Here is a 57671-nt window from a genome sequence, read left to right as displayed (position 1 = left end):
AATTGGAAATATTCCATATAACCGAGACCCATCGTCATCATATAGCCCCAGACGTTAAAGTTTTCTTTGCGTAATTCAATATCTCCGATCGAGTCTTTCCAGTCGTATACATTTTCCCAGATAAATGAACCCTCAGAGATACAACCACCTGGAAAACGTAAAAATTTAGGGTGCATTTCAACCAATGCGTTAACTAGATCTTTACGTAAACGGTAATTCGGATTGCCTGTATAGTTAGCATGAGCAGAAGAAGATGAGATCTCTTCTGTCGCCCCCCATACATCGAACGGCATCAACGAGACCATATCAATAGAGATTTCGCCATCAAATGTAATCGCTAATTGCCCGAATGTATCTGCTGTACCTGTCAATGTAATCGGAACATCGACTCCGTATTTTTTCCATGTGTGATTGCCTTCAATCGGTATAGTAATTGGCTCGCTGATGCTATCATGCTCAGCAGATTGTAGTTGGATCGTGATGCTTCCAGCAGATTCCGCTTTTGCCCAAATCGTGAAGTTATACTGCGCTCCTATACGAATCGCCATCGCACAATTATGATTGGTATCGCCAAATCCTCGATTATAAATCGTTGCTTCATCCGCTACTGTCACATAATAAGAGTTCACTTCTGGATCTTGTACGCCAAAGTGTTCATTTAACCCACCACTGGATTGTGGAGTCATCTGCTCTGTATCTCCAAACCATGCAAATAACGGCTCACGGTTACGTCCAGTCGAACATCCACATTCACCAGAAGCATGAGAATAGGTATCAAATGCAAACGATTCAAACGAACGATTTTGTATCAATTCTGCATAGATTCCGCCATCGGCTGCATTATTAATATCTTCATAAAATAAACCGTACATCACTTCACTAACATCCAATACTTCCTGATCGCCATGAATAGTTAGCGTATACGGTGGCAAATGAGCAGGTAATACAGACACATGGTAACTCTTTTCAAGTCTAGTCGTGCCTCGAGTCAATACAGCTGTTAATGTAACTGCTTGTGGCTCAGTAACTTGTCCCATCTGGCCTTGATCCGATAACCATGCTGGTTGATTGGAAGTCCATGCTACATTTACCCGTCCACCCATCAATTCCTGTGGTAATGCAATATCTTTGGTAATAATCGTTGTAGGGAAAGACAAATATTTATCTCGTGCTAGTCCAATAATCTCTTCATCGGTTAACGAATCGCACATCACTTCTATAATCTCATCCGCAGATAATCCTGCTTCATAGACACGGAAATCAGCTAGCGAACCTACAAAATCATCATCCGCAACAAACTGAGAACGTCCGATATAATTTGCATTCTTGGTGGTCTGTTCTGCGAATGCTTGGAAAAAGTGACGCAAGCGTGCATAGTTACCGCTAGACGTCTGGCTAATTGATCCATCGGCAAGTACTTCACCATTTACATAGACCACAGGGCCGGCGCTACTAAGCGTTCCACCTTCTGTTCCTTTCACAGATAAAGCCACATGCATCCATTCGTCTCGCACAAATCCTTTACCCGGATCTATCGCTAGATCGCCATCAGCAGTCAGGGTTCCGCGCATCTGACGTGTCATAAATAAAGACGGACTTCCTTCTCCATTACCAAAATCAAAAAGGCGCTCCCAGATACTTACGCCCATCCCTAAATTCACCCATGTCGTAACTGTTATTCCATTGTTATCGCTTACATTTTGAAGTGCGTGAACAGGAAGTTGAATAAATGAACTACCATTTCGTCCTCCTGCAAACGTAACTGCATGTCTACCAAAGACTTCAGAGATTACAGGCTTGATCGTGCCTGTGACGATCCCATCATTTCCTTTACCTGAAGAATCTTGCTCAATATGTTCTGGATTATCAAACTTATAATGTACGATGAGTTGATCTTGTAGTTGAGTCATGATTATTCTCCTATCTACTCTCTATAGTTAATATAAATATTAATAAATTAATATAATTGCATATTATATAGCCATATTACTCTACTATGGCTATACTTTTCAATGCTTAATTTTGAAATTAGTGGAAAATAGGTAGAAAAGGATAGCAAAAACCACTAGCCCTTTGCTCACTAGTGGTTTTGTTATCTTTCATTTTATGAAGAATACTTACACTTTTCTCAATTCCAGATGCTTCACTTCAATCCCTGGCTTCACAAATTCAAACTTCAATTCGTATACTCCTGCTTCTAATTCCACCTTCACTAACTTCTGTGTAACCCACTTGCCTTCTGTACCATTCGTCTGGATCGTGGTCACAAGCTGATCATTGAACGTTAAGTTACAAGCACTTTGCGCCAGATCATTATCAGGTGACATGACATAAGCGAACAATCGGTACATTCCGCTTTCTTTGACTTCGATAAATGTAGATTCATCGGTATCCAGTGGAATCGGTTGGTTAGGTGTTACTTTTTGTGCTTGTTCTGCGGATAAGCCAGCATTGCCTTTGAATAGATCAATACTCTCAACAAAGGCTTCTTTACGGGCAAACACAGGCGCTTGCATAATAAATTCACAAATATTAATCGCACAACGTTGTAACTCGCCTACGGTTAAAGATCCATTCGCTAACGATTCGATCGTGTTATCGCCCCAAGCATTGGTTTCTGCTCCATAGTTAGGCACAACCATATACAGATCATTTTGCGCACGTACCATAGCGTTCATATTTTTGCGATCAGCGGGACCAGCTTCTGCCGTATCATTCATAATCGCCCACCAGTCGGTCATCACGATACCGTTAAAGCCCCATTCACCGCGTAGAATCGTTGTATTCAGATCATAATTGGAAGCCGCCCAATGGCTATTAATCGGATTGTATGAAGTCATGACCGAGTTCGCTCCACCTTGCTTCACAGCAATCTCGAATCCTTTTAAATAAATCTGGCGAAGCGCACGTTCAGAGACAACAGCATCGACTTTACTACGATGTTTCTCCTGATTATTACAAGCAAAATGCTTCAGTGTCGCATTCGAACCGCCTTTCATAATTCCACGCGTACAAGCCGCTGCGAACACACCTGAGATCAACGGATCTTCTGAAAAATACTCAAAGTTACGTCCATTTAACGGACTACGACGGATATTAAGTCCCGGTCCAAGTAAAGCATCAATATGGTTAATCAGCATTTCCTGACCTTCCATCACATACAATTCTTCAACCAGTTCACTATTCCATGTTGCTGCAAGCAGTGTTCCAATCGATACCTGTGTAGATTGCTCTCCGCTATCCATACGAATCCCAGACGGGCCATCTGCTGTACATGCGACTGGAATGCCATAGCCAAATAGATTGTCACTCACGCCGCCAAAAGCAGATGCTGTCCCTGATGTTACCAGTGGACTACTCATCCCTTCCCCACGGACTAGAGTAGCCAAGTCTTCGTTATTCAATTGAGCTACAAATTCTTCGATACTGACTTTGCCATCGGCTACATCTTTCAGCTTATGTCCTTTATCTCCTGTCTGCGCTAGGGTTTCAGGAAGGTTTTGCTGAATGCGTTCTTTTAGCGAAATCTGGCGTGTTGGAGCTTCGACAGAACTCAGTTCATACGTGCCATCCTCTTTGCGAGTACCCGGTTTGACCCGATTAAAGCTTTCAACAGGAGCCATCGCTTCTGCACATTGCTCCACCACATGCAACTGTTCCAGTACATAACCACTTTGTCCATTTACCTGTACAGGTTGTACCTTTTTCACACTGGTTCCTACATGGAAAATATACGTACCACTTTCTAGAACATAAGCAGAACGGTGCCCTGTTACTCCGCTATCATCGTAGGAAGCCAAAGAAGACATAGGGAACGTAATCGTTAACGTTTCTGCTTCTCCCGGTTGTAACAGCTTCGTTTTGCCGAACCCTGCTAACACTTTCACAGGTTGACCCAGTTCTCCTTGAGGTGCTTCTACATAGACTTGTACCACTTCTTTACCTGCAAATGTAGAACCGCTATTATGCACATTGACCGTGAACTCAATATGTTCTTCTCCATCTTTGGAGATCACTTTAGCTTCTTGAGCGTCGATCGTAAAGTCTGTATAAGATATGCCGTATCCGAATTCAAACTGTACTTTCTCCGGGCAAAACGTTTCAAAATAGCGATAACCTACATAAATATCTTCTTCATATACACTTTTAAATTCATTACCATAATTACGTGTAGACGGGTAATCTGCAATCGAATAAGCAATCGTATCGGTTAGCTTACCACTAGGTGTCACTTCACCGACAAGCACATCTGCAATCGCGTTACCGCCTTCCATTCCGCCATGCCATGCGTAGATGACACTGCTAATCGGGTGTATGTATCCTGTATCATTAATCCAGCTCATATCTACAATATTGGATACATTCAAGATCACAACCGTCTGGTCAAAATGAGCAGTTACATGTTGCAACATGGATTGTTCCTCAATCGTTAATTTATAACTTCCCGGCTCATCTGCATTATCCTGATCTTCCCCAGCAGTACGTCCGATGATCATAATCGCTTTGTCCGAATGTTTACGTGCTTCGGCGACCAATTCATCTGTCAACGGCATTTCTTTCTGGAACCAAGGCTCTGCTGCCCAGCCACCACCACCGTTATCAAACGGATTTTCTTCGATCCACTTTTCATAGACATATGCTAATTGTTCGTTGACTGTGATATCTGCTTTACTGCGTAATCCATCTAACAGATTAGTCGTATACGCTACATGTACACTACCGCCAGAACCTGTACCACTGCGATAATAATTGACCTGTGTCCGACCAAATATTGAAACGCTTTCTTTTTTCTGAATCGGAAGAACCTGACCCTCATTTTTCAATAATACTGCACCTTCAGCAGCCACTTTACGACTAAATTCTGCAAATCCTTTCAATGGAACGCCTATCGTTGATGTACTCAAATGTATCGCCTCCTGATTAGTTGATCTATCTATATTATGTACTTCATCTTGTGCAAAAGCAAAACGTAGAGCAAGTGTACATAATGAAAAAAAACTAACTTTGCTGACTAAAATTAGTTCTTTACGATAAGTGGAACATGATATCAAAAAATCACATCGATCTCAAGCTTCCCGACCATATATTTCAAACTGTGTCAAAGCTGGAAAAGGAGAAGGATCATCAGATTGGATTAACTCGCTCAATGTAACCCATTCTACTGCTTTTTCTTGGATCGAAATGATTTGCGGTTGATGCGTCTTAACCAGATTCACTTGCTCTGAACTTCCATCCGAATACGTCAACGTCACCCGTTCCCAATAATTATCATGCGGAAAGTCTGCCCGTAATGTCAGTACTACCTGATGGATCAATACATTACGCCCAAAATGAATCGTAATCGCCGCATCGGGACGCTGATTAATTCCCCAAGATTCGTAAGGCCATTCTCCATGTGAATGGTTGGCACGATTACCATTGATTGCATTCCGCGCTGCAAAAACAGCTTCACCACGCGTCTCTACATTTGCTGAAGCATGTGGATAGCAGACGTTATTGGTATGTTGATCGTACGGGTTGTAAGCTACGTTGCGATGAGTCTGAATCTCTTCCTTCGTTGCTAGACGTGCAGTCAACAGATGCATCTCGCCTGTAAAAGATTTCGGTGAGTAGGAGGATCTTTTTTCAGCAAAAGGGATCGGATATCGGTATTCTTCACCTGTCATATAAATAAAAGCTTCACCCATCGAGTCTTCTAGCTGGATGATGAGATATGTATTGGGTTTGGAGCATTTGAGGATAATGATATCTTCGGGTTGGTACGCTTGGGTGTACACGAGATGTACTTGTTTGGTGTCGGTATGAGAAGCTACGATTTTGCCTGTGGCATTTTGGATTTCAAGCGATAGGTTGGTCATGGGCTTTGGCTCCGTTCTATTGGTTTATTTATAGTGCTTTAAAGATTTATCAAGAGTTCTTTCAACAACACAGATAGATGTACTGCTAATTATAGAAAAAGCTATCATAATTAAACCGAAATATCTATACTAGGTCGAGATACATTTGTTTTTATATTTATTTTCACATTTTCCATAGAATACTATTTGGATGCAGAGTACTTACGAAGTATCTCTACAATTTGTTCAAAAGAAGTATTTCCTGTAGCAATATCCACAATAAATTCAACAGCAAATACACGTTCCATTCTCAAATGGTAACCATTAATCATCAAAAAAGACTTCACCACTAAATACGCTGTACGTTTATTACCATTATGAAAACAATGGTTTTTAACAAGTGATTCTAAAAACGCCGCCGCTTTGTCAAACAAGCTAGGATACGCATCTTCGCCAAATAAACTCTGCATCGGTCTATGTATAGCAGAATCAAGCAAGGTATGATCTTTGATCCCTGCCTGATCTACATCATTCATTTGTCGCATCATATAATAATGAGCAGCAATCACTTCTTCTTTAGTCAAAAATAGCGTCATATTATCTGTCCTTCAAATCATCAAATATCGCACGATCTTCCTCAAAAACATCATAAAATGCTTCTAATACTTCAGGTCGAACATGTTCAGGAAGCTCTATCTGACGAACCTTTCTTAATATAATCTCACCATCATGATTTTCAATAAATTCAATCTCATCGCCTTGAGAAATATCCAACTTCTCAGCCAGCAACTTTGGAAAGCTAACTCCAAGACTGTTACCCATCCGACCAATTTTACGAGAATATACGTTATGATCTGACTTTTTTTGATTTAGCTTTATCGTTTTGTGCACTCTAATCACCTCTATTATTTGTTTAATCATTCAAGTTATAAAGTTATAACTGTTATAACTTTGAGTAGAGAATATCATAGTTAATAGTAAAAAGCCACCTATCATTATCTAATAGATGGCTTCTTTTATACTTTCATTCAAGAATCTAATCACATGTATATTCTTTCATCAATTGGAAAATCACTTCGCCCAATACTGCTCAGCAATCTTCTGCCCTTGATTGATTTTTTTCCACTGTTCTGCTTCCGTCAATTCGTTACCACCATCGCAAGAAGCAAATCCGCATTGATGAGAAAGTAACAAACGATCTTTATCAATAATCGTAGATGCTTCATCCAACAAGCGAAGAACACGTTCTTCATCGTCTAACGTACTGGTTTTGGAAGATAGTAAGCCTAAAACAACCTCAGTGTTTGGTTTGTCTTTGAACACAGCAAGTGCTTCAAGCGAACCTGCACGCTCGTCATCCCACTCCAAGAAGAAGCGATCATACTTGAGTTGCTTCAAGAACAAGTTCGCAATCTTCACATACGATCCGCCACCCATATTACGAGAATCGTAGTTACCACGGCAGTTATGTGTCCACATTTTCAGTCCAAGACTGTGACCATAGTCGATGACCGTATTGCTAATATCGATAAATTCAGTCGCAAGCGCCTGTACTTCTTCTTGGTTAATATGCTCGCCAGTATACGGAGAGTTCGGGTTATCATCTGCAAATAGTTCCCACAAACAATCGTCGAATTGCAGGATTTTACCGCCCGCTTCTGCAAATTCTTTCACAAATTCAGTATAGGCTTTGACCAGACCTGCTTTGAGTTCTTTCGCATTTTGGTATACGGAATCAGTACCACCGATATTATCTGACCACGACAATTCACCGAAAATATGGGATGGAGACGGTACGCAGAGCTTGGTCTCACGATCGCCTGCATGATCTTTTAGCTTTTTAAATACTTCGATAAAATGATGATTTTTCCCGCCAAGTTCGCCTGTGATCCGTAATCCGATATCTTTGCGTGTCTCATATTTGGAACTTCCATCCGTATCGCGGAAAAAGTATCCATGATCTGCAATATAACGTTCAATCCCTTGAAAGCCCCAGACAAAGTCTAGATGCCACATGGATTTGGAATATTCCCCATCTGTAATGATCGACAGATCATTTTCGATTTCTTTTTCCACGACAGACTGGATCGCTTTCGCTTCCGTCTGCTCATATCCATCGAACTCCTGATAAAATGGATAGTGAATATCATCACGATGCTCGATTTGTGTTTTATATTCTAACAACTCAGCCGGTCGCAACAAGCTACCTACGATTTGAAATTTATCACTCATGTTAAAATCCCCCTTGGTGTTGTTCACGATTAATGATGATTGGTTTATTTTAACATGAGGAGACTTTCTTTACGTAAGCTAAAAAGGTATATCTGGCTATAGTTATTAGCTATAAGAATACTTTAAAACAATTTATTTAAGTTTATTATTGAGTCTATAGACAAGCTTTCATAGGAAAAGTATATCTAGAATATCACAGTAAACTTGTTTACTTTTTAAAATGTTCTTAATTAATAACAGCTTTATAAAAAGAGACCCTTAATAGATGGAAAGCTTACTTTTATCATATGATGTTTGTAATAACTTCATTTTTTCAGTAGTACTCTTTCTAGTACAGATAGAATACTTCCTATTAGTTTTTATTTTCATATCTACTTGAATTTCTATTGAGATAATTTTATTATTAATAATCTTAGATAAATTTATTCCTTTATATTGTTTAGCTATAATTTTAGCTTTTTTCACACTACCTGTCTCACTTTTTATATATATATCTTTAGGAAGCTCTTTAAAGTCTTGAGGTATATGAACTTCTACTATACATGTTTGATCGATATTCATATTACAACCCTTAATAACATTTACTATTTCAAGAATTTCTTTTAAATCTCCATTTTGTTCGAGTTTCAATGCTATTTCTTTTTCAATAAATTGCTCAATCTCTCCAGTCAAGACTTTTATAAAATGAATAAATATCAAAGCTTTTTTTTTATTTATATTTTCTGGTAAATCAGTATCAAAATTGTGAGAAATTTGATTTCTATTTTCAACAATTAACTGAATATATCCTACTATTCTTTTCATTTTGATATCTTTCTCATTATTTTTTTGATTATAAAGTGGTGTTATACCTCTTTCCATAAAAATAGAACTTAATTTGTCTAGCTCATCTCTATTAGTAAGATTACTTTTCAATCTACTTATATCGAATCCAATTGCATTAATAAAATTCTCAAATTCATACCAACTTAAGTTATTTGAGTCGAACAATATTTCTTTCTTAATATGAGCATCAGATATATTATCCATAAAAATTTTGATAGTATATTTCTTACTAAAAGTTTTTTCAAAATACTTTTTAATAAACTCTTCGTTATATAAAATATCTTCATTTTTCATATAAACATCATATAGCTTATTTTTAATATAGGTTTCCCATATTGAATATAAAGATATTATAAAATTTCTTTGTATTATTCTTTGTATTTTTAAACTTATGAAAGGCGCGGACGGCATTAAATCAAAACTGTTTATTAATTCGTCAAGATGCTTATTCATAGTTTCTTTATTCACTTCCGAAGCTCCTCTAATAAGTTATTCTTAAAAAAATTTACTCTTTCAATAACATTATTGAACGCCGTATTTTTACCGTTAAATAATTCTCTATTACATTTTATTATATTTTCTTTATATTCTATTAATTTAATCGAATCATTAATATAAAATATTTCTTCCCCATGTTCATCTATTAACTCAGACACACTTAACATTAATGTATCGTAAATCATTTTTTCAAATTTAACTTGACTTCTTTTTTTAAAAGCATCTTTTCCAAAAAGTTCATAAATAATATCTATTAACGAATAAAAATATTCTTCTGCCTCTTCCACTTGATAAGTTTTTAACAATTTAGTTTGTTTAGCGTAAAGATCAAGTAATTCTTTTGTTCCTAATTTAATTTCATTTTTATATGCACTCTTATAAGCAAAAAAACGCAAAACTAACTCTTTATCTTCCATTTGTAGCTTTTTTTTCTCTAAAATGTTTACCATTTTTTCAAACTTAGGATATTCAACTATATTTATTAACATATCATTAAAAAATCCACCATATAAAGCATTCCTTACTTCTTGATTTGAAAGTTCCATTCCTCCAGTATTAAGTCTCTCAAATATAAATTGTTTTATTTGTTCTTCTGTATCTATATCATAATTAGATTCTTTTACAATTATTGTTGCAGATAAATATCTCCTATGTATTGAGTTTTTAATTTTTTCTGGAAGTTCATAATAAGAGTGTTTATTAAATTCAGGAAACAGATCCAATCCTTCTAATTTAAAATCGTCACTTAAAAACTCAATAATAGTTGAAATTCTCTGCAAACCATCTAAAATCTCATATTTTGCATACTCTACTTCATAAAGAAAAATTGAAGGTATTGGTACATTAACAATCAAACTTTCTATTAATCTAGATTTACGTTTTTTATCCCAAACTCTATTTCTTTGATATCTTGGTTGTAAATTATACCTACTAAAAATCTCTATCACATTTGATATTGGATACCTTGCTTGATCAACAATTATTTTGAATTCTCCATAAGTAAATCTTTTTTTTAAATTATTTTCTTTTCTAAGATATTCATAATCAGATAACAAATTAACAAAATCATTTTTCAATTTATCCACCTCTTTTATTTAATTAAAAAGTATCTTTTAAATAATAATAGCATTATAAGAGTGAAAATTTATATAAATACACAAGATATTAGAAAATAAACTTTAAAAATACTAATCATTCTTTTTAAAATTCTAGAAAAATTAAAAACCCGCTCAAATGAGCGGGCTTTTCTAATGGAGGCGAGGGGAGTCGAACCCCTGTCCGAAGGCAACGTTACATAAGCTTCTACGGGTGTAGTGACAGATTTGATGTCACCCTAGGAACTCCCTGTCACCGGATTCCCTTTGGGTCAGCCTGGTTATCTTATTCAGCACACCTCAGGCGGAGATGTGACAGCGTAGCCCACTATTAGTTGGGCCCTCGTCCTGGCACATGGGCGATGCGAGGGGAGAGCACGCTCACAGGTTATTAAGCTGCGAAAGCGTAGTTAGTTTGTTGTTTGCCGTTTAATAGGCTTTAGCGTTGATAAAGCGGACGCGTCCCCACTACCCGCTACCCATGCTCGAACTACCCCCGTCGAATCCATAAACGCCCCCTTAATATAAGGGTGCTGGATTAGAACGGATCACATGAGTCTCGTTATCCGAATATACAGCAACAGTCTTTCCCTCCATAAGAAAGAACTGTAAAGTGTCGCCTGTATCAGCAATATGCTGTTTCTATTGAAAGAATATACAACGACCACAGACTATGAGTATACCACATTTCAGCATCTTTGAACAGTTGCCTATATGCACAAGCTTTGTTCTCAGCATGGATGAACATGTAATTCCTCTAGCCCTCTATCTGCTTTATAAGCCAGACTAGACGAACATTGTCACTGATTTACACCAGCTTCACTATCCATTTACCCATCTCACTTCATATTGTAACTAACTCGCTACAAATGGGTAGAAATGAGTATTACGCACTTTATACATTAGCGAGAAACTTTTTGATTATCCCGTAATGCCCGTTGAATATCACGATCTGCATCTTTTTTGGCAGCTGTCGCACGTTTATCATGCTGTTTCTTACCTTTACCCAGACCGATTAATAGCTTCGCATACCCGTTACGGATATAGATTTTAAGCGGAACAATCGTATAACCATCTCGCTTAGAAGCACCGATCAACTTGCTTATCTGACCTTTATGCAATAGCAGTTTACGAGTACGTGTCGGATCAGTTGGATTGGCACGGTTACCTTCTTCGAATGGGCTAATATGCATATTGTGTAAAAACACTTCGCCATTACGAATCGTGGAAAACGCATCACCGATGTTGGCTCTTGCCCGGCGCAATGATTTGATCTCTGTACCAGTTAAGACCATTCCTGCTTCATACGTATCTTCGATAAAATAATCATGTGATGCTTTTTTATTCTGCGCTAGAACTTTACTTTCACCCTTTTTAGGCGCCATAAGGGTTCACTCCTTTATTACCGAATTAGTGATCATACTCTACTTACAAATAAAGATCGGCATTTCTCCATCCTCCATCCTCATTCTAAGGTGTACAGAGAAAGAAGAAAGCCGATCAATATCTTATTTATTCAGGTTTTTGTTCTGTTGGTTTTGGTTTGCGTTTACGTGGACGACTCTTTTTCACTTCGCCACCTGTTTTGCTAGGATCTGCTTTGGCAGAAGACGTTTGGATATTGCCTGCTTCTGGATCGAATACAGGGCCTTCTATCTTTTTACGTCTTGGTGCTGGACTGCCTTTACGCTTTTTGCTACTTTCGACAGGACTATTATAGCCACCTTTACCTGAACCGAAGTTGAAGTTGCGAGAGTTGTCTTTACTCGAACTTTTCGGAGCATGAGTCGAAATGCCTTTCGCTTTTTTAGGCGCACCTTCACTATTACTGGTACTCGCAGATACCGTATTTTCTGTAGCACGCGGCTGTTGTGTATTCGGTACACTTACAGCACTCGTTTGACCAGAGACTGTAGACGGTTTACGTTTACGTCTTGCTGGCTTTTTGCTACCACTATCTGCGGTTGGAGCTACAGATGCTGTAGGCGCTTTGCTCGCTTTTGCAGCCTTCGCTGCTTTACCAAACTTCGCCGCTTTACTAGCTGCTTTGTTTTTACCACGATCTCCGCCACGTCCGCCTTTACGATCGCTATCTCCACGTGGAGGACGAGTGCCACGATCTGTGCGTTCAGGACGGTTGCTTTTCGGCATATCTTTCAGCTCAAAGTCGATCGTATGATCTTCCATATTCACACGAGCTACACGTACGGTAATCGCATCACCGATACGATAGATTTTGGAAGTACGTTCACCAAGTAAGATCATTTGTTTATCGTCAAAATGATAATAATCGTCAGTCAGCATACCTAAGCGGATCAGACCTTCTACTGTATTATCCAGTTCGATAAACATACCGAAACTAGTAACACTGCTGATCATACCTTCGAATTCTTCGCCCACTTTATCCAGCATATATTCTGCTTTTTTCAGTTGGTCGGTATCACGCTCTGCATCTACAGCAACACGTTCACGTTCTGACGATTGCTGTGCAATATCCGCCATACGTGAATTTAGGTAATCTTGACGCTTCGGCTTAAGCTTACCACCATTTTCGATCACTTCACGAATGACACGGTGAATAACCAGATCGGGATAACGACGAATCGGTGATGTAAAGTGACTATAGTAATCTGCGGCTAGTCCAAAGTGACCTGAACTGTCTGCGGAATATTTCGCTTGTTTCATCGAACGAAGCATCATTGTGCTGATTACTGTTTCTTCTTTTTCACCTTTGATATCTTGCAACAATTGTTGCAATGCACGTGGATGAACATGATCGCCTGTTCCTTTGATAACATGACCAAAGTTAGAAGCGAATGCTAAGAAGTTCTGTAATTTTTCTTGATCTGGATTCTCATGAATACGATACAAGAACGGCACTTGAAGTGTACTGAAATGCTCGGCTACAGTCTCATTCGCAGCTAACATAAACTCTTCGATAATCTGTTCTGCAACAGAACGCTCACGCTTCACAATATCGATCGGTCTGCCTTTTTCATCTAAAATGATTTTCGCTTCGTCAAAATCAAAATCAACTGCGCCACGACGAGCACGCATCTCACGTAACTGCATCGCAAGTTCACGCATTAATTTGAAATCTTCGACAAGTGGAGCATAACGCTCTAACAATTCTGGATCTTCATCTTCCAAAATTTTGCGTACATTGGTATACGTCATACGCTCTTTGGTTTTGATTACACTGGTAAATACTTCGTGCTTCACGACTTTCATATGCTCATCGAATTCCATTTCGCATGAAAGAGTTAGACGATCTACCTGTGGATGAAGACTACAGATTCCGTTCGATAGACGATGTGGCAACATTGGAATCACGCGATCCACTAGATACACACTACATCCGCGGTTGTAAGCTTCGATATCGAGCTTAGAGCCTTCTTTGACATAGTAGCCTACGTCTGCAATATGCACGCCTAGACGGTAATGTCCGTTGTCTAAACGCTCTACATTAACAGCATCATCCAAGTCTTTGGCATCTTCGCCATCGATCGTGACGATATTTTTGTCACGTAGATCGCGTCTGCCTTGTTCGACGATCTCTGCATCTGTAATGGAATCAGGAGCCGCTTGCGCTTCATCCATAATTTCATCAGGGAAAGACTCTGGCAGTTGATGCTTACGAATAACAGACAAGATGTCTACGCCCGGATCATCTTTGTGACCCAACACTTCAACAATTCGTCCTTCTGCTGCTGCTCTGCCTTCTGGGTAGCTGACGATTTCAGCAACCACTTTTTCGCCTTCGACTGCACCACCGAATGCTTCTTTGGGCACAAAAATATCGCGGTTAATCCGCTTATCATCTGGAATAATAAATCCGTACGTATCCAACCCTTGGAATACACCAACCACACGTGTATTTTTGCGAGTGATGACACGAACGACTTCACCTTCCATACGACCACCTGTCGTACTGCGAGACGTCACTTTAACAAATACGATATCCCCGTTCATTGCGGTTCCCATATCATTGGCATTGATATAGACATCACCATGCTCTTTTTCCTCAGGAATTAGAAAAGCAAATCCTTTGGCATGAGCTTGAATACGTCCACGAACCAAATCCATATGTTCCGGTAGACCATAATGATGAGACTTGTTCTGTACGATGATGCCTGTACGCTCAAGTTCATTTAATATTTTGACCAATTCTTTAAAGTCTGAAGCCGCTTGAATCTCTAGCTGCTGCTCCAATTCTTGATAAGTCATTGGTTTATAGTCGATACTTTTTATTACATCTAATACTTGTTGTTCAGTAATCATATCATTTCACCTCGGACGACCTTCAGGGTAAGCTTATCTTCCCTTCTTGATCCGTATGTATAACTGCATGCATTGTAGCGTTTAGTATACTCATACCCTAGTATACACTAATTTAATCTCACCTATTCAATTCGACCGAAATATTCAGTTTCCTGTATCCTTCTGCATAAAAAAAGAGGGCAGTTCTATTATCCCCTCCTTGGTTGGGAATAACAAAACTGCCTTAAAGGTATTGCACATCATGCACTTCGGCCTTACTTGACTTACGTGGGAATAATGGACAAGCTCGGGAACAATTCCAAGTATAGTTCCCCTATATGAATTCTCTATGAACAATCACTTACCAAAGAGCATCTATTTACAATTGCTTACCATATAAAAATCGCCTGATGCAGTAAAGGTATCCTTTACCACTTCAGGCGATTCATGATTTAACTAAATACCGCTACAAGAATAGCTAGAACAAAAAATCCAATAGCCAGTCCTACTGTTGTACGTTCCAACACCAGTTCCATTCCGCGCGCTTTGGTTTTACCAAAAAGATGTTCCGCACCGCCGGAGATGGCACCAGAAAGTCCAGCACTTTTACCTTTTTGAAGTAGAACAATAACGATCAACCCAACGGAAAAAATCATGAGCAGTACTTTCAAAGTCAATAACATGAATTCCACCTCCTCAAACGAATACGCCGAACATCTATCGTTATCATATAAGAACAACAGTGATTGACCACCACTATCGTATGTAATAATCGTATAGAAAACAGCATTCTTATTTTAGCATATTTTTCAAGTGAAAAGCAATCTTTTTACTCCGATATGTATCGTAAAGTAAGGTTTTGACTCCAGCTCTTCTTTTATAGTGTCAACATATACATAATTTTAAAGAGCACCCATAGATATAAAATATATATAAAAAAACAACCACCCGGCATGATACCGGATGGTTGTCTATCACTTAAAAGTGAATTATTTAGTTAAGCCTCTGTGTGCAGTCAAGTTGTAGAAAGATTTAAGACCATCATATTTAGCAAGGTCACCCAATTGATCTTCGATACGAAGCAATTGGTTGTATTTTGCAATACGGTCTGTACGTGAAGGAGCACCTGTTTTGATTTGTCCAGCATTTGTCGCTACAGCGATGTCAGCGATTGTGCTATCTTCGGATTCACCAGAGCGGTGAGAGATAACAGCTGTGTAACCAGCGCGTTTAGCCATTTCGATCGCATCAAATGTTTCAGAAAGCGTACCGATTTGGTTAACTTTAACAAGGATAGAGTTACCAATACCTTCTTCAATACCACGACCAAGACGCTCAGTGTTTGTTACGAACAAGTCGTCACCAACCAATTGAACTTTGTCTCCCAATTTCTCAGTTAACAATTTCCAACCTTCCCAGTCATCTTCAGAACAACCATCTTCGATTGTAATGATTGGGTATTTATCAACCCATGAAGCCATCAAGTCTACGAACTCAGCAGAAGTGTATGATTTACCTTCGCCAGCAAGTTCATATTTACCGTTTTTGTAGAACTCAGTAGAAGCAACGTCCATACCCAAGAATACGTCAACACCTGGTTTGTAACCCGCTTTTTCGATTGCTTCAACAATAGAAGTCAATGCTTCTTCGTTAGATGTAAAGTTAGGAGCGAATCCACCTTCATCACCTACAGAAGTGCTTAATCCTTTAGCTTTCAATACAGATTTAAGGCTGTGGAAAATCTCAGCACCTGTACGAAGAGCTTCTTTGAAGCTAGGAGCTCCAACTGGCAATACCATGAATTCTTGAACGTCAACGTTGTTATCAGCGTGCTCACCACCGTTGATGATGTTCATCATTGGTACTGGCAATTGTTTAGCGTTGAATCCGCCCAAGTATACATACAATGGAAGATCAAGAGCATCAGCAGCTGCACGAGCAGTAGCCATAGATACTGCAAGAATAGCGTTAGCACCTAATTTAGCTTTGTTAGGAGTACCGTCCAATTTGATCATTGCTTTATCGATACCCAATTGATCAAGAGCATCCATACCAATGATTTCTGGAGCGATGATTTCGTTAACGTTCTCTACTGCTTTAAGAACGCCTTTACCCAAGTAACGAGATTTATCTTCGTCACGAAGTTCTACAGCTTCATGAGCACCAGTAGATGCGCCAGAAGGAACGATTGCGCGACCCAAAGCGCCTGATTCCAAGTATACTTCAACTTCAACTGTAGGGTTACCACGGGAGTCAAGAACTTCGCGTGCATAAACATCAGAAATAATAGTCATGGTTAAATGTTCTCCTTTTAAATCGTTATTTTAGATCATAAATGATCATTACATTTTAATGCATATCTTTTATAGCGAGCAATTACTTACGGCTGTTGACAATAGATGTACCTGTCATTTCTTCCGGTTTAGGTAATTGTGCAAAATCAAGAATGGTTGGTGCGATATCACCTAAAATACCACCTTCACGCAAAGTAACATTTTTATCTGTGACGATAAATGGTACAGGGTTCGTTGTATGTGCCGTCTGCGGACGACCCAATTCGTCGATCTCTGTCTCAGCGTTACCATGGTCAGCAGTAATTAGAGCTACGCCACCTTTAGCTAGAATCGCATCTACGACTCTACCTACACACTCATCGGTTGTTTCTACCGCTCTGATTGTAGGCTCTAGCTTACCAGAGTGACCTACCATATCAGGATTAGCAAAGTTCAAAATGATAACATCTTGACGCTCTGCTTCAATCTCAGCGATACAAGCATCTGCTACTTCACGTGCACTCATTTCTGGTTGTAGGTCATACGTAGCGACTTTAGGAGAGTTAATCAAGATACGAGTCTCGCCTTCTAGTTCTACATCACGACCGCCACTGAAAAAGAAAGTAACGTGAGGATATTTTTCAGTCTCAGCAATACGCAATTGTTTTTTGCCATGCTGTACTAAAACTTCACCAAGTGTATTATTTAGATTCTTCGGTCCATAAGCTACCGTTCCACTTACTGTATTGCTGTATGTGGTTAAGCATACATAGTACAGGTTTTTAGGTTGTGCATGTCCACGATCGAATCCTTCAAATGCTTCTTGAGTAAAGGCTTGAGACAACTGAATTGCACGGTCAGGACGGAAGTTCAAGAAGATCACTGAATCGCCATCACTTACTGTGCCCACTGGTTTTTCTTCACTATCGACAATAACAGATGGTTCAACGAATTCGTCAAACACTGAATTTTGATAAGAAGAAGAAATAACGTTTTCTGGATCTTTGAATGCCGGACCTTCGCCGAAAGCGATAGCACGGTAAGCTTTTTCCACACGTTCCCAGCGTTTGTCACGATCCATTGCGTAATAGCGACCTTGAACCGTAGCAATTTTACCTACGCCAACTTCTGCTATTTGAGCAACCAATCGTTCCATATAACGTTTACCGCTATCTGGTGATACGTCGCGTCCATCCAAGAATACATGAATCAGTACATCATGGAAATCTTCGCGTTTAGCCATATCCAGTGTAGCGAATAAATGATCGATATGACTATGTACACCGCCATCGGATAACAGGGTGAACACATGCAATTTTTTACCGTTTGTTTTTGCATTTGTAAATGCGCCAACCAACGCTTCATTTTGGAAAAAGTCTCCGTCACGAATCGACTTGGAAATACGAGTCAAATCTTGATATACAATGCGACCTGCACCAATATTCAAGTGACCAACTTCCGAGTTACCCATTTGTCCTTCAGGCAGACCTACAGCTTCGCCGCAAGCCGTCAAAGTTGTATGTGGGTATTCGCTTAGATATCTATCATAATTCGGTTTTTTCGCTTGAGCAACACCGTTGCCTTCTACTTCTGCGCGTAGACCGAATCCATCCATAATGATTAATGCTACTGGTTTGGGTGCTGACATTTACTTCGCCCCCTCAACGAGCTGAATGTAAGAATCAGGTTGCAAGCTTGCGCCGCCGACAAGTGCGCCATCGATATCGCTTTGTCCCATATACTCCTTAACATTCTCAGGTTTCACGCTACCGCCGTATTGAATACGAACTGCGTTAGCCACTTCTTCGTTGTATAGACCTTTAACCAATTCACGAATATAAGCGATAACTTCATTCGCATCTTGGGATGTAGAAGATTTGCCTGTTCCGATTGCCCAGATTGGCTCATAAGCGATAACAGTTTCTTTCGCTTGCTCTGCGCTCAATCCTACAAAAGCACCTTCTGTTTGTACTTTGCATACTTCTTTAGTTTGATTAGCTTCACGTTCTTCAAGCTTTTCACCTACACATACGATAGGAGTCAAACCATGACGGAAAGCAGCATGTACTTTTTTATTAACGATTTCGTCTGTTTCAGCAAAATATTGACGACGCTCAGAGTGACCGATGATTACATAGTCCACACCAAGATCTTTCAACATTACGCCACTGATTTCGCCAGTGTAAGCGCCATTGTCTTCAAAATGAAGATTTTGTGCACCGATTTTGATCGAAGTTCCTTTTACTGCTTCAACCAAAGCAGGAAGATTAGTGAAAGGAGCGCAAATTACGCTTTCTACGCCATCTACTTCTGCTTTGCCTTTGATATCTTCAATAAACGCTTTTGCTTCAGGAACGGTTTTGAACATCTTCCAGTTCCCTGCAATAATTGGTGTTCTCACTGCGATATCACTCCTTCTGTTTGCATAACTACAGTATGCTAACCTAAGCCATACTGAAGTGCTTTGTATGACCCAAAGCACCCAAATCTATATCTATTTTAAACTTATTTATCGTTCAATGCCACAACGCCTGGAAGAGCTTTACCTTCCATAAACTCTAGGGAAGCACCGCCACCTGTAGAGATATGGTCCATTTTGTCAGCTAAGCCGAATTTCTCTGCTGCTGCTGCGGAATCACCGCCACCAATGATTGTGTAAGCTTCAGTTGTTGCACAAGCTTCTGCGACTGCTTTTGTACCACCAGAGAAAGGTGCGATTTCAAATACGCCCATTGGTCCGTTCCATACAACCAATTTAGAGTTTTTGATAACATCAGCATAAATTTCACGAGTTTTAGGACCGATGTCTACGCCTTCCCAAGCTGCTGGAATTTTGTCGATTGTTACGATATCTGTGTTTGCATCTGCACTGAAATCGTCAGAAACAACAATATCTACTGGAAGATACAATTTTTTACCTAATTTTTTTGCTTTTTCTACGAATCCAAGTACAACATCCAATTTGCTTTCGTCTAGAAGAGATTGTCCTACTTCATGACCTTGAGCTTTGAAGAATGTGTAAGTCAATCCACCACCAATAATGATGTTGTCTGCAAGATTGATTAGGTTATCGATTACATCGATTTTATCTTTTACTTTAGATCCACCTACGATTGCTGTGAAAGGACGCTCAGGGCTAGTCAAAGCTTTACCCAATACATCTAATTCTTTCTCCATCAAAAGACCAGATACTGCTGGCAAGTGGTGTGCAATACCTTCTGTTGAAGCATGCGCACGGTGAGCTGCACCAAATGCATCATTGACGAATAGATCAGCCAATTCTGCAAAAGATTTAGCTAAGTCTGCATCATTTTTCTCTTCGCCAGGGTAGAAACGTACGTTTTCAAGAACCAAAACGTCACCGTTTTTCAATTCAGCGATTTGTGATTTTACAGCATCGCCAATCGCTTCGTCAGCTTTAGCAACCGGTTGACCTAGCAATTCAGATAGACGCGTTGCTTGTGGAGTTAAGCGTAATGATTCAACCACTTCACCGTTAGGGCGACCCATATGACTTGCAAGTACAACTTTCGCACCTTTTTCAACAAGGTATTGAATAGTAGGTAATGTTTCACGGATCCGTTTGTCATCTGTGATTTTACCGTCTTCCATAGGTACGTTGAAATCTACACGTACAAATACCACTTTACCTGTTACTTCTATATCGCGAACACTTTTCTTATTCATTATATTGTTCCTCCATGCCCTGAATTTTGATTAACGAGCAATTTAAAACAGATATTCATTTAGAAAAAGCGGAAACACAAGAAACCTGTTTCCGCTTTATGGAATTAATATTTATTTCAGTTCACGAATGATTCTTACGCTTTGTTAGCGAAGTACTCAAGAGTACGAACCAATTGTGCTGTGTAGGACATTTCGTTATCGTACCAAGCTACAGTTTTAACCAATTGGTGGTCACCAACAGTTAGAACGCGAGTTTGAGTAGCATCGAATAGGGAACCGAAAGTCATACCTTTGATATCAGAAGAAACGATTTCGTCTTCAGTGTAACCATAAGTTTCAGCATCAGAAGCAGCTTTCATAGCAGCGTTAACTTCATCAACAGTAACTTTTTTCTCCAAAATAGTTACCAATTCAGTAAGGGAACCAGTTGCTACAGGAACACGTTGTGCTGCACCATCCAATTTACCTTTCAATTCAGGGATAACTAGACCGATTGCTTTAGCAGCACCAGTTGTGTTAGGAATGATGTTTTCAGCAGCTGCACGAGCACGACGGAAGTCACCTTTAGCATGTGGAGCATCCAAAGTGTTTTGGTCGCCAGTGTAAGCATGAATTGTAGTCATCAAGCCTTCTACTACTCCGAATTGATCTTGCAATGTTTTAGCCATTGGAGCAAGACAGTTCGTTGTGCAAGAAGCACCAGAAATTACAGTTTCAGTACCATCAAGAATTTCATGGTTTACGTTATAAACGATTGTTTTCATTTCGCCAGTAGCTGGAGCAGAGATAACAACTTTTTTAGCACCAGCTGTTAAATGTTTCTCAGCTGATTCTTTAGTTGTGAAGAATCCAGTACATTCAAGAACGATATCCACACCAAGATCTCCCCAAGGAAGTTCTTCTGGGTTACGGTTAGCTAGAACTTTTACTTCTTTTCCGTTTACTTTGAAGAATCCGTCATGAACTTCAACTTCGCCGTCAAATTTACCTTGAGTTGTATCATATTTCAACAAGTGAGCCAACATTTTAGCGTCAGTCAAATCGTTAATTGCTACCACTTCAATACCTGCTACATTTTGAATACGACGGAAAGCCAAGCGTCCGATACGTCCGAAACCATTAATACCAACTTTAACCATGAGTTAATTCCTCCTAGAGATAGTGTATTTAATTTATTTCAAGACACACCCGTTAAAGGCATGTCAAGACAACATTATAGAGTAAAACTTGTGTGCCGTACCGCTAGACGTGCGAAAATGAAGCAAAAGGACTAGTCTAGTTCTTTCACAATTTCTCTAGCGGCGGCTTCGTCAATGACCAGAATATCTTCCTGACCGAATTTGAGTACAGCATGAATCGATTTGGCCTTGCTACGGCCTCCAGCAATACCGATAACCACTTCCGCTTTGGAAATATCATCGAGCTGAAGTCCCATCGTCAACATCTGGTGCACCGTCTCACCCTGTTCATTAAAATAATGACCGAATGATTCAGCAACAGCTCCAGCGGCATGAATTTCTTCCGCTGCCTCGGGTTCAAGTCTACGGCGACGCACCATCTCCATCGCATCTCCGATTCCGTGCATAATGATACGTGCTTTACGAATCAGACCCACAATTTCACGGATATTCTGATCCTGATAAAGCAATTCGTAAGCATCTTCACGTAACAAATCGGGAATATGCAATAACCGATACTGTGCGCCTACACGCTTTGCCATAGTGGAAGCAATCGAATTCGCCTGAAATTCCATACTCTCTCCAAGTCCGCCTCTTGCCGGTACAAACCAGGCATTCTTGAGAGGTGCCGGTATGGATGGACTGAGTTGCTCGGCGACTTCAGCTAATGTAAAGCCTCCTGTTACAGCAACGACATCGTCCTCACGGATTACACTGAGCAGCGCTTTGGCTCCTGCTCGTCCAAGCTCTTGCTTAGCCATAATAGATATGTCACTATCACCAGGAACGACAATGACTTGTCTCAGCTTATAGAAAGTGCGAATACGTTCTTCCAGATTGGATAATCCAAGCAGTTCCTGAATAATAGGCTCAAGTTCATCAAGCAATTGCTTGCCTGCTTCACTAACCTTCATTCCCGTACTTTCAATCTCAAGCAATCCTTGCGATTTGAGAAGATCGGTCTCTGCACGTAAGACGCGTTCAGTCATATTAAGCGATGTGGCGAGTGATCTTCTTCCAACCAGCCCTACCATCATAACCTGATGCAGAATCGTATATCTTTTTTTGAGTACTTCGGTGAGATCGGGCAGAAGCTGCTTTTGTATTTCTAATATTTTTCGCATGCATTCCACTCCTGCAACTTATCTCGCTCAGTGTCCATTATATCCGTTATTCAATAAATTGGACTTAAAACGTCCCGGCGTAACTTTTTAAGTCCCACGTCTATCTTAACCAATTTTCCATGCAGAAGCAAGTTTTTCATGCAACTATTCTGTGAGAGGTTGATGTTATCGTTTTTCTTGATTATGGTATGAATCGTCAACTTGCTTTTTATAGGTAGATATCCTATAATCAATCGTACTGCTGTTTTACGTGCGCCCGTGGTCCAATGGATATGACGTAGGCCTCCGAAGCCTGAGATCCAAGTTCGATTCTTGGCGGGCGCGCCATTTTAATTAAGTTATAATGTAGTATTGTTTTTATGATCAATACGATTATGTACGTACTTATATGTTCTATCCTATCGTAGAAGTATTTGCGCAACATTAAGTGAATTACCTATAAACGCAGAATACCCTTCAACCAGCCGATGCTGGTTATTTTTATACCCAAAATTAGGTTGCTCTCTTCTTCATTAACCTATTTTGCAGAAGTTCCTTCACTTTTGGTCAGGATAGTTTGACTTTCTTTGACTTTTGGTTTGAATTATCCTATAATGTGGTAAGAACAATGAGTATCTTCTAATACAATATTTGATCTATAATTATTCTATTGATGATGTACAACTTTGAAGGAGGGTTTCTAGTGAGTTATATTCCAATGGTCGTTGAACAAAGCAGTCGTGGGGAACGTGCCTATGACATTTACTCTCGTCTGTTAAAAGACCGCATTATTTTTCTCGGTTCTGAAGTCAATGATGTTGTAGCCAATGCGATTATCGCACAATTGCTGTTTCTGGAAGCCGAAGACCCGGAGAAAGACATCCACCTATATGTTAACAGTCCAGGCGGTTCGATCACTGCGGGAATGGCTATTTACGATACAATGCAATTTATCAAAGCTGATGTATCTACCATCTGTGTAGGTATGGCGGCAAGTATGGGCGCATTTTTACTTAACGCTGGTGCTAAAGGTAAACGTTTTGCATTGCCTAACAGCGAGATTATGATTCACCAACCACTTGGTGGAGCACAAGGACAAGCAACAGATATCGAAATCCGTGCTCGTCGTATTCTTAAAATGCGTGATAAATTGAATAAAATTCTAGCAGAACGTACAGGTCAACCGTTGGAACGTATCGAAAAAGATACAGACCGCGATTACTTTATGACTGCTGCTGAAGCAAAAGATTACGGTATCGTTGATAAAGTGATTGAAAATACACCTCCACAAGGGGTATAATTTTACTCCAGCATGCTGGAACAACACGCGAAAAAGCCTCCGGGGTATAAACCGGAGGCTTTTTTGTATACTTTTTTATTTAAGCTTTGTATGCATCAAGTGGATTCACGCCTGATGGCAACACTTGTTTGAAAGTAATCGGGAATTCTGGCATACCTGCTGCATAAGGTGCGATATCATATTGTTGGAAAAACAGAGTGATTCCGCTATCTGTTAAATAGTATCCTTGATTAGCAGCAATTCCTTTAAAACTATCTTTAAAGTAAAGATCTCCATTTTTTTTCATTTGAGCATTGATAATTTTGTCGATATCTTTACGATAATTGCTATTGGATTTGAGCAAGTCGCCTAATTGAATTTGCTTGCCATCTTTTAATGAGAATGTCATGCCTGTTTGTATAGAACTACCATGCGCCCCACCAAGATATTCATAATCAGTCACTAGGATACTTAGTACACCATTACGATTGTACGTTATTTTATAACCACTATCGATTTCATAAGTGATAACTGAATCTTTAGGAGGTGCACCAAATTCTTTAGCTTGTTTTTGTACTTTTTCTAAATACGTTTGAGCGTGTGCTGCAAAAGCTTTATTAATCGCTGCTTCAGCTTCTGCATTGTCTAGACCGGATACCACTGGATATTTAATATTGGTCTCTGTATAACTGTTCGTTTTGGTTGGTTTTAGAGTGGTTGTTGTTACTTCAATATTGTTTAAGCCCTCTTTGGTTATATTTACAGTACGTGTAGCACCATTCCATACCGCACGATATCCCAATTGATCTGTCACCGCTTTGATTGCTACATAAGAAGTACCGTTGACTATTTTGGCATCATAACTATCCCCAATGGTACTACCATCCAATGTCACAAATACACCGTCATCTGAACCTGATCCTAGAGCAAAAGATGCTTTGTGTTTATCTTTTGTCACTGTTACTGTTTTCTCTTTCGCATTGAAAGTGACTGTAGCACCGATTGCTTTGGCTGTATCTTTCAAAGGAAGCAATGAGCTACCATTGGCACTTACAATCCCTGTAGTTGCAATTGCTTTGCCTTCCACTTGTACATGAATAGCTGACTTCGCATTCGAAGTAGAAGCTTTGGTTGTTGCAGCTTGTACCGTAGAAGAAGTACCTGGCAGAACTGTTACTGTTCCCACCGTTGCCAATGTGGTTGCTAACAAAAATGCAGATATTTTTTTCAAATGTGTTTTAGATGTATTATTTTGAGTTGTTTTCATAAATCATCTCTCCCTTATCATATGTATCATGTTATATTTGGTTTAACCTTTATCATTATACTGTGAACAACCATAGATAGATTTACAAATAACTAAATATCAATTTACAACATAGTCACGATTGCTATAGTAAAAATGATGAAACTGTAAGACATTTTAAGCACAATTGGCTAAATATAGAAAAAACGCTTACCCTGATCGCATACACATTGAACAGGATAAACGTTTCTAATTTGAGGATAGTTCTACTTTAGTAAACTTCTACTATACTGAAACGATACGTGGATTTGCACGTATAATTAGTTACAAATCTGATTATTTTGTCAAAATCAGATTCAATTGTGGCTCCATACTATTAATTCATAGAGTACTGCACATTAAGTGTAGCATTTAATTCGATTGTACCTGGTTCGATAGCTGTACTCGCAGCAGCAGAATCTTCTGTTGCTTTAGCACTTTGTCTCTCCATATAGACTACAGGTGGTGCACTCACTCCTGGATCACTAACAGACAATAGGCTTCCTAGTGAAAGGTTAGCTGCTTTGGCAATCGATTGTGCTCTTGCTTTGGCATTAGCCATCGCTTTAGCAATAACTTGCTCTTGGTAGGTATCTTCATTTTCGATACCAAAACTCACAGATCCAACATTATTCGCTCCTGATTTAGCAGCAGCATCCAACAACGAACCTAGTTTGTCCAGATCACGGTAAGTCACTTGTACACTATGATATGCCGTATACCCTGTAACTTTTTGCTGGTCTTTACCGTTATAGTCATAGTTGGGTTGTACATAGAATTGAACACTCTCAATATCCGCAGCTGGAATCTTCCAGTCTCCTTTGAGTAAAGTATTCAACTTCGCCATTTTCTCAGCATTAGCCGATTGCGCTTTGGCTGCTGTTGTAGACGTTGTTTGTACTCCGATCGATAGGTATGAAATATCGGGTTTGACGGTTAATTTACCTGTACCGCTTACGTTAATCACGCCTGTTGCTGTTGCAGGAGCAACTGTCTCAGCAGCATACATCGTCTGACTAGGCAGTGCTATAAGTGTTCCCATTCCTGTTAATAGTGTACCTGCGATCATCAATGAAGCTAAGGATTTACTTGTTTTCTTCATGCTACTCACTCCTTAAAGGTTATACCTACTAAACGATAAGGCGTGAATAAAAGTTGCATCGTTCATGATTTAACGCTCTGTTTGAAGAAGAATGATCGTTTATTTTGCTGAAGAATAACAAGAATAGAGAGAAGATATTGTCTATTTCACACAACAAGTTACACATTGTTCAAGTTCATCGTGACAAGTTAGATTATTTTTTTTATAATCTCATATAATCCCACCATTATGGACTTTAGAGCTATAATGAGTACACGAGATCGGGAACAATAAGAATGAGGGGAGAGTCACCATGTTAAAAAATAAATGTCTATGGGGTTCCATTCTGCTTATGATGGGTATTCTAATCTTTAATACAACAGCTGTTCAAGCTGCCACTCCAGCCAAGCCGCGTGAAGTGAAGTTAGAATGGAATGGAACCCGTCTTCCACAAAATGGACTTTTAATCGGCGGAAATACCATGATTCCAGTAGTCATGTTGCGTGACTCTATTGGAATGACGTTGCGATACGAATCCGGTGTCAAAACATATACATTATTGCAAAATGATGATCAGCTCGATATGATCATGAGCGGTTCTGGCGTTACTATGCGTCTGAACAACCATCAGTGGAATGGACCTGATGCGGAGGTTGTCAACGGACGTATGTATATTCCATTTGCTGTATTGCGAGATGGCTTTGGTTACCAGAGCTCGTGGAATGCTTTTCAGTTGAAATTGAATTTTGCCAAAAAAGGGATCTTCCTGAGCTAAACGAATATCTCTATACAAAAAACCGCCACAGAAATCTGTGACGGCACGCCCTCCATATCGTATGGGGGGCTTATTGGTTTTCTAATTCTTCTTTGCTTACTAGACTGACTAAAGCGTTTACAGCAGATTCTGAATCTGCGCCTTCTGCACTAATGTATACTTCAGTGCCCGAACTGATCGCAAGGCTCATAATGCCCATGATACTTTTAGCATTCACTTTTTTATCATCTTTTTCAACAAAAATCTCTGAAGAATATTTATTCGCTTCCTGTACAAACAATGCTGCAGGTCTTGCGTGTAATCCCGTTTTCAATCGAACAACAACCGGGTGTTTTGTCATGAGATCGTTACCCCCTATAATACATATTCATTACATCTATTGAGCGTACCTAAGTAGCTCACAGTGTTTAATACCATGTTCATAACACTATACCATTATAGCACGCACCGTACTAGAAAAAAATAAAGCTTACGTGAGATTATTTTATTCAAGCATAGTGCTCATTACGCATTTTTTCAGCCATCTCATCTAATTTACGTAGCCGATGATTGACTCCTGACTTGCTGACTCCACCTTTGAGCATTTCACCAACTTCTTTGAGGTTGATATCAGGATTTGCTAAACGGACTTCTGCCACTTCACGTAATTTATCAGGCAATTGTTCCAGTCCAATACGGCGTTGGATAAATTTGATGTTATCGATCTGACGAACCGCTGCACCGATCGTTTTGTTCAAGTTAGCAGTCTCGCAATTGACGATACGATTCACAGAATTACGCATATCTCGCATAATACGGACATCTTCGAATTTGAATAGCGCTTGATGCGCTCCGATAATACTCAAAAATTCAATAATTTTTTCGCCTTCTTTGATATATAAAATAAATCCTTTTTTCCGCTCAATACAGCGAGCATTCAATTCGAATTCATTCGCAAGATCGACGAGCGCCTGACACTGTTCTTCATACATCGAAGCAATCTCCAAGTGATACGATGATCCCTCAGGATTATTGACCGATCCACCTGCCATAAAAGCACCGCGTAAATAAGCACGTTTACAGCAGTTTTTACGTACCATTTCGGTATTGATTCCCGGTGTGAACATAAATCCTTCAGAAACAATTTTGAGCGTCGTCAAAATGCTCTGTACACCCATAGGAATACGAACAATATAGACATTATTTTTTTTGAGACGCATTTTTTTGCGCACTAATAATTCGGTATGCACAGCAAAATGCTTTTTGATCAGGGAATAGATCCGTCTTGCGATAGCGGCATTTTCAGTGGAGATATCCAGAATGACTTTTTTGTTGGAAATCTGCACTGAACCATTCATCCGTATAAGCGCAGACAGTTCTGCATGTTCACAACAGTCATCAGCCTCTACCATCGTTAATTCTTTTTTCGTCTGCGCCGCAAATGACAATGGACTCACCCTTTCGATAACATAGATTTTTTAACTTGCTCATAAATATGATGACTTAACTTATCCGCATCATGACGAAGATACGTACCATAAAGTACCAACTTATCCGCGATCACTTTATAACCCAGCGATTCCACTGTTTCTAGATCCAGAATCACTGGCTTGGCTCCTTGTTCGGCATAGCGCTTTTGCATTTTTAAAGGAATCGGATCGTTGTTCACAATCACATAATCAAATAATCGATGACCGACATGCTCATAGATCGCATTCAAATGATCACTCACCGTGTAGTGGTCTGTTTCTCCTGGCTGTGTCATCACATTGCAAATGAATAGCTTGAGGGCTTTGGAATTTAACATCGCTTCTGCAAGCTTATGCACGAGCAAATTGGGCAACAGACTGGTATACAGACTACCAGGTCCGATCAGAATCGCATCTGCCTGTTCGATCGCAAGTACCGCATCAGGCAAAGGTTCTACATGATCAGGTTCCAGAAAAATACGTTTGATTTTTTTACCGGCTTCGGGAATCTTAGACTCCCCAGTGACGATAGAGCCATCCTCCATCTCGGCGTGTAAAATAACAGCCTGTTCTGCTGCTGGAAGCACTTGTCCTCGCACAGCAAATACACGACTCAATTCTCGAACAGCAGTCACAAAATCACCCGATATGTCTGTCATTGCTGCCAGAATCAGGTTACCTAAGCTATGACCTGCAAGTCCTTCGCCTTTTTGAAAACGATATTTGAGCATGTCTGATAAAAGAGGTTCTACATCTGCTAAAGCGGTAAGTACATTACGAATATCACCGGGTGGCGGCATTTTTAGCTCATCTCGCAGAATCCCTGAACTTCCGCCATCGTCTGCAACAGTGACGATAGCGGTAATATCAAGTGGCTTTTCTTTGAGACCTCTAAGCATAACCGACAACCCTGTGCCACCACCCATAACCACGATTCGAGGACGAACCACAGGTAAAGTGGGTTGTGAAATAGACATATCTTTCACTCCTTAATGCCGATCACGATCAGCATCCCTATGACTAACACGTACTGTTTCTGTTTCACTTGCACCAAGCATACGGCCTAAGTACTCAGAAATCGCAACAGAACGATGTTTACCGCCTGTACAGCCAATTCCTATAATAACCTGACTTTTACCTTCATTCCGGTAATGAGGAATTAAAAAGTGTAGCATATCTAATAATTTGGTCAGAAAAGCTTGTGTTTCCGGCCATTTCATTACATATTCGTAGACATCGCTATCTTGCCCAGTATGAGGTCTTAAGTTATCGATGTAATGAGGATTCGGCAAAAAGCGAACATCAAAAATTAGATCTGCATCGATTGGAATACCGTATTTGAACCCGAATGATGTGACGTTGATCGACAAGCGATTCGATTCCAAGTGAGAAAAGCTAGAAATGATTTTCTCTTTTAATTGAGCAGGTTTGATAATACTTGTATCTATAATTTGAGTCGCTGATGTTTTGAGATCATCTAACATCTGACGCTCTAAACGAATACCATCGAGCGGCATACCTTCAGGCGCTAACGGATGGCGACGTCTGCTTTCTTTATACCGTTGAACCAATACAGAGTCACTAGAATCCAGAAATAAGATTTCAGAATGAATCGTATAATGGTTTTTGATATAATTCAGGGATTCAGACAGAGCAGCAAAAAATTCACGTCCGCGTAAATCGATAACCAATGCAACTTTACCGATTTTACCATTGGATTGCTCTATTAATTCAGCGAACTTTGGAATCAGTACAGGGGGCAGATTATCTACGCAGAAAAACCCAAGATCTTCAAGGCTCTGTACAGCAATCGTTTTGCCCGCTCCAGACATTCCGGTAATAATAATCATTGTGGCTATCGATGAATTTTCGCTTTTGCTCATGCTCAAGTACCCTCCCTTTAACGAATCTAGACTTTGATATGATCTCTATACCTTAACGTAACAATAAACCAGCTGCTCCAACAATACCTGCATCATTACCAAGCTTCGCAGGAATAATTTCTACTCCACGTTGCAACGGTTCAGGAGTGAGTTCAGCAAATACTCTACGGATTTCATTGAACAAAATATCGCCTGCTTTGGATACACCGCCACCGATAATAAAGCGTTCTGGATTCAATGTTGCTGCAACAGCAGCCATCGATTTACCAAGATAAAAAGCAGCACGATTAATAATACGGATACTCACTTCATCGCCTGCTTTAGCTGCATCAAAAATATCTTTTGCAGATACTTTTTCGATGGCAGATAATGATGTATGATCGCCACGTTCTACAGCTTCAACGGCCATACGAACAATACCCGTTGCAGAAGATACCGTTTCTAGACAGCCCATTTTGCCACAACCACATTTAATCGCTTCCAAATCAGGCACAACTGAAATATGACCAATTTCACCAGCTAAACCTGAGAATCCTTGATAAATATGACCATTAACAATAATACCGCCGCCTACACCTGTACCTAGCGTATAACAGACACAATCTGTAATCCCTTTGCCTGCTCCACTCCAAGCTTCACCTAGAGCCGCTACGTTAGCATCATTATCGACACGAATCGTTTTGCCTAGACGTTCTTCCAAAATAGCACGGATCGGCACATTCTGAAAATTGATGTTAGGAGCCATCAAAATAACACCAGCACGAACATCAGTGAAGCCAGCGACACCAGCTCCAACACCTACCACTTGATCCCACTCATAAGGTGATTGCTCTACGATATGACGTACATATTTTTCAATATTACCGATAACCGCATCTGAGCTTTTTTCTTTTTCAGTCGGACCTTCGTACGTATGAAGCAATTCTCCTTCTTGATTACAGATACCTACTTTGATAGCTGTACCGCCAAGATCAACACCAATATAAATATTTTCAGACATATGACCGATCCACCTTTTCCATTCAAAGTTTAATAGTTCATGATTTATAAGATCTCTAACCACTACTATGATTATATGTCATTGTATCATCCTTCTAGACATAGAAAAGTATACAAAATGATGAATAAATATCATATATAGGATTAGGCTTGAAAATATATAAGATAGAACATGATTCAGTTGAATGTACGTATCCCACTATAAGCGAACCTTAGATTCTGGTCAAGCGAACCCACGGCTCTGTTGTCTTGTCTAATCTCACCAAAAAGGGAGCCATAATGGCTCCCTCTCCATCTATGTTTTTACTCGTTGAGTGATTCGCTCCAGTCGTGTACCATACTGCCTTCAAGATACTTCTCACAATCCATTGCAGCCATACAACCACTACCTGCTGCTGTAATCGCTTGACGGTAACGTGTATCTTGCACATCACCACAAGCGAATACGCCTGGGATATTGGTTTCTGTTGTACCTGGAGTAACTGTGACATAACCGTGTCCATCCGTATGGATCTGTTCGCCCAAGAAACCAGTGTTCGGTGTATGACCGATCGCTACAAAGACACCGTCTGCTTCAATGACTTCTTCTTGTCCTGTTTCATTGTTCAGCACTTTTAGACCTTTAACACCCATACCGTCTGATACTACTTCAAGCGGCTTACGGTTTAACTGCCATTTGATCTTAGGATTGCCTTGTGCACGATCTTGCATGATTTTGGAAGCACGAAGCTCATCACGACGATTCACGACTGTTACTTCGGTTGCAAAACGAGTCAAGAAGCTTGCTTCTTCCATTGCTGAATCGCCGCCACCGACAACAATTAGCTTTTTACCACGGAAAAAGAATCCATCACAAGTCGCACATGTACTTACACCGCGACCGATATTGTCTTGCTCTCCAGGAATGCCTAGATATCTTGCAGAAGCACCTGTTGAAATAATCACGGATTCGGCTTCTAACTCGCCCATTCCTTCTACTTTTACTTTAAAAGGACGTTGAGATAGATCAACTTGTTCTACCCATCCTGATTTGAATTCTGCACCAAAACGTTCTGCTTGTTTACGCATATTGTCCATTAATTCAGGTCCCATAATACCTTCTGTAAATCCCGGGAAATTTTCTACTTCTGTGGTTGTAGTCAATTGTCCACCTGGTTGTAGGCCTTCAATAATTAACGGTTTTAGATTTGCACGAGCCAAATAAATAGCTGCTGTTAATCCAGCAGGTCCTGTACCAATAACGATTGTTTTATACATAAATAGAAAACCTCCTTGATGTAGTTAAAAGATATATGTGACAAGCTTTCTAATCTACAATAGGTAGACTAGACTTTGCAAGTTCTGTATCCACTCTAAAATAGTCAGTCGGCAATGTCTGTGCTGTTGTCCATTGTCGTAATACCCGCTTGACTTCAGTACGTAATGTCTCTGAAATCTGTGGCTGGATCAACAATTGGCGTAAAGCTTGATACACTTCATCATTATCATCAAATACGTAAGATTGAAGCGCACGTAGCTGTTGTTGTTCATTTCCATGAGCTAACATATGGAGCAATTGAATATATGTAGGTTCTGCATACATATAATGTTCAATACTCACGCTGGGATACGCTGTACTTGTTGATGGAGATAACAACTGATACTGATAAGAAGGCATCAACTCACCAAGCTTAATCTGTTCCAAATGTTCCATATAAAATGCAGGCACTTCCGCTTCTGGCTCAAAGCGCAAAATCATCTGCCATAACTTTTGAGCTTCATCTACCTTTTGCAAATGACAGGCTGCTGTTGCCGCATAATGATAAATCGCCCATTGATGAATCGATTCTTGCTGTTTGATCAGCTTGCGAAAATACGTGTACGCTAATTGATGTTCCCCCAGCATACCAAGTGTAGTCGCTAACTTTAACAAATGTTCTTGTTGAAAAGGAATCATTCGTTTTAGAATATTCATACGTTGCTTCACTTGTTCTGTCTGTCCGAGATGTTGCATCAAAATCACTTGATTACATAACCCATGCAAATGATACGGATCTTGTAAAAGAACCTCTTCAATCTGTATAGCCGCTTCTGTAATCTTCCCTTGATAGTACAGCGCAATCGCTAACTGATTACGTGCTTCATGCAGATCAGGTTGCACCGCTATGATCTGCTTTAGGCTTTCAGATGCTTCTGCAAAATGCCCTTGCTGCAATAAACGCTGAGCTGCATCATAATCACTCACAGGTAACTGCGTATGTGAATCGGTACTTGATGAACGCTTCAATTCTTTATTCAATAGCTCCATCATTTCGCCAGCCTCGTCTAGAAATTGACCTTCTTTATCTAAATCAAGGTAGGTTAACAATGAAGTCTCTGCTTGTTCAAATTGACTCATATTGGCATAATTATTCGCCATATAAAAATGACATTCAACCATTGCAGGGTCTACGCCGTCCAGAATATCAGCAAGTACTTGGTTCGATCCTTCATAATTACCCATCTCAGATAATATACCCGCTAGATTGCAATGATTCACAGGATTATTAGGTTCATATTCAACAGCTTTTTGAAAATATTTCAATGCCTTGTCATAATGATGACGGTCTAATGAACGGACAGCTCTTTCGAAAAAGAAGTTAGCATCCCAATGAAGAGAGATGACTTTACGCCCATCTTCTTCTACTTTTCGCTTATAATCATTCACCGGATCAAGGCACCTCCTTTGTTTCTATACCACATTTATCAATAGTTATATCATTTATTTAGAATTAGACGACTATGATTGTCATGTAAAAATCATTATCAAGTAAGTATATCATATCCCTCTGACACACTAAAGCTACGGTTCTATCACCCTACTACCAAAGTATAATTAGATCCCTGCATCACTGAATAAAGTAGCGATAGAGCCACCTTCCATAATGATGCGTACGGCATGAGCAAGCATCGGCGAAACCGATAATACAGTTAAGCGATCGAGATGCCCTGGAGGTAAGCTGATCGAATCCGTCACAACCAGTTCACGAATATACGGATGATCCAAACGTTGCAAAGCTGCTCCTGAGAAAAGACCATGGGTAGCACAGACGATCACTTCTTTGGCTCCACGCTCTTTCAAACTTTCGACTACATTAATAATCGTTGTTCCTGTATCAATCAAGTCTTCGATAATAATAGGCGTTTTGCCTTCTACATTACCGATCACATGCGTAATAACCGATTCATTATGTGCCGGACGTTTTTTGATCATCATGGCAAAAGGAGAATCCAGACGATTAGCTAACTTTTCCGCCATAGAAGCTCGACCAGCGTCAGGAGATACCACGACAGCGTCTTCTATTTTTTTCGTTTTAAGATAACCACTGATCAGATCCAGAGCTGTCAGGTGATCGACAGGAATATTGAAAAATCCTTGAATAGCCGATGCGTGCAGATCAATTGTAATCACACGATGAGCACCTACTGTTGTCAGTACATCAGCTACCATTTTGGCAGAAATCGGCTCACGTGGAGCAGACTTGCGTTCTTGTCTTGCATATCCATAATAAGGAACGATGATATTGATTGTACGCGCAGAAGCACGCTTCGCCGCATCAATCATCACTAATAATTGGACAAACATTTCATTGATCGGATGCGATAACGATTGCACCAAAAATACATCCATATTACGAATACTTTCTTCATAATGAACATAGGTTTCGCCACTTTTGAATTGAGATAATTTAATTTTGCCTAGCTGTACACCGAGTCGCTCGGCAATCTGAGCTGCTAACTCCGGGCAAGATGATCCTGAGAAAATACGTAATTTATCTTTCATAAGCGCCTCCTATTTCATATCCAGACTCCGTCAACCTAACATTATATTATCGGTAGTTACAGATAGATTATTTATTTCTATCATACCGGAAACCATTATAAAGCGTTAAAGAAAACCATATTCAGAAACTTTCATAAAATTTTCTTGACTAAATGTAGTACGGAACCGTACAATATGTTAATCAAGTCATAAGCCGTTATTATTGAAATGTTAGTTTTGCCCTAAAGAAAGGTGAAGAAAATGTCGATAATAGAATCATCTGATGAGCATACTCCATCGGAAGAGATGGACAAATTAAGCGAATTAAGTAAATTATACCCTGATTTCAATATCGATTGTATGCGTACTTCGATTTTATTAATTCGTACTTCGCATGAAATATTTAATGAAACATCCACTTTGCTTGCTAGACATGGACTATCACCAAGTAAAATGCGTATTTTGGTGCCATTATTGTTACGCAAAAAACCGCTACAACCTTCCGATCTTGCTGAATATTCAGGTGTAACTCGTTCAACAATGACTGGACTCATTAATGGTCTAGAAAAAGACGGATTAATTCGACGTGGTGCACATGAGGATCGCCGAATGACCTCTATTCATTTAACCGATGAAGGTAAGCAATTGATTCATGACACCCTTCCTATCTATATGGAACAGATTGATAGAATGATGTCTCAGCTAACCGATGATGAACAAAAAGTGCTACATCGTTTATTGTACAAGATTCAAGCAGGACTAGAAACATCTAAACAAGGTTAACTTTTTTTTTGGCAAAGTAATACGGAACCTTACTATCAGCCCCCGTACCATATCTTTTTAAGATAACGTCGAGGAGATAGTTTGAATTTTATATTAAAAAAATGATATTTAATTGATGAAGAACAGGAGCACAAACAAGTGAAAATCGTAAAACTAATCCCTATTGTTGTATTAATAGCTGCCCTAGGTATAGGTGGATACTTACTAACTATGCATGGTAAAGATGCTGTCTCTATGGCTGCTCTCAAAAAAGAAGGTGTCCTCACTATTGATACTGTGAACAGTTCATTTGAAGGACAAGCTGGTAAATTAAGCTCTGTTAAAGTTATCGAAGAGCAACGTGTGAAAAAAGGACAAGTTCTGATGACGTTAGATACCAATGATATTGATTTGCAAATCAAAGGAATCAAAGAACAAATGTCTCAAGTCGATGTCCAAATCAGTCAAGCTAGAAGCTCTTTAACCAGTCAAGCTAATAAATTAGCAGAACAAGAAGCCAATGCTAAATTAAATATTCAAGCGGCTCAACTAGCAGAGACTCAAGTCAATCAAGGCGCTCGTGCCGAAGATATTACCAGCCAAGAAATCGCTGTCGATTCGGCTAAAAAATCAGTTGAAATTGCGAATAATTCAGTGACTTCTGCACAAACGGCCGTATCAGCTGCTCAACAAGCTGCTGATTTCGCTCAAACCAGCTTTGATCGTAACAAATCTCTTTTTGATAATGGATTAGCTACACAAGCGAGTGTAGATAGTGCTCAAAATGCTGTAGATACCGCAAATAAACAATTACAAAGCGCACAAGATCAATTAGCGACTGCGCAAAAACAAGTAGAACTCACAGGTAATCAAGTAAAAGCACAAGAAACTGCACTTGAAAAAATGAAAAATGGAGCAACTGCTGAAGATCGTGAGCAAGCTAGTCTCAAAGTAGCACAAGCTCAACAAGCTTTAAAACAAATTCAACAAGGGCAAGAAGATATCGGTAACGGTAAATACAATATCGAATTATTGCAAAAACAAAAAGATTCATTGCAAATCAACCTAGATACACTAAACGTTCAAAAAAATCGTCGTGTGCTAAAAGCAGCGGTAGACGGTAAAGTAACTCGTGTCGTACCCAAAGTAGGCGAAAATGTTTCTGCGGGTACACCGGTAGTCGTGATCGAAACAGGTAAATTGTATTATGACCTTTATGTTGGCGAAGAAAATATCAAAACGTTCAAAGCTGGCGCTAAAGTGAAAACAGATGTGATTTCACTTAATAAAGATGTACAAGGTACTGTTCGTTATATTACATCTGCACCACAGTATGCTGCTTTGCGGATGAGCCGTGAAAAAGGTCAAGCCGACACAACTTCTTTCATTGTGCGTGTCGATGTGAAACGCACATCTGAATTGCTGCCGGGAATGACGGTGGAGGTTCTAACCAATGAAAGCAATAATTGATGAATTCAAGCTCATTCTGAATGGTAAATTTATTTTCATTATCATTATTGCTCCATTGATTATTTCAGCCGCTTTTGGCTATGTTTTTAAAAACAATCAATTAAATGAAGCACCTGTTGCTGTGGTCGATATGGATCACAGCACATACAGTCAACATCTGATTGAACAACTCGATGCTGATCAGTATATTGATATTAATTACATTACGTACAACTACACAGATCCAAATGATTTTTTGTACAATGAAAAATATTTAGGTGTTATTTATTTGCCAGCAGGCTTAGAGAAAGCTCGCGCTCAAGGGAACCAAAGCAATATTGGATTCTACGTGGATACAGCTTTGTCGACAGCGACTGCTAGCTTGCGTACAGGGGCTACTGAAGTCATCACAGCAGAGAACTCTACTGCTTCTTCAGGAAAGCTTGTAGCGATGGGACTGAACGCTACACAGGCTACTAATTTATCTACAGGACTCAATTTGCAGACTCGATTACTGTATAACCCTACGAATAACATGTTAATGAGTTCAGTTATCGGATTTGTAAATACGGTGTTTCTATCGATTCTAGGTGGAGCCACACTGGGGATCGTACCGCGTCTACGTGAACAAGGTTTACTTGCAGGTATGGTGCAGAAACCACTTAGCATCGTTTTCCGAGTTATTCCTTACTCTTTAATTGCGACAGCTTCGATGTACTTGGTTATGGGTTGTCTCAAACAAGTAGGCGGATTACGATTTGAAGCGAATGTATTTCAGTTATTTATTCCATTCATTATGTATACTATCGCTTTATCGTTGCTATGTATGATGGTCGGTTGGAGTGCTTCCTCTCCTGCCAAAGCAGCAGGTCGAATTACGATGATCCTGTTACCATCCTTTATTTTAAGTGGTGCTCAGATTCCTGTAGCGTTGTTACCACCTATTTTGCAACAGGTCAGTCATGCATTACCTCTATCCTGGCACTTCAAATTTTTACGCGGACTTGGTTTCCGTGGTGGAGATCTAAAATACTTTTCACAAGAGCTAGGTGGATTCTTGATTCTTATCACTTGTATTCTGTTCGTGATCTTCTTACTGATCTTGAACGAGCGTCGTAAAGCACGCAAAGCTGAACGGGATGGTGTGAATACTCTACCTGAAGGACCTACAGATAGCGGTACAACTGTAGTTACATCTGATACTAATGTGAATACAACATCTACTGATTCATCTGCTACTTTACCTTCTGGTGGTAAACCACAAAAAGTATAATCGTACTCGTAAGTACATTTCAAACAAGACCAATAATATAGCATGATATACCATACAAATAACCCTTTAACTGAATTCAGCTAAAGGGTTATTTTTTATCCATTTAAAGGAACAAACGAACGTTGACGTTGTTCAAACACTGCCAATTGCTGCACATTTAACTCTTGCAACAATGCTCTAGCTTCATCCAAATGATCGCTTAATTTCAACGGATCATGAGCATCAGAGCCTAGCGTTAACGGAATATCAAGCGCAATCGCTTGCTCCACGATACGACGACTGGGGAAGATTTCTTTGCAAACTTTAGATAGACCGGATGAATTAAGCTCCATCACCATATCTGCCTGTTTTACCGCTTGCAGCGCCATATCTTCCAGAGCAATACGCTCCTCTGTCTCTTCTGGCAAAGGCACATAACCAAAGCGCTTAATCACATCCAAATGCCCTACAATATCATAAAATCCTGTCGCACACGCTTTGCTGATTGCATCATAATACTGGCGATACACATCCAGTACATGCTTACCTTCCCAACCTGCGGTCTGGCGAAAATCGGAGATATCCCACTCTCCTAGAAAATGAACCGAACCAATCACATAATCAAAAGGATACTGATTCAGAATATGCTGAATCTTCTCTTCATATCCTTCAATATAGTCTGCTTCCAAACCAACTTTGATCGCAATTTGATCACGATACTTTTCTTTGAGCATCAGACATTCTTCAACATAACGAGGCAATTCATCCATAGGCATCGCCATTTCAGGATAATACGTTGCAGGATCGACATGAATCAGTGGCAGATGATCCGATAACCCTAGATGAGACAACCCGATAGCGATACCTCGCTGTACATACTCTTCTAGCTCACCTACAGCATGTCCACAGCGTGCATGATGGGTATGATAATCTATTTGCATAGACTTTCGCCTCCGCTCTTAATCTTTGCGTGGACGCTCATGACGGCGATCCAGTTCAGCCAGTACATCATCTAAAGGCAATTTACGCTCTTGTAATAATACTAACAAGTGATAGATCAGATCACTAACTTCATAACGAAGTTCATCATTATCTTGGTTTTTAGCTGCAATGATCGTTTCAGCCGTTTCTTCGCCTACTTTTTTCAAAATTTTATCGATTCCTTTTTCAAATAGATACGTTGTATACGCACCTTCAGGACGATCACGATCACGGTCAGCAATCATTTGTTCCAGTTCTGCTAAAATGGCAAAGCGATCTTTACCAGAAGCCAATAACGTTGCATCTTGTTCTTCATTATTATTAAATGTTGGTTGATTATCCACTTCATTCACCTCATTATAGAAACAGCTTATTCTGCCTGTATGGCAAGCAGGGCCTTTTGCATGAACCATGACTAATAACGTATCTCCATCACAATCATAAGATAGCGATGTAATCTGTTGGGTATTGCCTGATGTTCCACCTTTATGCCAGTATTCTTGACGAGAACGGCTCCAGAACCATGTCTCTTGAGAGTCTAGAGAGCGTTGTAACGATTCTTGATTCATATAAGCCATCATTAGTACTTGTTTGCTATTCTGATCCTGTACGATCGCAGGTACAAGTCCATCAGCATCCCATTTGATATTAGCGACCAGTTGTTCCCAAGATAAAGACTGATGAATAATCTCGTGTTGAAAATCAGATCCACTCATCGAATCTCCACTCCTTTGTCTTTTAACTGATTTTTAAGCTCAGGAATACCGATCTCTTTGTAATGAAAAATAGTAGCCGCTAGCCCGGCATCAGCTTTGCCTTTAGTGAATACATCATAGAAGTGCTCTGATGTTCCTGCTCCGCCTGACGCAATAATCGGAATATTAACCGCTTCACAGACAGCGGAAGTCAGATCAATATCAAATCCATCTTTGGTTCCATCCGCATCCATACTGGTTAGCAGAATTTCACCAGCTCCACGTTGTTCAGCTTCTTTGATCCATGCCAATGCACGAATACCTGTAGGTTTGCGTCCTCCATGAGTGTACACTTCCCACTCGCCCCATTCCGGGTTGAACTTTGCATCTACCGCAACTACAATACACTGTGCTCCGAATCGCTGTGAACCATCATTGATCAATTGCGGATTGAGCACTGCTGCTGTATTGATTCCGATCTTGTCTGCACCCGCACGTAGAATATTTTTCATATCTTCGACTTTAGAAATACCGCCACCTACTGTAAAAGGAATCGATATTTCACCCGCTGTTCTGCGCACAACATCAATCATCGTTTCCCGGCCTTCAATCGAAGCTGAAATATCCAGAAATATAATCTCATCTGCACCTTCCCGATCATACAGAGCCGCTAATTCTACCGGATCACCTGCATCGCGCAGATTAACAAAATTCACACCTTTGACGACTCGCCCTTCTTTAACATCAAGGCATGGAATAATACGCTTTGCAAGCATGGTTCGCCCTCCTCAAGCTTGATAACATTTACTGAATCGTACGTAAAGCTAATTCCAGATCAATATTGCCTGTATAGATTGCTTTTCCTACAATAGCTCCGCTAATTCCTTCTTCACGACGTGCTGCTAACTTCACTAGGTCATCCAGTACAGTTACTCCACCAGAAGCAATCACTTGTTTACCTGAAGCTTGAGCAATTGCTGCAATCGCATCAATATTAGGACCTTGCATCATACCATCACGTGAAATATCGGTAAAAATAAACGTTTCGGCTCCTTTAGCCGCTAATTCTTTGGCTAACACTTCTGCCTTCACTTCTGAAGTCTCTAACCAGCCACGAGTCGCTACAAATCCATTACGTGCATCGATACCAATTGCTACACGATTGCCGTATGTACCCAATACAGACTCTGTAAATTCACGATCTTCGATAGCGGCTGTACCGATAATGACACGACTGACACCAAGATTCAATAACGTCTCTACATCTGCCAGCGTACGTAATCCGCCACCCACTTGTACAGGTACAGACACAGCATTAGCAATACGACCAATTAACTCATGATTGACAGGATGCCCTGCTTTGGCACCATCCAAATCGACAAGATGGACATATTGTGCTCCTTTTACTGTGAAATCAGTAGCTACAGCCACAGGATCATCATTATAGACAGTTTCCTGATTGTAATCGCCTTGAATCAAACGGACACAGCGACCTCCTCGAATATCAATAGCAGGATAAATAGTAAAAGAAGACAATATGATTTCCCCCTTGATTATATAAGTCATTCGATAAAATATATAAAATCTATTTAACGATTTCTTTTCAACTTAATTCGTTCGCTCAACCGTACATAATGCTAAGAAATTGCGTAATAACAATGTACCCAATTCTCCACTTTTTTCAGGATGAAATTGCATACCGTATACATTATCTCGTCCTACAATGGCGGTAACCGGTTGCCCATAATCACATACAGCAATCAGATCATCTGCATGATCGGGTTTGACATGATACGAATGAACGAAGTATACATGCCCGTTATAAAGGTCACGCACTAGCGGATGATCTGGTTGTTTGTACTCTAGTCGATTCCAGCCCATGTGCGGAATTTTGTAATCACTATCTTCGAACTTCACTACTTTGCCCGGTAAAATATTCAGTCCTTGATGAATACCATGCTCTTCACCTTCTGTAAATAACAACTGCATCCCTAGACAAATACCCAACAAAGGCTTACCACTGTTGGCAACTTCAAGTACAACATGATCCATACCGCCTTCACGAATATGATTCATTGCATCTCCAAAAGCCCCTACACCTGGTAAAACGACACCCTCTGCATTCAGAATCTCATCACGATCGCCTGTGACTATACCTTCATAGCCTAATCGTTCAATCGCTTTGCTGACACTATGCAGATTGCCTATTCCATAATCAACAATAGCGATCGCCATCTGTTATAGCACTCCCTTCGTCGAAGGTACTCCTGTCACACGTGGATCAATCGTTGTTGCTTCATCCACAGCACGTCCTAATGCTTTAAAAATCGCCTCAATCATATGATGCGTATTTTGCCCATAATGTACGATGACATGAAGAGTAATTCGCGCTTCTAAAGCAAATTTCCACAAAAATTCATGAACCAGTTCTGTCTGGAAACTGCCTACTTGTGAAGAAGGATATTCAGCACGATATTCAAAATGCGGACGATTACTCACATCAATCACCACTTGTGCCAAAGCTTCATCCATCGGAATAAATACACTGCTATAACGTTTAATCCCACGTTTATCACCTAATGCTTCACGTAGCGTCTGTCCAAGACAGATACCGATATCTTCTACCGTGTGATGATCATCAATCTCAATATCACCTTGTGCTTTGAGATTTAGATCGAAATGTCCATGCTTGGTGAACAAATCCAACATATGATTTAGAAAAGGAACATCTGTCTCTATTTCAGAAATACCTGTTCCATCGACGTTAAAAGCAAGCTGAATATTCGTTTCATTGGTTTTACGGCTGACATCGGCTTGACGTGTATTCTGGTTTTCAGTTGACATACCTATACCTCCTGCTTGGGTTCTAAAGTATCTATGGGTCAAAGCTTAACCTTCTTGTTCCAAACGAATCGCGATTGCGCGTGCATGACCTTCTAATCCTTCATGACGAGCTAATTCCATAATCGTATTCCCATTCGCAAACAATGCTTCTTTACTATAATAGATCATACTTGATTTTTTGATAAAATCATCGACATCTACAGGGGAAGAAAAGCGCGCTGTTCCATTGGTCGGAATAATATGATTCGGTCCAGCAAAATAATCACCTACTGGTTCTGAACTGTAATTTCCGAGGAAAATCGCTCCTGCGTTTTCGATCATGCCTACATAATTCATCGGTTGTTCGACCATAATCTCCAGATGCTCAGGAGCAAGTCGATTGACTACATCGATACCTTCTGCGATCGTTTCTGTCACAATAATTGCTCCATGATTCTGAATCGAAGCATTAGCAATAGTTTGACGAGGCAATGTTTCTAATTGTTGTTGTACTTCTGAAGCTACAGCAGCTGCCAGCTGTTCAGAACAAGTTACTAGAATGGCAGAAGCCATCTCATCATGTTCCGCTTGAGATAACAAGTCTGCTGCAATATAAGCTGGATTCGCATATTCATCTGCTAGTACAACAATTTCGCTTGGGCCTGCAATGCTATCAATATCAACAACACCGTATACTTCCCGCTTCGCCAGTGCAACATAGATATTACCCGGTCCGCAAATTTTATCCACCGGTTCTATACTTTGAGTACCATAGGCTAGTGCCGCTATCGCTTGAGCTCCACCGACACGATACATTTCAGTCACTCCTGCTTCTGCTGCGGTGACTAGAATATAAGGGTTAATTCCTTCTTTACCACCTGTTGAAGGAGGGGTCACCATCACGATCTCTGGTACACCTGCCACTTGAGCTGGAATCACATTCATTAGTACAGAAGAAGGGTAAGCTGCTTTCCCACCGGGAACATAGACACCGACACGTTTGAGCGGACGAATAATTTGTCCCAATAGACTTCCATCCGGTTGTAGATCCATCCATGAGTTACGTTTTTGCTTTTCATGAAATTGACGAATATTATGAGCCGCCGCTGTAATCGCTTGGACAAAAGAAGGTTCTACTTCTTGATAAGCTGCTTGTAACTCTTCATCGGTGACACGAAGCAAGTCTGCTGTCAGGTCTGCACCATCGAACTGCTTGGTATACTGTAACAAAGCTTGGTCTCCAGTGTGCTTGATATCTTGCACAATTTGCTTCACAGTTGCATTTTGCTCTGGTGATCCATAATCCACTTCTCTTCGCAAATCAAAATCTCGTGCAGATACGATCTTCACTGCTATTTCCCCCTTATCTGTCCCACTGTGTTCTGTTTATCTAGGGTGTAATATATCCATCTATACAGATTACTTTATATTTATTCAAGTCATGTTGGCTCTGGAATCACCCGTTGCAATTGATCGCATAGCTGTTGAATTTCTTCATTTTTCATCCGATAACTGACACGGTTAGCAATCAAGCGACTAGTGATACCAAATAAAGTCTCCATTTCAACTAATCCGTTTTCGCGTAATGTTTCTCCCGTTTCGACCATATCCACAATACGATCAGCAAGACCAATCATCGGTGCAAGCTCGATCGAACCGTTTAATTTAATGACTTCAACTTGTTGCCCTTGCTCCCGGAAATATTGAGAAGCCACATTTGGATACTTGGTAGCTACACGTTGCTGAATACCGGGCTTCCAATCCGGTAGACCAATTACAGACATCCGGCAACGAGCTATACCCAGATCCAATAATTCGTATACTGCTCGATTTTCTTCAATCAGTACGTCTTTACCAACAATACCGATATCGGCAACTCCATGTTCCACATAGATCGGTACATCGACTGGCTTGGCTAGAATAAATTCCATACCCACTTCAGGTAAATGTACAATTAATTTCCGTGAATCATCGACATCTAAAGGAACCTCAATCCCTGCTTTACGAAAAAGCTCTGCTGCCTTTTTATAGATACGCCCTTTTGGCATCGCAACTTTAAGAATTTGTGTCATAGAAGGGTACATCTCCCTGTTATTTACTGTATATCTGATTACGTTTTAGATAGAAATGATTTGTCCATCGGTAAAACGAATTGTCTGACTATAGTTCACTGTTAATGGATGAGTATCCGCAGATGGTTCTAGTCTGTGAGTCGCTTCGATATGTTCAGTGATCACAATTTTGCCTTGGCGACGAAGTTCTGTAGCATGTGCGAATGCTTCACGTCGACTATTTACATCATAAGCGATCAGTACGGGCGCTTCTTCTTGTGGTAAAAGAAGATTAACCCCGTCCAGTATCCGATTCGTTTTCAAAGCAAATCCTGTAGCAGCTACAGGTCTTCCGAATTGGGTAAGCAGATTATCATACCGTCCTCCACTACATACAGGAAAGCCCAGCTCTGCTGCATACCCTTCAAATACCATACCTGTATAATACGAAAAGTCTCCAATCATCGTTAAATCGATCATCACATGCTCAGATACGCCATACGCTTCTAGCACTTCCCATACTTTGCACAAATGCTGAATCGAAGCGATAGCACGTGGATTACTACTTAACGCTGTCGCTTGACGACAAATATCTTGCGCTCCACGCAAACGAAGCAATCCTTCTAATTCTTGGCGCTGTTCTGAAGACAATTGAAAATGTGCTAACTGTTCTCGGAAGCCAACAAAATCACGATTAAGCAACGTTTCTTTCAGTGCTTCTTGTTCGATCGTTTGATCCGGTAATACTTCTTCCAATAAGCCTGTCAAAAACCCAACATGTCCGAGTGAAATTTTGAATGTTTCTACTCCTGCTGCTTGCAATGAAGCAATCGCTAAAGCAATCACTTCTGCATCTCCTTCAGCCGAATCATTTCCTACTAATTCTGCACCGGTTTGAAAAAATTCTGTCTCCCGTCCCGCTTTTTCTTCAATCGAGCGGAACACATTGGCATGATAAGACAGACGAACAGGCAATGATTCTTCTTTTAAAACAGAACCCATTACACGAGCGATCGGTGTGGTCATATCCGAACGTAATACCATCGTTGTTCCACGGTTATTTAACATTTTATATAGTTTGCGATCTGATGTAGAACTAGCTACACCAACCGTATCATAATATTCCATTGTAGGCGTTATAATCTGACGATAGCCCCACTCAGACATGCAGTCCAGTACATTGCGTTCAATATGACGCAATTTGGTTACAACATGCGGTAGATAATCACGTACACCTGCGGGCTTTTCGAATCCTTTGGGCTTGGACAAAACAGTCACCTCTAATTGATCAATATTTTAACGCTTTAAAGTGTTACTTTGCTAATAAAGTAAAGGATATTGGATATAATAACACAAATCGATATCGACCGTCAACGCAACTTTACCTGTAAATATGTATTCCAAAGTAGATGGGTTTATCAGATTTTTATATTTCTAATTGTATCATTAACCATACGATCAACCTAACTAATCCTAGCTAATCATATCTCACATTATTTCCCGGAAAATAAAAAAACCACCTTAGCTTTAAAGGTGGTTTTGCACATACAGACTTCAACTGAATCATGTCATGACAACTGTTAGGGACTTGGTCTTTTCACAGCGTCTGTTTTGGTTGTACGACTATTTGATTTTGCTTGTTTTTTGTTTTTGTGTCGTCCAGATAATGAAGCTGGAATACTGCCTAGCAATACCCATGAGAACGATACTCTTCTAAAGACCATTTGTACGAAGACGGCTGAAATGATTAATGCACATAACATTCCGCCATAGATCCAGATAAAATAACCTAATGTGCCTAATGTAAGAAATTCTCTTGTTTCACGATAGTAAGCCAATACAAATGGATGAACTAAATAAATCGCAAACGATAATTCTCCTAATCGGCGCATAATCGCTAATACCCATTTGGGAGCTATCCGATTAAGAATAAAAGCAGAGTGAAGTAATACTAATGAAGATAACATCGTATATACATTCCACATCAGTTCATAGACTAACGAATCTAACCATTCATTGGTCATACGAGCACTATACCAGATTTGTACATAGATCAATCCAGTAACTAGCCAAGTACCCCACAACAATATCGTACTAACTCTTTGCCTTTCAGACATGTCTGTCCATTTGCTCATGAGCCATGCACGAAATGGTTTGAAATAAATCGCTACAAATGCACCCATCATATAGTAAGAGAAATATGAAATCGCCAGACTGCCTTTTGTAGCATAATGAAGATCGTACTTATTCCAGATTACGAATCCCCACTGCAAAGCAAGCCCGATTGGAATCGCCCAACGTGCTACCCAACGCTGACTTTTCAGCAAAGCAAGCATAATTGGAAATAGAAGATAGAACTGCACACTAATAAATACAAAATACAGATGAGTATAGGCAGAACCATGAGTGATCGCATACCAGTAATCCCCTAACAATTGAAGTGGGGGATCATCTAATTGACCACGCTGAGCAAGCTTATACCAGAAATACAAAGCCGATATCAAAACATACGGCAACAAAATATAGAGCATTCTTTTTTTATAAAAGCTCCCGATTAGTTTGCCTGTAAGTGGTCTGTCATAGTAATTATAAAACAATACAAAACTACTCAAAAAGATAAATGAAGGTGTTCCATACTTAAAGAAAATATTTAGAAAATTAAACAGATAATAAATCGACGTATTCATCGCTTCTGTCGTTGCCACCGATGTAGAATGAACATGCAGTACCCCAATAATGGCAATCGCACGGAAGAAATCAAGCTGTGTTAGCCGTTCCTTCTTTATTTGATTCAATGTAAAAGCATCCCCTTATTCTTTAAAATGGTACATCAATATGATGCAATATTTCGACTTATTCTGTTCCCGAACAAGTCCAGAAATGCTGCGCTCTTGTACCACAACGCTCTTGTAAAGCTATTTAATGCAGTAGATCTTCATCATTTTTGAGATTTATCGTATTCTCCGGATTGCGACGAGTTAAGACACGCAACGGATTACCACCAACAAATGTACCTGCGGCTACATCTGTATGTACAACCGATCCAGCAGCAACGACTGCACCATCACCAATCGTAACACCTGGCAAAATCGTAGTATTTGCTCCAATCATCACTTCATCGCCAATCACTACATTCCCTAAGCGATATTCACGAATTAGATATTCATGAGCAAGAATCGTTGCATTGTATCCAATTACCGTATTTGTCCCAATCTTTATTTTTTCCGGGAAAAATACATCCACCATCACCATCAGTCCAAAAGCCGTATCTTTGCCGACTTCCATATGTAGCAAGTGGCGGTAAATCCAATTTTTCCATTCCAAGATTGGACAATACCGCGCAGCTTGAATACATATAAAGTTCCGAACGCCTTTCCACGGGCTGACTGTGCGATAAATCTGACGCAAGGCATTAGGTCCCTCTTTGACAGGAAAACGCTCGGTTTTTCTCATCGATCGACCGTATCGCCAAGCACCAATTCATATAGATCACTCATGCTGTGCAAAATATACTGTGGATGATACTTGGACAGCTCTTCCTCACCTTTAAGCGACCAGGCAACAGCCGCTGACATTACACCTGCTGCTGATGCAGACTGCAAATCGGCAGGACTATCACCCACCATCAGTGTACGCTCAGGAGAAGAACCTAGAGCTTCCATAGCACGTTCAATCGGTTGAGGATGAGGCTTGGTATGCTCAACATCATCCTGTGTAATAATCACCTGCATAAATTGGTCCAATTGAAACATTTCCAATACTTTGAGCGTATTCGGACGAATTTTGGTTGTCACTACACCCAATTTAATCCCTGCTGCTTGTAAACGTGTTAATACTTCGTTCACTTCTGGAAAAGGAGCCACCATCGCATCATGATGAATCGCACTATACTCACGATATGCTGTAACATAAGAAGTTACATCGTCCACACCTGAAAAAGCACGTAGTTGCTGTTCCAAAGTTAATCCCATATGAGGAATAATCTGTTCTCTAGTTAATGGATTCAATCCATTACTTTCCAACGTATTGATAAACGAAGCAATAATCAACTCATTGGTATCTACAATCGTTCCATCCAAATCTAATAAAACCGTATCAATCATAAATTCACTACTCCTTGCGTTCATTGTGAATCTTATCTTCTTTTGGATGATCATATCTATCTTTAGCAGTAGATGATGAATCAACCGTTGGTGCTGAAGAAGATCCTGTAGCTTTATCGTGTTCTGTGTCTACTTCATGTTGAGCTACTTTAGATGACACAATAGGATCACTATAATGCTCTTTAGATAGACCTGCACGACGACGAATAATGATTAACAGAATAGCCGCTACAATCAAGATAAGCGATAACAATTGGGATACTCGGATATTTCCGTATCCTGGCTCAATCGCTCCCTGTTGGAATCCAAACCATGTCATTGGAGTCCAAAGACCATTTACAATAGCAACTAACCATTGCGGACCTTCAAAAGTAAGACTATCTGTACGAAGTGCTTCAATAAAGAAGCGTCCAATTCCATACCAGATCAGATACGAGAAGAAGATCTCTCCACTACGTACGAAAGCACGACGGCGTAATACACATAAAGCAATTACACCAACAAGGTTCCAGATCGACTCATACAAAAAGGTAGGGTGATGGAACACGCCATTCACATTCATCTGATTGACGATAAAATCAGGCAAATGAAGATTACCTCTTAAAAAAGATTCTTCTACAGGGCCACCATAGGCTTCCTGATTTACAAAGTTCCCCCAACGCCCAATCGCTTGTCCGACAAGCAAATAAGGTGCACATAAATCCATAATTCGCCAGAAGCTATATCCTTTTTTACGTGTATAAATGATCGCACAAATAATCGAACCTATTAATGCACCATATATAGCGATACCGCCATTCCAAATTTTAAAAACATCCCAAAAGTTATCTCTATAATCCGGCCAGCGAAATGCTACATAATAGATACGTGCTGCAATAATAGCGGAAGGAACACCGAATAGTACCAGATCCATAAAAAATTCTTGTGGAATCCCGAATCGACGTCCTTCACGAATTAATAGCAATAACCCGACTAATGCGCCGGTACCTAGAATTAATCCGTACCAGTGCACCTGAAGCGCTCCGATTGAGAAAGCAATCGGGTTAATTAATGATGTCCCCATGTAACACTCTCCTTAGTCCAGTTCATCCAGATCTTCAGCAATCGTTTCCGTTAATTTATGAGTAAATTGCAATGCTGCATTATAACCCATACGTTTTAAGCGGAAGTTCATCGCTGCCACTTCAATAATAACAGCTAGATTTCGTCCTGGGCGTACTGGAATCGTTACTAAAGGTACATCTGTATCAATAATACGTGTCGTTTCTTCATCCAATCCGATACGATCATACTGTTTTTCTTGTTGCCATGCTTCTAAGCGCACGACCAGAGTAATTCGTTTGTTGTTACGAATCGCACCTGCACCGAACAAAGTCATCACGTTGATAATACCGACTCCACGAATTTCAAGTAGGTGGCGAATCAATTCAGGAGCTGTACCATGAAGCTGATTATCCGAAGTTTGACGGATTTCTACCGCATCATCGGCAATCAGACGATGTCCACGTTTGACGAGTTCTAGAGCTGTTTCACTTTTACCAATACCACTACTACCTGTAATCAGCATTCCTACACCATAAAGGTCTACCAATACACCATGAATCGTAGCCGTTGGTGCTAATTTTTTCTCCAAAAAACCTGTAATACGGCTGGATAAAATCGTTGTCGCCAGATTGCTACGTAAGACAGGAACATTATGCTCTTCACTGCTCGCAATCAACTCTTCAGGTACTTCAAGTCCACGTGTAATTACAAGACAAGGTGTCTCATCATTACAAAGGCGTTTCATACGATCTGCTTTTTCTTCATGAGTTAACATTTTGAAAAACGCAAGCTCGGTTCTACCTAGAATTTGTACACGTTCTGTCGGATAATATTCAAAATACCCTGCCATTTCTAATCCTGGTCGGTTCAAGTCATCTACCATAATATTTCGTTTTAAGCCAAGTCCTCCAGATACAACTTCAAGCTGGAACATTTGTACCAATTCTGAAACTTTCACATGTTTGGCCATTCTGTTCTTCCTTTCTCTAAGTAGGTTGCTTATCCTGTATGGTGTATTCTATGTGATTCATAATCCAAAGCCAAACGATCATCGCCAAAAAGATAGATTTTTCACAAACCATCCTTTTCCGCACTGTACATAATATGTCCAATGTACTCATCGTAATAGAAAATGCTAGTTAAATCAATTATATTGGCAGATTCACTTACAAATCTATAGATTGTTTACACGTCTAACTCTACTACATGTTCATTATCCGATATGCGCATTTTATCATAAAAAAAGACTTACCCTTCTGATCGAAACCAGAATAGTAAGTCTTTTATCGAATGTTCAATCAGAACTTCTTACGTTATATGATGTAACGGATTAAGAAGGATCTGTGTAGAACAAGTTATCTTGAGATTCTGTATCAAAAATATGAACTTTGTTCATATCAATAGCCATAGTTGCTGTAGCGTTATCACGAGTAGTGGAACGACCATCAACACGAGCAACAACAGTATCTGTACCTACACCGCTCAAGTATAGCAACATTTCATGACCCAAGTTCTCAGATACGTCTACTTTAGCTGTAAAAGCAGTCGCTGGAGAAGCTTCTAAGAATACAGGCTCTTCATGAATATCTTCTGGACGAACACCCAGAATCACTTCTTTACCTGTGAATCCTTGGTCTTTCAAGATTTGTGCTTTACCACCAGGGATAGCAAGCTCAACACCAGCAGCGCTGAATGTTAGACCGCCTGATTTTTCGGACAATGTACCACGGATAAAGTTCATTGTAGGAGAACCAATAAAGCCCGCTACGAACATATTACGTGGGTGATTGTACAATTCTTCTGGAGAAGCTGCTTGTTGAATAATACCATCTTTCATAACAACGATACGATCACCCATTGTCATTGCTTCGATCTGATCATGCGTTACATAGATAACAGTCGTTTGAAGACGTTTAGCTAGTTTAGTAATCTCAGCACGCATCTGACCACGAAGTTTAGCATCCAAGTTAGAAAGAGGCTCATCCATCAAGAAGACTTGAGGATCACGGACAATCGCACGTCCCAAAGCAACACGCTGACGTTGACCACCAGAAAGTGCTTTTGGTTTACGATCTAGCAAATGCTCGATATCGAGAATTTTAGCTGCTTCACGTACACGTTTTTCGATTTCGTCTTTTTTCACTTTACGCAATTTCAAACCAAACGCCATATTAGAATATACATCCATATGTGGGTACAAAGCGTAAGATTGGAATACCATCGCGATATCGCGGTCTTTTGGAGCTACGTCGTTAACAACGCGATCGCCAATGTACAATTTACCTTCTGAAATTTCTTCCAGACCAGCAATCATACGAAGAGTTGTAGATTTACCACAACCTGAAGGTCCAACCAGTACTAGGAACTCTTTATCCTTGATATCCAAATTAACGTCGATAACTGTTGCTTTGTCAGAACCCGGATATTTCTTGAAAATGTGTTCTAAGCGTACGCCTGCCATAATAATAGCCTCCCTGGAATATGAATGTCATTTTGTAATTAAAAGTGTAATAACGTTACATCATAGAGCATATGTCCTTGATCAATCCGTAGTCTGATTTGTAATATCGAGTAGAGTTTACAACATCTTTTCGATAAGTTATAACTTCATTTCAATAGTAAAATCAGCTATGAATTACGGCTGCGAAGGTGATAACGATCGCCTATGTAACCGATTTCTTTTTCTATTATTATCTTACCCTAATCACGCCAAGACATCTATCGACAAACTATACAAAAAAATCATCAGCTTTTTGTCACTTTATACAATAGCAGTGTTAACTTCATCAAAACAGCGTCTTCAAACCGCCGTACATCCAATTCCGTCTCCTGCTTAATTTTGTCCAAACGGTACAATAATGTATTACGATGAATATACAATTGCTTTGCCGTCTCACTAACATTACAGTCCATTTTGAAAAAAGTCTCCAACGTAGCCACTGTCTCTTCATCAGCCAGCATATCTGAATATTGATCTGCTCTAGCTACAAACTCTGCACGGTCTTCATCAGGAATCCGGTACAATAGACGCTCCAAAGACAGTTCCCAGGGAAGATGAATATGATCTTTAACATGAAAAAGTCTACCTAGAGTGACTGTTTCTTTCAATAGAGAGACTTCAGCCAGTAATCGTTCACTAGGAACAATCGGCTTGGATACACCAATATGAAATATACCTACCCATTCACTAGCAATCAATTCATACAATCCTAATGAAAAATCCATCAGTACATCTTCTTCCGTATCTTCTACTTCTATATCAGAGTCACGACCATGACTTTGTTTTAAATCAGAACTATCTTCAATCAGTTCACGATTTGTGAGGATAAACCATTCATTTGGGGATAATGGCAATAATAATACTTCTCCACCAAAATAACTATATAATAGCTTCTCTAATTCTTTGGTTGTAAGCACACCCGTCTGAAGACTATCCGCAATTAATAAAAAAGGAATCATCGAACTGGTTAATCTTTCTTTCAGAAGATACCCATCCGGAATAATCGCTTTTGACTGCCCCATATCTAGCTGCTCTGTCATCCAAGCACTTAGCTGTTGTATCCCTTGTTCACGAATAGACAATGAAGAAGGCTGACTTGCTGTAGCCATAGATGCTGTAAATGCAGGCAACAATAACTCTAACAATGATCTAAGCTTACGGATAACATATTGATGATCACTATCTAGTGACTCTTCTGAATCTTTGGAAGTACTAGAAGCATTTAAAGAAATAGCTTTCGGTTGAATCTGCCATAACGTAACTATAGCAAGATCTTGCTTCACAGCGATCCATCCACTTTCTTCTCGACCCGCTCGATACGTATCTGATTCCCAATCTTTCACAGCCACAGACTGTTCTTCAATACGGTAATCTATGATTGATTCAATATGTTCTTTTAATGTACTCCAGTTCATATCATAAATTCCTTCCATAGCTAGAATCATACATTGATGGCTACTTATTATATAGATAAAAAATCAACATAATAAGACTACTCCATCAAATTATACAAAAAAGCAGACAAAACAAAAAGCACCCTGCTGATTAGCAAGATGCTTTTTAATATGATGAGTCATGAAGGGCTCGAACCTTCGACACCCTGATTAAAAGTCAGGTGCTCTACCGACTGAGCTAATGACTCATATTAAGTTTAAAGTAAATAAAACTGGTGGAGGCTGATGGATTCGAACCACCGAACTCGGAGAGAACAGATTTACAGTCTGCTGCGTTTGGCCACTTCGCTAAGCCTCCATAATGAATACAAAAAATGGTGGCTCGGGACGGAATCGAACCGCCGACACGAGGATTTTCAGTCCTCTGCTCTACCGACTGAGCTACCGAGCCATAACATATTCATTATATATTTTATTTAATTAAAAAAATGGCGGAACCGACGGGATTTGAACCCGCGATCTCCTGCGTGACAGGCAGGCATGTTAACCCCTACACCACGGTTCCAGGGTTATATAACTTTTTGAAATAAAAATGGTGCCGGCGAGAGGATTTGAACCCCCGACCTACTGATTACAAGTCAGTTGCTCTACCAACTGAGCTACACCGGCATATGGTGGTGGAGATTGACGGGATCGAACCGCCGACCCTCTGCTTGTAAGGCAGATGCTCTCCCAGCTGAGCTAAATCTCCAGGGATATGTATGGTAGCGGCGAAGGGAATCGAACCCCCGACCTCACGGGTATGAACCGTACGCTCTAGCCAGCTGAGCTACACCGCCACATTTAAAAACTAGTCTTTCATGATATGCTGTCCACTATTCTTATTTAACATAAGATCTAGTGGCGGAGAGAGAGGGATTCGAACCCTCGCACCGCTAACGCAGTCTAACCCCTTAGCAGAGGGTCCCCTTATAGCCACTTGGGTATCTCTCCATGTTAAATCATATACAGACAGGTTAGTTGCTCCCTGAAAACTGAATCCGAAAACTGAAACATCGCGTTTGTAGATTTTGGATAAGCCCTCGACCGATTAGTATTGGTCAGCTCCATGCCTTGCGGCACTTCCACCCCCAACCTATCAACCTCGTCGTCTACAAGGGGTCTTACATACTGGGAAATCTCATCTTGAGGGGGGCTTCACGCTTAGATGCTTTCAGCGCTTATCCCTTCCGCACGTAGCTACCCAGCGATGCTCCTGGCGGAACAACTGGTACACCAGCGGTGCGTCCATCCCGGTCCTCTCGTACTAAGGACAGCTCCTCTCAAATTTCCTACGCCCACGACAGATAGGGACCGAACTGTCTCACGACGTTCTGAACCCAGCTCGCGTACCGCTTTAATGGGCGAACAGCCCAACCCTTGGGACCTACTTCAGCCCCAGGATGCGATGAGCCGACATCGAGGTGCCAAACCTCCCCGTCGATGTGGACTCTTGGGGGAGATAAGCCTGTTATCCCCAGGGTAGCTTTTATCCGTTGAGCGATGGCCCTTCCATGCGGTACCACCGGATCACTAAGCCCGACTTTCGTCCCTGCTCGACGTGTCTGTCTCGCAGTCAAGCTCCCTTATGCCTTTACACTCTTCGAATGATTTCCAACCATTCTGAGGGAACCTTAGGGCGCCTCCGTTACACTTTAGGAGGCGACCGCCCCAGTCAAACTGCCCACCTGACACGGTCCCTGTACCGGATCACGGTACGAGGTTAGAACTCAAATGCGATCAGGGTGGTATCCCAACGGCGCCTCAACCGAAGCTTGCGCTCCGGTTTCTACGGCTCCCACCTATCCTGTACAAATCGCACCCCAGTTCAATATCAAGTTGCAGTAAAGCTCCATGGGGTCTTTCCGTCTTGTCGCGGGTAACCTGCATCTTCACAGGTATTAAAATTTCACCGGATCTCTCGTTGAGACAGCGCCCAAATCGTTACGCCATTCGTGCGGGTCAGAATTTACCTGACAAGGAATTTCGCTACCTTAGGACCGTTATAGTTACGGCCGCCGTTTACTGGGGCTTCGGTTCATAGCTTCGCTTGCGCTAACCACTCCCCTTAACCTTCCAGCACCGGGCAGGCGTCAGCCCGTATACTTCGCCTTGCGGCTTCGCACAGACCTGTGTTTTTGCTAAACAGTCGCTTGGGCCTTTTCACTGCGGCCCCCTCGTGCTATTCACACTACCGGGGCACCCCTTCTCCCGAAGTTACGGGGTCATTTTGCCGAGTTCCTTAACGAGAGTTCTTCCGCGCGCCTTAGAATTCTCTTCTCACCCACCTGTGTCGGTTTACGGTACGGGCACCTGCTTCCTGGCTAGAGACTTTTCTTGGCAGTGTGAAATCATGACCTTCGCTACTACAATTTTCGCTCCTCATCACAGCCTGGCCTTAGGGTATGCGGATTTGCCTACATATCAGCCTCACTGCTTGAACGGACATCCATCAGTCCGCGTCACTATCCTCCTGCGTCATCCCATTGCTCATAACGGCTTTCGGTGGTACAGGAATTTCAACCTGTTGTCCGTCGACTACGCCTTTCGGCCTCGCCTTAGGTCCCGACTTACCCTGAGAGGACGAGCCTTCCTCAGGAATCCTTGGGTTTTCGGCGGATCAGATTCTCACTGATCTTTTCGTTACTCATACCGGCATTCTCACTTGAATGAGGTCCAGCGCTCCTTGCGGTACACCTTCAATCTTCATTCAACGCTCCCCTACCCCTGATACAAAGTATCAAGCCATAGCTTCGGTGGTGTGTTTAGCCCCGTTACATTTTCGGCGCAAAGTCACTCGACCAGTGAGCTATTACGCACTCTTTCAATGGTGGCTGCTTCTAAGCCAACATCCTGGTTGTCTGTGCAACTTCACATCCTTTCCCACTTAACACACACTTGGGGACCTTAGCTGATGGTCTGGGCTGTTTCCCTTTCGACAATGGATCTTAGCACTCACTGTCTGACTCCCGGAATAAAGTCTGTGGCATTCGGAGTTTGACTGAACTTGGTAACCCTTGCGGGCCCCGCATCCAATCAGTGCTCTACCTCCACGACTCA

Annotated in this window: 48 protein-coding genes, 9 tRNA genes, 1 rRNA gene and 1 other RNA gene (2 of these 59 running past the window's edge); 6 read left to right on the top strand and 53 right to left on the bottom strand. The window is 40.5% G+C overall.

Annotation, left to right across the window (positions count from 1 at the left end; translation table 11 throughout):
• From PO903_RS06510 to PO903_RS06425, 18 genes are all read right to left on the bottom strand, one after another.
• Positions 1 to 1910, bottom strand: partial view of an alpha-L-arabinofuranosidase family protein gene (locus tag PO903_RS06510; RefSeq protein WP_273592920.1) — the 5' portion only. It extends 1831 nt beyond the left edge of the window; the window shows 1910 of its 3741 coding nt (coding positions 1-1910); its start codon is at positions 1908 to 1910; its stop codon lies beyond the left edge, outside the window.
• Between the two features lie 207 nt (positions 1911 to 2117).
• Positions 2118 to 4904: a glycoside hydrolase family 3 C-terminal domain-containing protein gene (locus PO903_RS06505; protein WP_273592919.1), complete on the bottom strand. Its 2787-nt coding sequence runs from the start codon at positions 4902 to 4904 to the stop codon at positions 2118 to 2120.
• Between the two features lie 162 nt (positions 4905 to 5066).
• Positions 5067 to 5858, bottom strand: coding sequence for a carbohydrate-binding protein (locus PO903_RS06500; RefSeq protein ID WP_273592918.1), 792 nt, complete (start codon positions 5856 to 5858; stop codon positions 5067 to 5069).
• Between the two features lie 182 nt (positions 5859 to 6040).
• Entirely contained in the window at positions 6041 to 6433 is a 393-nt protein-coding gene (locus tag PO903_RS06495; RefSeq protein WP_273592917.1) for a type II toxin-antitoxin system death-on-curing family toxin, read from the bottom strand.
• A 1-nt stretch (position 6434) separates the two neighbouring features.
• Complete coding sequence (locus tag PO903_RS06490; RefSeq protein WP_273592916.1) at positions 6435 to 6728, bottom strand: AbrB/MazE/SpoVT family DNA-binding domain-containing protein; 294 nt, start codon at positions 6726 to 6728, stop codon at positions 6435 to 6437.
• A 180-nt stretch (positions 6729 to 6908) separates the two neighbouring features.
• Positions 6909 to 8069, bottom strand: a complete 1161-nt coding sequence (locus PO903_RS06485; protein ID WP_273592915.1) for a uroporphyrinogen decarboxylase/cobalamine-independent methonine synthase family protein — start codon at positions 8067 to 8069, stop codon at positions 6909 to 6911.
• 258 nt (positions 8070 to 8327) lie between these two features.
• Positions 8328 to 9362 carry a hypothetical protein gene (locus PO903_RS06480; RefSeq protein ID WP_273592914.1) on the bottom strand — a complete coding sequence of 345 codons (1035 nt, stop codon included), beginning with the start codon at positions 9360 to 9362 and terminating at the stop codon, positions 8328 to 8330.
• The gene (locus PO903_RS06475; protein ID WP_273592913.1) at positions 9359 to 10468 is read right to left on the bottom strand and encodes a DUF262 domain-containing protein; all 1110 of its coding nucleotides are present in this window, start codon (positions 10466 to 10468) and stop codon (positions 9359 to 9361) included. Before PO903_RS06475 ends, PO903_RS06480 begins: the two co-directional genes overlap by 4 nt.
• 172 nt (positions 10469 to 10640) lie before the next feature.
• Positions 10641 to 11005, bottom strand: a transfer-messenger RNA (tmRNA) gene (ssrA, locus tag PO903_RS06470).
• 383 nt (positions 11006 to 11388) lie between these two features.
• Positions 11389 to 11871, bottom strand: a complete 483-nt coding sequence (gene smpB / locus PO903_RS06465; RefSeq protein WP_069325810.1) for an SsrA-binding protein SmpB — start codon at positions 11869 to 11871, stop codon at positions 11389 to 11391.
• A 127-nt stretch (positions 11872 to 11998) separates the two neighbouring features.
• A complete protein-coding gene (gene rnr / locus PO903_RS06460) occupies positions 11999 to 14767 on the bottom strand; it encodes a ribonuclease R (protein ID WP_273592912.1) in 2769 nt (922 codons plus the stop codon).
• Between the two features lie 431 nt (positions 14768 to 15198).
• Entirely contained in the window at positions 15199 to 15429 is a 231-nt protein-coding gene (secG, locus tag PO903_RS06455) for a preprotein translocase subunit SecG (protein ID WP_069325812.1), read from the bottom strand.
• 306 nt (positions 15430 to 15735) lie between these two features.
• Positions 15736 to 17040 carry a phosphopyruvate hydratase gene (eno, locus tag PO903_RS06450; RefSeq protein ID WP_069325813.1) on the bottom strand — a complete coding sequence of 435 codons (1305 nt, stop codon included), beginning with the start codon at positions 17038 to 17040 and terminating at the stop codon, positions 15736 to 15738.
• An 82-nt stretch (positions 17041 to 17122) separates the two neighbouring features.
• The gene (gpmI, locus tag PO903_RS06445) at positions 17123 to 18667 is read right to left on the bottom strand and encodes a 2,3-bisphosphoglycerate-independent phosphoglycerate mutase (RefSeq protein ID WP_069325814.1); all 1545 of its coding nucleotides are present in this window, start codon (positions 18665 to 18667) and stop codon (positions 17123 to 17125) included.
• Positions 18668 to 19420 (bottom strand): triose-phosphate isomerase, encoded by a 753-nt coding sequence (gene tpiA, locus PO903_RS06440; RefSeq protein ID WP_069325815.1) that lies wholly within the window; start codon positions 19418 to 19420, stop codon positions 18668 to 18670. It abuts the gene before it with no gap.
• A gap of 104 nt (positions 19421 to 19524) precedes the next feature.
• Positions 19525 to 20706 (bottom strand): phosphoglycerate kinase, encoded by a 1182-nt coding sequence (locus tag PO903_RS06435; protein ID WP_069325816.1) that lies wholly within the window; start codon positions 20704 to 20706, stop codon positions 19525 to 19527.
• A 134-nt stretch (positions 20707 to 20840) separates the two neighbouring features.
• On the bottom strand, positions 20841 to 21845 hold the full coding sequence (gap, locus tag PO903_RS06430) for a type I glyceraldehyde-3-phosphate dehydrogenase (protein ID WP_069325817.1): 1005 nt from the start codon (positions 21843 to 21845) through the stop codon (positions 20841 to 20843).
• A gap of 131 nt (positions 21846 to 21976) precedes the next feature.
• Positions 21977 to 23008: a sugar-binding transcriptional regulator gene (locus PO903_RS06425; RefSeq protein WP_069325818.1), complete on the bottom strand. Its 1032-nt coding sequence runs from the start codon at positions 23006 to 23008 to the stop codon at positions 21977 to 21979.
• Positions 23009 to 23260: 252 nt separating this feature from the next.
• Between PO903_RS06425 and PO903_RS06420 the strand changes: the two genes are divergently transcribed.
• Both PO903_RS06420 and clpP read left to right on the top strand, forming a co-directional pair.
• Positions 23261 to 23335: transfer RNA gene (locus PO903_RS06420), tRNA-Arg, on the top strand.
• A 355-nt stretch (positions 23336 to 23690) separates the two neighbouring features.
• Entirely contained in the window at positions 23691 to 24287 is a 597-nt protein-coding gene (gene clpP, locus PO903_RS06415; protein WP_069325819.1) for an ATP-dependent Clp endopeptidase proteolytic subunit ClpP, read from the top strand.
• A 79-nt stretch (positions 24288 to 24366) separates the two neighbouring features.
• On the opposite strand, the gene PO903_RS06410 is transcribed toward clpP, so the two are convergent.
• Positions 24367 to 25533, bottom strand: a complete 1167-nt coding sequence (locus PO903_RS06410; RefSeq protein WP_273592911.1) for a stalk domain-containing protein — start codon at positions 25531 to 25533, stop codon at positions 24367 to 24369.
• Positions 25534 to 25888: 355 nt separating this feature from the next.
• Entirely contained in the window at positions 25889 to 26653 is a 765-nt protein-coding gene (locus PO903_RS06405; protein ID WP_273592910.1) for an SIMPL domain-containing protein, read from the bottom strand.
• A 292-nt stretch (positions 26654 to 26945) separates the two neighbouring features.
• On the opposite strand from PO903_RS06405, the gene PO903_RS06400 reads away from it, so the two are divergent.
• A complete protein-coding gene (locus PO903_RS06400; protein WP_069325822.1) occupies positions 26946 to 27407 on the top strand; it encodes a stalk domain-containing protein in 462 nt (153 codons plus the stop codon).
• Between the two features lie 70 nt (positions 27408 to 27477).
• Here the strand turns inward: PO903_RS06400 and PO903_RS06395 are convergent, their stop codons facing one another.
• The 8 genes from PO903_RS06395 to PO903_RS06360 all read right to left on the bottom strand — a co-directional run bounded on the left by PO903_RS06395 (position 27478) and on the right by PO903_RS06360 (position 35539).
• Positions 27478 to 27747, bottom strand: a complete 270-nt coding sequence (locus PO903_RS06395) for an HPr family phosphocarrier protein (protein WP_069325823.1) — start codon at positions 27745 to 27747, stop codon at positions 27478 to 27480.
• Positions 27748 to 27895: 148 nt separating this feature from the next.
• Positions 27896 to 28834: a DNA-binding protein WhiA gene (gene whiA / locus PO903_RS06390; protein WP_069325824.1), complete on the bottom strand. Its 939-nt coding sequence runs from the start codon at positions 28832 to 28834 to the stop codon at positions 27896 to 27898.
• Between the two features lie 5 nt (positions 28835 to 28839).
• The gene (mgfK, locus tag PO903_RS06385; protein ID WP_069325825.1) at positions 28840 to 29832 is read right to left on the bottom strand and encodes a gluconeogenesis morphogenetic factor MgfK; all 993 of its coding nucleotides are present in this window, start codon (positions 29830 to 29832) and stop codon (positions 28840 to 28842) included.
• A 12-nt stretch (positions 29833 to 29844) separates the two neighbouring features.
• A complete protein-coding gene (gene rapZ, locus PO903_RS06380) occupies positions 29845 to 30738 on the bottom strand; it encodes an RNase adapter RapZ (protein ID WP_069325826.1) in 894 nt (297 codons plus the stop codon).
• Positions 30739 to 30790: 52 nt separating this feature from the next.
• Positions 30791 to 31738, bottom strand: a complete 948-nt coding sequence (locus PO903_RS06375) for an ROK family glucokinase (protein ID WP_069325827.1) — start codon at positions 31736 to 31738, stop codon at positions 30791 to 30793.
• Positions 31739 to 32040: 302 nt separating this feature from the next.
• Positions 32041 to 32994, bottom strand: a complete 954-nt coding sequence (gene trxB / locus PO903_RS06370) for a thioredoxin-disulfide reductase (RefSeq protein WP_069325828.1) — start codon at positions 32992 to 32994, stop codon at positions 32041 to 32043.
• A 49-nt stretch (positions 32995 to 33043) separates the two neighbouring features.
• Positions 33044 to 34423: a tetratricopeptide repeat protein gene (locus PO903_RS06365; RefSeq protein ID WP_273592909.1), complete on the bottom strand. Its 1380-nt coding sequence runs from the start codon at positions 34421 to 34423 to the stop codon at positions 33044 to 33046.
• A 168-nt stretch (positions 34424 to 34591) separates the two neighbouring features.
• Positions 34592 to 35539, bottom strand: coding sequence for a ribose-phosphate diphosphokinase (locus PO903_RS06360; RefSeq protein WP_069325830.1), 948 nt, complete (start codon positions 35537 to 35539; stop codon positions 34592 to 34594).
• A gap of 240 nt (positions 35540 to 35779) precedes the next feature.
• On the opposite strand from PO903_RS06360, the gene PO903_RS06355 reads away from it, so the two are divergent.
• The 3 genes from PO903_RS06355 to PO903_RS06345 all read left to right on the top strand — a co-directional run bounded on the left by PO903_RS06355 (position 35780) and on the right by PO903_RS06345 (position 39002).
• Positions 35780 to 36301 carry a MarR family winged helix-turn-helix transcriptional regulator gene (locus tag PO903_RS06355; protein WP_069325831.1) on the top strand — a complete coding sequence of 174 codons (522 nt, stop codon included), beginning with the start codon at positions 35780 to 35782 and terminating at the stop codon, positions 36299 to 36301.
• 138 nt (positions 36302 to 36439) lie between these two features.
• Positions 36440 to 37750 (top strand): HlyD family secretion protein, encoded by a 1311-nt coding sequence (locus PO903_RS06350; protein WP_241669441.1) that lies wholly within the window; start codon positions 36440 to 36442, stop codon positions 37748 to 37750.
• Positions 37734 to 39002: an ABC transporter permease gene (locus PO903_RS06345; RefSeq protein WP_137225551.1), complete on the top strand. Its 1269-nt coding sequence runs from the start codon at positions 37734 to 37736 to the stop codon at positions 39000 to 39002. Before PO903_RS06350 ends, PO903_RS06345 begins: the two co-directional genes overlap by 17 nt.
• Positions 39003 to 39097: 95 nt before the next feature.
• Here PO903_RS06345 and hisJ read toward each other — a convergent pair whose 3' ends face one another.
• The 25 genes from hisJ to PO903_RS06220 all read right to left on the bottom strand — a co-directional run.
• Complete coding sequence (hisJ, locus tag PO903_RS06340) at positions 39098 to 39922, bottom strand: histidinol-phosphatase HisJ (RefSeq protein WP_273592908.1); 825 nt, start codon at positions 39920 to 39922, stop codon at positions 39098 to 39100.
• Positions 39923 to 39940: 18 nt separating this feature from the next.
• Positions 39941 to 40678: a bifunctional phosphoribosyl-AMP cyclohydrolase/phosphoribosyl-ATP diphosphatase HisIE gene (gene hisIE / locus PO903_RS06335; protein WP_273592907.1), complete on the bottom strand. Its 738-nt coding sequence runs from the start codon at positions 40676 to 40678 to the stop codon at positions 39941 to 39943.
• A complete protein-coding gene (gene hisF, locus PO903_RS06330; protein WP_273592906.1) occupies positions 40675 to 41433 on the bottom strand; it encodes an imidazole glycerol phosphate synthase subunit HisF in 759 nt (252 codons plus the stop codon). Before hisF ends, hisIE begins: the two co-directional genes overlap by 4 nt.
• A 28-nt stretch (positions 41434 to 41461) precedes the next feature.
• Complete coding sequence (gene hisA, locus PO903_RS06325; RefSeq protein WP_193555971.1) at positions 41462 to 42193, bottom strand: 1-(5-phosphoribosyl)-5-[(5-phosphoribosylamino)methylideneamino]imidazole-4-carboxamide isomerase; 732 nt, start codon at positions 42191 to 42193, stop codon at positions 41462 to 41464.
• Between the two features lie 72 nt (positions 42194 to 42265).
• Positions 42266 to 42892 carry an imidazole glycerol phosphate synthase subunit HisH gene (gene hisH / locus PO903_RS06320; protein ID WP_273592905.1) on the bottom strand — a complete coding sequence of 209 codons (627 nt, stop codon included), beginning with the start codon at positions 42890 to 42892 and terminating at the stop codon, positions 42266 to 42268.
• A 3-nt stretch (positions 42893 to 42895) separates the two neighbouring features.
• Positions 42896 to 43501, bottom strand: coding sequence for an imidazoleglycerol-phosphate dehydratase HisB (gene hisB / locus PO903_RS06315; protein ID WP_069325837.1), 606 nt, complete (start codon positions 43499 to 43501; stop codon positions 42896 to 42898).
• 45 nt (positions 43502 to 43546) lie between these two features.
• Entirely contained in the window at positions 43547 to 44830 is a 1284-nt protein-coding gene (gene hisD, locus PO903_RS06310) for a histidinol dehydrogenase (protein ID WP_069325838.1), read from the bottom strand.
• A gap of 89 nt (positions 44831 to 44919) precedes the next feature.
• Entirely contained in the window at positions 44920 to 45552 is a 633-nt protein-coding gene (gene hisG / locus PO903_RS06305; RefSeq protein WP_069325839.1) for an ATP phosphoribosyltransferase, read from the bottom strand.
• 45 nt (positions 45553 to 45597) lie between these two features.
• The gene (locus PO903_RS06300; protein ID WP_273592904.1) at positions 45598 to 46800 is read right to left on the bottom strand and encodes an ATP phosphoribosyltransferase regulatory subunit; all 1203 of its coding nucleotides are present in this window, start codon (positions 46798 to 46800) and stop codon (positions 45598 to 45600) included.
• Between the two features lie 311 nt (positions 46801 to 47111).
• Positions 47112 to 48326 (bottom strand): acyltransferase, encoded by a 1215-nt coding sequence (locus PO903_RS06295; protein WP_137225564.1) that lies wholly within the window; start codon positions 48324 to 48326, stop codon positions 47112 to 47114.
• Positions 48327 to 48450: 124 nt separating this feature from the next.
• Positions 48451 to 48984, bottom strand: coding sequence for an acyltransferase (locus PO903_RS06290; protein WP_273592903.1), 534 nt, complete (start codon positions 48982 to 48984; stop codon positions 48451 to 48453).
• Positions 48981 to 49634, bottom strand: coding sequence for a pyrophosphatase PpaX (gene ppaX / locus PO903_RS06285; protein WP_137225568.1), 654 nt, complete (start codon positions 49632 to 49634; stop codon positions 48981 to 48983). Before ppaX ends, PO903_RS06290 begins: the two co-directional genes overlap by 4 nt.
• A gap of 7 nt (positions 49635 to 49641) precedes the next feature.
• A complete protein-coding gene (gene lgt / locus PO903_RS06280) occupies positions 49642 to 50697 on the bottom strand; it encodes a prolipoprotein diacylglyceryl transferase (protein WP_083243291.1) in 1056 nt (351 codons plus the stop codon).
• Between the two features lie 12 nt (positions 50698 to 50709).
• Positions 50710 to 51648: an HPr(Ser) kinase/phosphatase gene (gene hprK / locus PO903_RS06275; RefSeq protein WP_069325844.1), complete on the bottom strand. Its 939-nt coding sequence runs from the start codon at positions 51646 to 51648 to the stop codon at positions 50710 to 50712.
• Between the two features lie 360 nt (positions 51649 to 52008).
• Positions 52009 to 53139: an ABC transporter ATP-binding protein gene (locus tag PO903_RS06270; protein ID WP_069325845.1), complete on the bottom strand. Its 1131-nt coding sequence runs from the start codon at positions 53137 to 53139 to the stop codon at positions 52009 to 52011.
• Between the two features lie 284 nt (positions 53140 to 53423).
• Positions 53424 to 54593, bottom strand: a complete 1170-nt coding sequence (locus tag PO903_RS06265; protein WP_273592902.1) for a PucR family transcriptional regulator — start codon at positions 54591 to 54593, stop codon at positions 53424 to 53426.
• A 154-nt stretch (positions 54594 to 54747) separates the two neighbouring features.
• Positions 54748 to 54820: transfer RNA gene (locus tag PO903_RS06260), tRNA-Lys, on the bottom strand.
• A gap of 25 nt (positions 54821 to 54845) precedes the next feature.
• Positions 54846 to 54930: transfer RNA gene (locus PO903_RS06255), tRNA-Tyr, on the bottom strand.
• Between the two features lie 17 nt (positions 54931 to 54947).
• Positions 54948 to 55023: transfer RNA gene (locus PO903_RS06250), tRNA-Phe, on the bottom strand.
• Between the two features lie 38 nt (positions 55024 to 55061).
• Positions 55062 to 55137: transfer RNA gene (locus tag PO903_RS06245), tRNA-Asp, on the bottom strand.
• 28 nt (positions 55138 to 55165) lie between these two features.
• Positions 55166 to 55241 (bottom strand) — tRNA-Thr (locus tag PO903_RS06240).
• Between the two features lie 6 nt (positions 55242 to 55247).
• A tRNA-Val gene (locus PO903_RS06235) sits at positions 55248 to 55323 on the bottom strand.
• 11 nt (positions 55324 to 55334) lie between these two features.
• A tRNA-Met gene (locus tag PO903_RS06230) sits at positions 55335 to 55411 on the bottom strand.
• 62 nt (positions 55412 to 55473) lie between these two features.
• Positions 55474 to 55565 (bottom strand) — tRNA-Ser (locus tag PO903_RS06225).
• Between the two features lie 77 nt (positions 55566 to 55642).
• Positions 55643 to 57671 (bottom strand): 23S ribosomal RNA (locus tag PO903_RS06220); it runs 894 nt beyond the window's last position.

The organism is Paenibacillus sp. PK4536 (genome assembly GCF_028594455.2).
GTDB lineage: Bacteria > Bacillota > Bacilli > Paenibacillales > Paenibacillaceae > Saccharibacillus > Saccharibacillus nuruki.
Note: the sequence above shows the minus strand (reverse complement) of the source record. Positions and strands in the feature narration are given on the sequence as shown.

Coding starts and splice junctions, on each gene's coding strand:
- mgfK (WP_069325825.1), bottom strand. CDS start 29,832: ATGTCTATTTCACAACCCACTTTACCTGTGGTTCGTCCTCGAATCGTG.
- lgt (WP_083243291.1), bottom strand. CDS start 50,697: ATGGGGACATCATTAATTAACCCGATTGCTTTCTCAATCGGAGCGCTT.
- secG (WP_069325812.1), bottom strand. CDS start 15,429: ATGTTATTGACTTTGAAAGTACTGCTCATGATTTTTTCCGTTGGGTTG.
- PO903_RS06405 (WP_273592910.1), bottom strand. CDS start 26,653: ATGAAGAAAACAAGTAAATCCTTAGCTTCATTGATGATCGCAGGTACA.
- PO903_RS06375 (WP_069325827.1), bottom strand. CDS start 31,738: ATGTCTGAAAATATTTATATTGGTGTTGATCTTGGCGGTACAGCTATC.
- PO903_RS06395 (WP_069325823.1), bottom strand. CDS start 27,747: ATGACAAAACACCCGGTTGTTGTTCGATTGAAAACGGGATTACACGCA.
- PO903_RS06290 (WP_273592903.1), bottom strand. CDS start 48,984: ATGAGAAAAACCGAGCGTTTTCCTGTCAAAGAGGGACCTAATGCCTTG.
- rnr (WP_273592912.1), bottom strand. CDS start 14,767: ATGATTACTGAACAACAAGTATTAGATGTAATAAAAAGTATCGACTAT.
- trxB (WP_069325828.1), bottom strand. CDS start 32,994: ATGTATAAAACAATCGTTATTGGTACAGGACCTGCTGGATTAACAGCA.
- PO903_RS06400 (WP_069325822.1), top strand. CDS start 26,946: ATGTTAAAAAATAAATGTCTATGGGGTTCCATTCTGCTTATGATGGGT.
- PO903_RS06425 (WP_069325818.1), bottom strand. CDS start 23,008: ATGCGAAAAATATTAGAAATACAAAAGCAGCTTCTGCCCGATCTCACC.
- PO903_RS06435 (WP_069325816.1), bottom strand. CDS start 20,706: ATGAATAAGAAAAGTGTTCGCGATATAGAAGTAACAGGTAAAGTGGTA.
- eno (WP_069325813.1), bottom strand. CDS start 17,040: ATGACTATTATTTCTGATGTTTATGCACGCGAAGTTCTTGACTCCCGT.
- PO903_RS06500 (WP_273592918.1), bottom strand. CDS start 5,858: ATGACCAACCTATCGCTTGAAATCCAAAATGCCACAGGCAAAATCGTA.
- rapZ (WP_069325826.1), bottom strand. CDS start 30,738: ATGAGCAAAAGCGAAAATTCATCGATAGCCACAATGATTATTATTACC.
- hisF (WP_273592906.1), bottom strand. CDS start 41,433: ATGCTTGCAAAGCGTATTATTCCATGCCTTGATGTTAAAGAAGGGCGA.
- ppaX (WP_137225568.1), bottom strand. CDS start 49,634: ATGATTGATACGGTTTTATTAGATTTGGATGGAACGATTGTAGATACC.
- hisIE (WP_273592907.1), bottom strand. CDS start 40,678: ATGAGTGGATCTGATTTTCAACACGAGATTATTCATCAGTCTTTATCT.
- PO903_RS06485 (WP_273592915.1), bottom strand. CDS start 8,069: ATGAGTGATAAATTTCAAATCGTAGGTAGCTTGTTGCGACCGGCTGAG.
- gap (WP_069325817.1), bottom strand. CDS start 21,845: ATGGTTAAAGTTGGTATTAATGGTTTCGGACGTATCGGACGCTTGGCT.
- hisB (WP_069325837.1), bottom strand. CDS start 43,501: ATGTCAACTGAAAACCAGAATACACGTCAAGCCGATGTCAGCCGTAAA.
- hisG (WP_069325839.1), bottom strand. CDS start 45,552: ATGACACAAATTCTTAAAGTTGCGATGCCAAAAGGGCGTATCTATAAA.
- PO903_RS06495 (WP_273592917.1), bottom strand. CDS start 6,433: ATGACGCTATTTTTGACTAAAGAAGAAGTGATTGCTGCTCATTATTAT.
- hisJ (WP_273592908.1), bottom strand. CDS start 39,922: ATGCAAATAGATTATCATACCCATCATGCACGCTGTGGACATGCTGTA.
- PO903_RS06270 (WP_069325845.1), bottom strand. CDS start 53,139: ATGGCAGGCGTACGCTTAGAACACATTTTCAAGAAATATCCGGGTTCT.
- smpB (WP_069325810.1), bottom strand. CDS start 11,871: ATGGCGCCTAAAAAGGGTGAAAGTAAAGTTCTAGCGCAGAATAAAAAA.
- gpmI (WP_069325814.1), bottom strand. CDS start 18,667: ATGTCAGCACCCAAACCAGTAGCATTAATCATTATGGATGGATTCGGT.
- PO903_RS06265 (WP_273592902.1), bottom strand. CDS start 54,593: ATGAACTGGAGTACATTAAAAGAACATATTGAATCAATCATAGATTAC.
- PO903_RS06360 (WP_069325830.1), bottom strand. CDS start 35,539: ATGAAAGATAAATTACGTATTTTCTCAGGATCATCTTGCCCGGAGTTA.
- PO903_RS06410 (WP_273592911.1), bottom strand. CDS start 25,533: ATGAAAACAACTCAAAATAATACATCTAAAACACATTTGAAAAAAATA.
- hprK (WP_069325844.1), bottom strand. CDS start 51,648: ATGGCCAAACATGTGAAAGTTTCAGAATTGGTACAAATGTTCCAGCTT.
- PO903_RS06345 (WP_137225551.1), top strand. CDS start 37,734: ATGAAAGCAATAATTGATGAATTCAAGCTCATTCTGAATGGTAAATTT.
- PO903_RS06355 (WP_069325831.1), top strand. CDS start 35,780: ATGTCGATAATAGAATCATCTGATGAGCATACTCCATCGGAAGAGATG.
- hisH (WP_273592905.1), bottom strand. CDS start 42,892: ATGGCGATCGCTATTGTTGATTATGGAATAGGCAATCTGCATAGTGTC.